At 51.8% G+C, this 57034-nt stretch carries 55 protein-coding genes (1 of these 55 cut by a window edge); 28 read left to right on the top strand and 27 right to left on the bottom strand.

Going from position 1 to position 57034, the window contains the following annotated elements:
- Nucleotides 1–463 (bottom strand): IS110 family transposase (locus ACFOMG_RS10655; RefSeq protein ID WP_376866637.1); only part of this gene is annotated, 463 nt, incomplete at its 3' end.
- Between the two features lie 525 nt (nucleotides 464–988).
- Between ACFOMG_RS10655 and ACFOMG_RS10660 the strand changes: the two genes are divergently transcribed.
- The 3 genes from ACFOMG_RS10660 to ACFOMG_RS10670 are packed head-to-tail and all read left to right on the top strand — an operon-like array spanning nucleotide 989 to nucleotide 2639.
- Nucleotides 989–1300, top strand: coding sequence for a hypothetical protein (locus tag ACFOMG_RS10660; protein ID WP_376866551.1), 312 nt, complete (start codon nucleotides 989–991; stop codon nucleotides 1298–1300).
- A gap of 6 nt (nucleotides 1301–1306) precedes the next feature.
- Entirely contained in the window at nucleotides 1307–1633 is a 327-nt protein-coding gene (locus tag ACFOMG_RS10665; RefSeq protein WP_376866553.1) for a HipA N-terminal domain-containing protein, read from the top strand.
- Entirely contained in the window at nucleotides 1626–2639 is a 1014-nt protein-coding gene (locus ACFOMG_RS10670; RefSeq protein WP_376866554.1) for a type II toxin-antitoxin system HipA family toxin, read from the top strand. Before ACFOMG_RS10665 ends, ACFOMG_RS10670 begins: the two co-directional genes overlap by 8 nt.
- A 53-nt stretch (nucleotides 2640–2692) precedes the next feature.
- Here ACFOMG_RS10670 and ACFOMG_RS10675 read toward each other — a convergent pair whose 3' ends face one another.
- From ACFOMG_RS10675 to ACFOMG_RS10685, 3 genes are read right to left on the bottom strand one after another with little or no spacing between them, the layout of a single operon-like run.
- Nucleotides 2693–4330: a GMC family oxidoreductase gene (locus ACFOMG_RS10675; RefSeq protein WP_376866555.1), complete on the bottom strand. Its 1638-nt coding sequence runs from the start codon at nucleotides 4328–4330 to the stop codon at nucleotides 2693–2695.
- Nucleotides 4331–4383: 53 nt separating this feature from the next.
- Entirely contained in the window at nucleotides 4384–4932 is a 549-nt protein-coding gene (locus ACFOMG_RS10680; protein WP_376866556.1) for a twin-arginine translocation signal domain-containing protein, read from the bottom strand.
- Nucleotides 4933–4974: 42 nt separating this feature from the next.
- Entirely contained in the window at nucleotides 4975–6417 is a 1443-nt protein-coding gene (locus ACFOMG_RS10685) for a coniferyl aldehyde dehydrogenase (protein WP_376866557.1), read from the bottom strand.
- A gap of 195 nt (nucleotides 6418–6612) precedes the next feature.
- On the opposite strand from ACFOMG_RS10685, the gene ACFOMG_RS10690 reads away from it, so the two are divergent.
- The gene (locus ACFOMG_RS10690) at nucleotides 6613–7266 is read left to right on the top strand and encodes a TetR/AcrR family transcriptional regulator (RefSeq protein WP_376866559.1); all 654 of its coding nucleotides are present in this window, start codon (nucleotides 6613–6615) and stop codon (nucleotides 7264–7266) included.
- A 133-nt stretch (nucleotides 7267–7399) separates the two neighbouring features.
- On the opposite strand, the gene ACFOMG_RS10695 is transcribed toward ACFOMG_RS10690, so the two are convergent.
- Nucleotides 7400–7768 (bottom strand): glutaredoxin family protein, encoded by a 369-nt coding sequence (locus tag ACFOMG_RS10695; RefSeq protein ID WP_376866560.1) that lies wholly within the window; start codon nucleotides 7766–7768, stop codon nucleotides 7400–7402.
- 68 nt (nucleotides 7769–7836) lie between these two features.
- A complete protein-coding gene (locus tag ACFOMG_RS10700) occupies nucleotides 7837–8445 on the bottom strand; it encodes a LysE family translocator (RefSeq protein ID WP_376866562.1) in 609 nt (202 codons plus the stop codon).
- Nucleotides 8446–8637: 192 nt separating this feature from the next.
- Between ACFOMG_RS10700 and ACFOMG_RS10705 the strand changes: the two genes are divergently transcribed.
- Nucleotides 8638–9534 carry a CLCA_X family protein gene (locus ACFOMG_RS10705; protein ID WP_376866563.1) on the top strand — a complete coding sequence of 299 codons (897 nt, stop codon included), beginning with the start codon at nucleotides 8638–8640 and terminating at the stop codon, nucleotides 9532–9534.
- Between the two features lie 11 nt (nucleotides 9535–9545).
- Here ACFOMG_RS10705 and ACFOMG_RS10710 read toward each other — a convergent pair whose 3' ends face one another.
- Nucleotides 9546–10484 carry a LysR family transcriptional regulator gene (locus ACFOMG_RS10710; protein WP_376866564.1) on the bottom strand — a complete coding sequence of 313 codons (939 nt, stop codon included), beginning with the start codon at nucleotides 10482–10484 and terminating at the stop codon, nucleotides 9546–9548.
- Between the two features lie 164 nt (nucleotides 10485–10648).
- The gene (locus ACFOMG_RS10715; protein ID WP_376866566.1) at nucleotides 10649–12673 is read right to left on the bottom strand and encodes an oxidoreductase; all 2025 of its coding nucleotides are present in this window, start codon (nucleotides 12671–12673) and stop codon (nucleotides 10649–10651) included.
- A gap of 181 nt (nucleotides 12674–12854) precedes the next feature.
- On the opposite strand from ACFOMG_RS10715, the gene ACFOMG_RS10720 reads away from it, so the two are divergent.
- The 5 genes from ACFOMG_RS10720 to ACFOMG_RS10740 all read left to right on the top strand — a co-directional run bounded on the left by ACFOMG_RS10720 (nucleotide 12855) and on the right by ACFOMG_RS10740 (nucleotide 17029).
- Nucleotides 12855–13649 (top strand): hypothetical protein, encoded by a 795-nt coding sequence (locus ACFOMG_RS10720; RefSeq protein ID WP_376866567.1) that lies wholly within the window; start codon nucleotides 12855–12857, stop codon nucleotides 13647–13649.
- Nucleotides 13650–14119: 470 nt separating this feature from the next.
- On the top strand, nucleotides 14120–14557 hold the full coding sequence (locus tag ACFOMG_RS10725; protein ID WP_200367946.1) for a GyrI-like domain-containing protein: 438 nt from the start codon (nucleotides 14120–14122) through the stop codon (nucleotides 14555–14557).
- 129 nt (nucleotides 14558–14686) lie between these two features.
- Entirely contained in the window at nucleotides 14687–15454 is a 768-nt protein-coding gene (locus tag ACFOMG_RS10730; RefSeq protein WP_376866568.1) for a hypothetical protein, read from the top strand.
- A 2-nt stretch (nucleotides 15455–15456) separates the two neighbouring features.
- On the top strand, nucleotides 15457–16386 hold the full coding sequence (locus ACFOMG_RS10735; RefSeq protein ID WP_376866569.1) for a DNA-methyltransferase: 930 nt from the start codon (nucleotides 15457–15459) through the stop codon (nucleotides 16384–16386).
- Between the two features lie 418 nt (nucleotides 16387–16804).
- Complete coding sequence (locus tag ACFOMG_RS10740) at nucleotides 16805–17029, top strand: addiction module protein (protein ID WP_058578214.1); 225 nt, start codon at nucleotides 16805–16807, stop codon at nucleotides 17027–17029.
- An 87-nt stretch (nucleotides 17030–17116) separates the two neighbouring features.
- On the opposite strand, the gene ACFOMG_RS10745 is transcribed toward ACFOMG_RS10740, so the two are convergent.
- The gene (locus ACFOMG_RS10745; protein ID WP_376866570.1) at nucleotides 17117–17557 is read right to left on the bottom strand and encodes a hypothetical protein; all 441 of its coding nucleotides are present in this window, start codon (nucleotides 17555–17557) and stop codon (nucleotides 17117–17119) included.
- On the opposite strand from ACFOMG_RS10745, the gene ACFOMG_RS10750 reads away from it, so the two are divergent.
- Entirely contained in the window at nucleotides 17549–17686 is a 138-nt protein-coding gene (locus ACFOMG_RS10750; RefSeq protein WP_376866638.1) for a hypothetical protein, read from the top strand. The two genes, ACFOMG_RS10745 and ACFOMG_RS10750, sit on opposite strands and share 9 nt — an antisense overlap.
- 117 nt (nucleotides 17687–17803) lie before the next feature.
- Here the strand turns inward: ACFOMG_RS10750 and speE are convergent, their stop codons facing one another.
- Nucleotides 17804–18694, bottom strand: coding sequence for a polyamine aminopropyltransferase (gene speE / locus ACFOMG_RS10755; protein ID WP_376866572.1), 891 nt, complete (start codon nucleotides 18692–18694; stop codon nucleotides 17804–17806).
- 122 nt (nucleotides 18695–18816) lie between these two features.
- Here speE and speA point away from each other — a divergent pair, with 122 nt between their 5' ends.
- The 3 genes from speA to ACFOMG_RS10770 all read left to right on the top strand — a co-directional run bounded on the left by speA (nucleotide 18817) and on the right by ACFOMG_RS10770 (nucleotide 22152).
- Nucleotides 18817–20733 (top strand): biosynthetic arginine decarboxylase, encoded by a 1917-nt coding sequence (gene speA / locus ACFOMG_RS10760; RefSeq protein WP_376866573.1) that lies wholly within the window; start codon nucleotides 18817–18819, stop codon nucleotides 20731–20733.
- Between the two features lie 137 nt (nucleotides 20734–20870).
- Nucleotides 20871–21140, top strand: a complete 270-nt coding sequence (locus ACFOMG_RS10765) for a hypothetical protein (protein WP_376866574.1) — start codon at nucleotides 20871–20873, stop codon at nucleotides 21138–21140.
- 292 nt (nucleotides 21141–21432) lie between these two features.
- The gene (locus tag ACFOMG_RS10770; protein ID WP_376866576.1) at nucleotides 21433–22152 is read left to right on the top strand and encodes a DUF3047 domain-containing protein; all 720 of its coding nucleotides are present in this window, start codon (nucleotides 21433–21435) and stop codon (nucleotides 22150–22152) included.
- A gap of 91 nt (nucleotides 22153–22243) precedes the next feature.
- Here ACFOMG_RS10770 and ACFOMG_RS10775 read toward each other — a convergent pair whose 3' ends face one another.
- Both ACFOMG_RS10775 and ACFOMG_RS10780 read right to left on the bottom strand, forming a co-directional pair.
- The gene (locus tag ACFOMG_RS10775; protein ID WP_376866579.1) at nucleotides 22244–22444 is read right to left on the bottom strand and encodes a hypothetical protein; all 201 of its coding nucleotides are present in this window, start codon (nucleotides 22442–22444) and stop codon (nucleotides 22244–22246) included.
- Nucleotides 22422–22646 carry a hypothetical protein gene (locus ACFOMG_RS10780; RefSeq protein WP_376866580.1) on the bottom strand — a complete coding sequence of 75 codons (225 nt, stop codon included), beginning with the start codon at nucleotides 22644–22646 and terminating at the stop codon, nucleotides 22422–22424. The genes ACFOMG_RS10775 and ACFOMG_RS10780 overlap by 23 nt, the downstream gene beginning before the upstream one ends.
- Before the next feature lie 237 nt (nucleotides 22647–22883).
- Between ACFOMG_RS10780 and ACFOMG_RS10785 the strand changes: the two genes are divergently transcribed.
- Both ACFOMG_RS10785 and ACFOMG_RS10790 read left to right on the top strand, forming a co-directional pair.
- Nucleotides 22884–24569, top strand: a complete 1686-nt coding sequence (locus ACFOMG_RS10785; protein ID WP_376866582.1) for an Hsp70 family protein — start codon at nucleotides 22884–22886, stop codon at nucleotides 24567–24569.
- Between the two features lie 2 nt (nucleotides 24570–24571).
- Nucleotides 24572–26401, top strand: a complete 1830-nt coding sequence (locus ACFOMG_RS10790) for a hypothetical protein (RefSeq protein ID WP_376866583.1) — start codon at nucleotides 24572–24574, stop codon at nucleotides 26399–26401.
- Nucleotide 26402: 1 nt separating this feature from the next.
- On the opposite strand, the gene ACFOMG_RS10795 is transcribed toward ACFOMG_RS10790, so the two are convergent.
- From ACFOMG_RS10795 to gshB, 13 genes are all read right to left on the bottom strand, one after another.
- The gene (locus ACFOMG_RS10795) at nucleotides 26403–27104 is read right to left on the bottom strand and encodes an HAD family hydrolase (RefSeq protein ID WP_376866584.1); all 702 of its coding nucleotides are present in this window, start codon (nucleotides 27102–27104) and stop codon (nucleotides 26403–26405) included.
- A gap of 26 nt (nucleotides 27105–27130) precedes the next feature.
- Nucleotides 27131–27802, bottom strand: coding sequence for a DUF484 family protein (locus ACFOMG_RS10800; RefSeq protein ID WP_376866586.1), 672 nt, complete (start codon nucleotides 27800–27802; stop codon nucleotides 27131–27133).
- Between the two features lie 26 nt (nucleotides 27803–27828).
- On the bottom strand, nucleotides 27829–28665 hold the full coding sequence (gene dapF / locus ACFOMG_RS10805) for a diaminopimelate epimerase (protein WP_376866587.1): 837 nt from the start codon (nucleotides 28663–28665) through the stop codon (nucleotides 27829–27831).
- A gap of 11 nt (nucleotides 28666–28676) precedes the next feature.
- Nucleotides 28677–29957 carry a diaminopimelate decarboxylase gene (gene lysA, locus ACFOMG_RS10810; RefSeq protein ID WP_376866588.1) on the bottom strand — a complete coding sequence of 427 codons (1281 nt, stop codon included), beginning with the start codon at nucleotides 29955–29957 and terminating at the stop codon, nucleotides 28677–28679.
- Nucleotides 29957–30091, bottom strand: a complete 135-nt coding sequence (lptM, locus tag ACFOMG_RS10815; protein WP_376866589.1) for an LPS translocon maturation chaperone LptM — start codon at nucleotides 30089–30091, stop codon at nucleotides 29957–29959. Before lptM ends, lysA begins: the two co-directional genes overlap by 1 nt.
- A gap of 94 nt (nucleotides 30092–30185) precedes the next feature.
- Complete coding sequence (locus ACFOMG_RS10820; RefSeq protein ID WP_376866590.1) at nucleotides 30186–33044, bottom strand: class I adenylate cyclase; 2859 nt, start codon at nucleotides 33042–33044, stop codon at nucleotides 30186–30188.
- A 222-nt stretch (nucleotides 33045–33266) separates the two neighbouring features.
- Complete coding sequence (locus ACFOMG_RS10825; protein WP_376866591.1) at nucleotides 33267–34529, bottom strand: dihydroorotase; 1263 nt, start codon at nucleotides 34527–34529, stop codon at nucleotides 33267–33269.
- Nucleotides 34530–34531: 2 nt separating this feature from the next.
- Nucleotides 34532–35524: an aspartate carbamoyltransferase catalytic subunit gene (locus tag ACFOMG_RS10830; protein ID WP_376866592.1), complete on the bottom strand. Its 993-nt coding sequence runs from the start codon at nucleotides 35522–35524 to the stop codon at nucleotides 34532–34534.
- 29 nt (nucleotides 35525–35553) lie between these two features.
- Nucleotides 35554–36060 (bottom strand): bifunctional pyr operon transcriptional regulator/uracil phosphoribosyltransferase PyrR, encoded by a 507-nt coding sequence (pyrR, locus tag ACFOMG_RS10835; protein WP_376866593.1) that lies wholly within the window; start codon nucleotides 36058–36060, stop codon nucleotides 35554–35556.
- 38 nt (nucleotides 36061–36098) lie between these two features.
- Complete coding sequence (gene ruvX, locus ACFOMG_RS10840; RefSeq protein ID WP_376866595.1) at nucleotides 36099–36545, bottom strand: Holliday junction resolvase RuvX; 447 nt, start codon at nucleotides 36543–36545, stop codon at nucleotides 36099–36101.
- Entirely contained in the window at nucleotides 36545–37102 is a 558-nt protein-coding gene (locus tag ACFOMG_RS10845) for a YqgE/AlgH family protein (RefSeq protein ID WP_376866596.1), read from the bottom strand. Before ACFOMG_RS10845 ends, ruvX begins: the two co-directional genes overlap by 1 nt.
- The gene (locus ACFOMG_RS10850) at nucleotides 37102–37980 is read right to left on the bottom strand and encodes an energy transducer TonB (protein ID WP_376866597.1); all 879 of its coding nucleotides are present in this window, start codon (nucleotides 37978–37980) and stop codon (nucleotides 37102–37104) included. Before ACFOMG_RS10850 ends, ACFOMG_RS10845 begins: the two co-directional genes overlap by 1 nt.
- A 101-nt stretch (nucleotides 37981–38081) precedes the next feature.
- A complete protein-coding gene (gene gshB, locus ACFOMG_RS10855; RefSeq protein ID WP_376866599.1) occupies nucleotides 38082–39026 on the bottom strand; it encodes a glutathione synthase in 945 nt (314 codons plus the stop codon).
- Between the two features lie 224 nt (nucleotides 39027–39250).
- Between gshB and pilG the strand changes: the two genes are divergently transcribed.
- The 12 genes from pilG (at nucleotide 39251) to ACFOMG_RS10915 (ending at nucleotide 55486) form a co-directional block, all read left to right on the top strand.
- Nucleotides 39251–39634 (top strand): twitching motility response regulator PilG, encoded by a 384-nt coding sequence (gene pilG / locus ACFOMG_RS10860; RefSeq protein ID WP_068660884.1) that lies wholly within the window; start codon nucleotides 39251–39253, stop codon nucleotides 39632–39634.
- Between the two features lie 34 nt (nucleotides 39635–39668).
- Nucleotides 39669–40034 (top strand): twitching motility response regulator PilH, encoded by a 366-nt coding sequence (gene pilH, locus ACFOMG_RS10865; RefSeq protein ID WP_376866600.1) that lies wholly within the window; start codon nucleotides 39669–39671, stop codon nucleotides 40032–40034.
- A 1-nt stretch (nucleotide 40035) separates the two neighbouring features.
- Entirely contained in the window at nucleotides 40036–40560 is a 525-nt protein-coding gene (locus tag ACFOMG_RS10870; protein WP_376866601.1) for a chemotaxis protein CheW, read from the top strand.
- 125 nt (nucleotides 40561–40685) lie between these two features.
- Nucleotides 40686–42740, top strand: a complete 2055-nt coding sequence (locus tag ACFOMG_RS10875; protein ID WP_376866603.1) for a methyl-accepting chemotaxis protein — start codon at nucleotides 40686–40688, stop codon at nucleotides 42738–42740.
- Nucleotides 42741–42754: 14 nt separating this feature from the next.
- Nucleotides 42755–43642 (top strand): CheR family methyltransferase, encoded by an 888-nt coding sequence (locus ACFOMG_RS10880; protein WP_376866604.1) that lies wholly within the window; start codon nucleotides 42755–42757, stop codon nucleotides 43640–43642.
- Complete coding sequence (locus ACFOMG_RS10885; RefSeq protein ID WP_376866605.1) at nucleotides 43639–50124, top strand: Hpt domain-containing protein; 6486 nt, start codon at nucleotides 43639–43641, stop codon at nucleotides 50122–50124. Before ACFOMG_RS10880 ends, ACFOMG_RS10885 begins: the two co-directional genes overlap by 4 nt.
- 1 nt (nucleotide 50125) lies before the next feature.
- Nucleotides 50126–51160, top strand: coding sequence for a chemotaxis protein CheB (locus ACFOMG_RS10890; RefSeq protein WP_376866606.1), 1035 nt, complete (start codon nucleotides 50126–50128; stop codon nucleotides 51158–51160).
- Complete coding sequence (locus tag ACFOMG_RS10895) at nucleotides 51141–51614, top strand: chemotaxis protein CheW (RefSeq protein WP_376866607.1); 474 nt, start codon at nucleotides 51141–51143, stop codon at nucleotides 51612–51614. Before ACFOMG_RS10890 ends, ACFOMG_RS10895 begins: the two co-directional genes overlap by 20 nt.
- 7 nt (nucleotides 51615–51621) lie before the next feature.
- On the top strand, nucleotides 51622–52317 hold the full coding sequence (locus tag ACFOMG_RS10900) for a hypothetical protein (RefSeq protein ID WP_376866609.1): 696 nt from the start codon (nucleotides 51622–51624) through the stop codon (nucleotides 52315–52317).
- Between the two features lie 94 nt (nucleotides 52318–52411).
- Nucleotides 52412–53422 carry a polysaccharide pyruvyl transferase family protein gene (locus tag ACFOMG_RS10905; protein ID WP_376866611.1) on the top strand — a complete coding sequence of 337 codons (1011 nt, stop codon included), beginning with the start codon at nucleotides 52412–52414 and terminating at the stop codon, nucleotides 53420–53422.
- Nucleotides 53415–54428, top strand: coding sequence for a phosphotransferase family protein (locus ACFOMG_RS10910; protein ID WP_376866612.1), 1014 nt, complete (start codon nucleotides 53415–53417; stop codon nucleotides 54426–54428). Before ACFOMG_RS10905 ends, ACFOMG_RS10910 begins: the two co-directional genes overlap by 8 nt.
- Nucleotides 54425–55486 (top strand): glycosyltransferase, encoded by a 1062-nt coding sequence (locus ACFOMG_RS10915; RefSeq protein ID WP_376866614.1) that lies wholly within the window; start codon nucleotides 54425–54427, stop codon nucleotides 55484–55486. Before ACFOMG_RS10910 ends, ACFOMG_RS10915 begins: the two co-directional genes overlap by 4 nt.
- Here the strand turns inward: ACFOMG_RS10915 and ACFOMG_RS10920 are convergent.
- Both ACFOMG_RS10920 and ACFOMG_RS10925 read right to left on the bottom strand, forming a co-directional pair.
- The gene (locus tag ACFOMG_RS10920; protein WP_376866615.1) at nucleotides 55453–56721 is read right to left on the bottom strand and encodes an O-antigen ligase family protein; all 1269 of its coding nucleotides are present in this window, start codon (nucleotides 56719–56721) and stop codon (nucleotides 55453–55455) included. The two genes, ACFOMG_RS10915 and ACFOMG_RS10920, sit on opposite strands and share 34 nt — an antisense overlap.
- Nucleotides 56708–57034, bottom strand: the 3' portion of a protein-coding gene (locus tag ACFOMG_RS10925; protein ID WP_376866616.1) for a hypothetical protein. The gene runs 669 nt beyond the window's last position; 327 of the gene's 996 nt are visible here — the last part of the coding sequence; its start codon lies off the right edge, out of view; its stop codon occupies nucleotides 56708–56710. The genes ACFOMG_RS10920 and ACFOMG_RS10925 overlap by 14 nt, the downstream gene beginning before the upstream one ends.

A 57034-nucleotide genomic window follows, 5' to 3' on the forward strand; every position in this document is an offset into this window, starting at 1 on the left:
CGCCGTACGAATCAGACAACCATTGCCTCAGTCGCTTTGGTCCTGCAGGTATCGCCACTCCGAATTCAGAAAAGGATGAGCGTATACGATTAATTACTGCCGTTCGTTCCTTTATCAACCCTTCCCGCTCTCGATGCAAAAGCAGTACTGCTTGCTGATCCGGGCTTTTGATTGGCACAAACCTCATTGTTGGCCTATCAACCGCCTCACAGATTGCTTCTGCATCCGCAACGTCAGTTTTATTCGTTTTTACGTAAGGCTTCACGAATTGTGGCGGTATTAATTTCACATCATGGCCAAGCTGTTTTATTTCCCTCGCCCAATAATGAGAACCACCACAAGCCTCCATCCCAACTAAGCAACTAGGTAACTTAGCCATAAATGGTAACAACTGATTACGTCGAAGCTTTTTACGAATTAAGCATTTCCCTCTGCTATCGCTGCCATGAANCCTGGCGAGAATCTATCGAGCTTGTAACAGCAACTAACTGATTTCATAAAGAAACCTTCCTTAGCAAGATCATTCCCTTCCAGAAAAGCGTGCGTGCACACTATTTCAGTTGCGGTGTGCCTACTATCTTGTAAACCTTATCTTGCAACCCGTTGATTCTATTAATGTTTAAAATATCACCAGTGGAGAATACAGGCAAGCCTGAAAGTAAAGCGTGCCTGTTATAAGGCCTTTTCGTGAATCATACTGGTTGTAATGACAGTATGTCTTTACATTGGAAAGGTTGGCCATTGTGGCTTGTCGGAGCGACCAAAAAAGCCGAGTGCAATTAAGCTTGCTTAGCAGCCGTTTTCTCAGCCCCTAGTCTTCTCAACCAATCCATTCGCTTGAAGGTCTGGTTAAAAAGTCGACATTAAAGCCATTAAGAACGTATATATTTTGTGTAAAACACGGTGAATGTTAGAAAAAACATACTTTTCTTGCTAGGATGTGTGAAAAGTAGATTAAATGTAGTAAATACTATTTGGAATAACCGTTATGGCGAACATTGAAGACCTCAGTACCGAAGAAATATTGGCCGTAGCCCTTGCTCGCTATCAGCAGCAGAAGAAGGAATTAACCCTGGCCAGCCAGGCAAAGAACCTCAAGCCGCTGGCTGAGGTGGGCGCCGTTGTAGCGCACGCAAGGAAGAATCAGGGGATGGATTCTCGTAGCGATCTGGCAGATCTGGCTGATGTTGCACTGAGTGTCGTTAACAGCATTGAGAACAGCGATGGTGATCTGAAGGTTCAGACCAATAAGTTGCTGAAGGTTCTGGATGCTTTGGGACTAAAGGTATGGATTGGGTGATGACGAATGAATAGAGCAGGGAGGGTCTATTTTAATGGGCGCCTGGCCGGCAGGCTGGAGCAGACAGAGGCTGGATTTACGTTTGCTTATGAGCGGGACTATCTGGCGGGCGGGACACCGATATCGTTCCGCATACCACTGCAAGCAGAAATATTTGAATATGATCAGCTACCGGTATTTTTTGCAGGCCTGGTGTCTGAGGGGTGGATGCGAAAACTGCAATCGAAAGAGCAGCATATCGATGAAAATGATGTGTTTGGGTTATTGCTCGCGAATGGTGAGGATCTGATTGGCGCTGTAACCGTATTGCCAGAAGGGCAGGGCAATGAGTAATAACAGCCGCTGTAAAATTACGCTGAAACCCTTAACCGGTAAAGAGAAGCAACCAGGCTACGTCGACCGTAGTGTTATCGGTTTGTTGGGTTCGGTTGCTGTAAAGCCAAGTCTGGATTTCACCCGCAGCGATTTTTTCCAGCAATCGGTGAAGCTGGTTGAGAAAATGTCGATTTCAGGTGTTCAGCAAAAGCTGTCATTAAAACTGGATGACTCCGCTAAATTGATCGCGACCAGTACCGGCGGTGAATATATTATTAAGCCCAGCCCGGAACAGTATCCAAATGCTGCAGAAAATGAGCACACGGCGATGGTTATCCACCAATATATGGGCATAGATACTGCTCTATGCGGACTGGTTCCGTTTGCCGATGATGAATTAGCCTACATCACCAAAAGGTTCGATAAAACGACTGGCGGAAAATTGCATCAAGAAGATTTGCTGCAATGCTTCGGTGAACCTGGGGTTGGCAAATACGACAAAACATACGAGGAAGCCGGTCGGTTGTTGCTTGAAATTACCAATGGCAAGAAAGCCGTTGTGCTCGATTACGTTAAGCGAGTCATCATGGCGTATGCGATTGGTAATAGTGATTTGCACCTTAAAAACCTCAGTGTGGTGCGTGTGGAAGATAACCCAACAATCTTCTATGACCGGCTGACTCCAAGTTATGACAACTTGTTCTGCGATATTTATAAAGAAATGGAAGGCGGGTTAAGCCAGTTGGCTCTGGGAGTTTTATTAGATCCAGAAGACGGAGATGAAGAATTCAGTAAGGCCCACGACCATTATGGATTCTATACCGGTTATGACTTCGTTCTTCTGGCAAAGCGCCTGGGAATATCTGTAAAACCAGTCATTAAATTTATCCAGAAGCTGGAGTCAGAGGTGGGTTCAATCGTAGAACTTATCAATGGAAGCTATATGTCCATTGAGATGAAAAGAAGAGCTGTAGAATTAGTGCGGGGCCGGATAGGCGCATTGAGTAAAACTGAGTTTAAATAAAAAAGCCGCTGGTAACTAACATTATCAACGGCTTTTTCGGGCATATTAACAGGTCAGGCTTTAGCCGCTTTTTCCGCGCGCAGCTTCTCAACCAAACCATTGGCCTGTTTGCAGGCCAAGCCATACACCGACAGTTGTGGGTTAGCACCGATGCTGGTCGGGAAGGCCGAGCCGTCGAATACCCACAGGTTGTCGAGGTAGTGGTATTTACCTTCGGAGTTGACCACGCAGGTGTCCAGGTCTTCACCCATACACAGGCCACCCATCACATGGGCGGAACCGGCGGTAAAGGCGTTAGGGCGGAATTCCAGTTGCTCGATGCCAGCCTTGGCTTCTTCCCAGCTGGTGAACCACGGTGAGTCGAGGTGCGAGCAGCGCACCGCTTTGGCTCCGGCGGCAAACTCAATTTCAGACATGGTCAGGAACGAGCGTTTAAAGCCATCCCACAGGTATTCGTTGAGTTCATAATTAACGATCGGGGAGCCGTCAGACGCCAGCTCAATTTCGCCGCCCTGGCTGTCAGCGTGGAAGCCATCGCGCATCAGCGCAATCATGGCGTGGGTGTTCGGCAGGTGCTGCATATCATCAAAATGACGCGCGCCGTGGCCCAGTAATAATACCGAGGCCAGGCCGGGTTGCAGTGGTGGCACTTCAAGTTTATAGCCGACCGGGCCATCCACACTTTGCCACTGAAAAGCGTCGGAATAAATAGATTGTGGCGCACCGTAATACGGGTCGATGGTTTCTTCGAAGCGGGCAAAGTTAAAGGCTACCGGGTGCAGGAAGGTACGTTTACCAACACGGTTTTTCGGGTCTGGTGCGTTGGAGCGCATCAATAACGCCGGGCCGTTAATACCACCACACGCCATGATCACGTGTGGTGCACGTGCCACCAGTTTGCTGCCGGTCGGGTTTTTATCCTCGCCTAAGACGGTGATTTCCACACCGCTGACTTTTTTGCCATCGAATAATAATTTTTCTGCCCGGGCAGAATACACCAGCTCAGAATTATTTTTTAATGCCCCGGGAATGGTGGTGACCAGCATGGATTGTTTGGCATTGGTCGGGCAACCGGTGCCGCAATACCCCAGGTTCCAGCAACCGGCAACATTACGTGGAATGACCTTCCAGTCGATGCCCAGTTTGGTGGCACCTTCGCTTAATACGGCGTTATTTTTGTTCGGCGGCACCTGCCAGTCGGCGATGTTTAAACGTTGTTCCATACGTTCGAACCAGGGGGCCATTTCTTCCGGGCTGAAGCCTTGGGTGGCGAAATTCTCGCTCCAGTAGTTCAGTGTTTCGTCCGGGGTGCGGAATGAGGAGGTCCAGTTGATCACGGTGGTGCCACCGACACAGCGACCCTGCAGGATCGACATGGCGCCGTCTTTACTCATGCGGCCGGCACTTTCCTGATACAGATCGCGGTAGGCTTCCCGCTCGTCCATTTTAAAGTCGTTGGTAGAACGCAGCGGGCCTTCTTCCAGCATCAGTACTTTAAAACCGGCTTCGGCCAGAATCTCGGCACTGGTGCCGCCACCAGCACCGGTACCAATAATAATAACGTCGGCGTCCAGACGGCTGCCATCGCTTAAGTCGGCGGCGTCATGTACCTGCCAGCCATCAGCCATGCCTTCCAGCATCGGATCATTAATGCCTGCTACAACCGGAATCGGAGGTGTTCTTTCAGTCATCTTGCTTATCTCTGTAAGTCTTTTATTAACAGCATTTCATTAACAGCTAGCTGTTAAGCGGGCATGGGTATTTTCTTTGGCGGCCCCGGATAACCGGATGCGACAAATGACTCCGGCTGAGAATACCAGCACATGGTAACCAGCTTACATAACGAGGCGTAGCCCATGTTTTTAATCGCCAGGCTGCTGTTTTTCCAGCTGTCGAGAAATGCTTCAATATCTGCCGCTGGCGCACCTTTCCAGCCAGACACCGGAGCACCGACTGCCAGCCGCAGTGGTGCAGAACTCATAATGCCAAATAGCTGTGATAACTGATCTTTGGAATATTGTTGCAGGGTATTAATTAATTCATCGAGTTTTCTGGTCAGCCGTAGCTGGGCATCTTCCAGCGTCAGTGACGCCGGATAAGCCTGAAGCAGAATGACCGGCGCAATGGCATTAACAAATTCAATGTCGTCGGCGGTTAAAAAGGTATAACCACCGTTGCTGTCGGGTTGGCGGGAGCAGCCGGTCATCATTGCCAGGCCGGAGCCCATGGATAACACGGCGGCGCTGCTTGCGCTGAGTTTCATAAAACCGCGGCGCGAAACCTGAGTTGTCATGAAGGTAGTCTCTTTATCGTTATATTTTTATGGAGCCGTTAGTTAACGGATAAATAGTTTATAAATTAATTTATGAATGGCGGTGCCATAGGGTGGATAAATAAACCGGCCGCTGTTAAAGCGTCCTTTTTTATGAATCGCTTTGGCTTTTGATAAGGCAATAAACCCTTCTTTGCCATGATAATGACCCATGCCCGACGGGCCAATGCCTCCAAATGGCATATCGTCCTGGGCGATGTGCATCAGGGTATCGTTAATGCTGACACCACCGGCGTGGGTGTGGGTCAGGATTTTATCCTGCACATTTTTATCGTAACTGAAAATATACAGCGCCAGTGGCCGGTCCCGGTCGTTGATGTAATCAATCGCTTCATCCAGCGATTTGTAGGTCACGATGGGTAAGATCGGGCCGAATAATTCCTGCTGTAATACCTGCATATCGTCGCTGCCGTTTTCGACAATATGCAGCGGCATTTTCCGGGTGCCGGAAAAATCTTCATTTTTCGGGTTAACCACGGTGATTCTGGCGCCTTTTTCTTCAGCGTCTTTTACCCAGGCCTGCAGTCGCTGATGCTGGCGCTCGTTAACCACCGCCGTGTAGTTATCGTTGTCGCGTACCGTGGGATACATTTTGGCGAAGGTGGCCTGGTAGGCATCGATAAACTCCTGTTGCTTGCCTTCCGGCAGCAGGATGTAGTCAGGTGCGATACAGGTCTGGCCGGCGTTTAATGATTTACCAAAGGCGATACGTTCAACCGCATCTTTGATATTCATCCCCGGAGCAATCAGGGTGGGGGACTTTCCGCCCAGTTCCAGCGTTACCGGTGTCAGGTTTTTTGCCGCGGCCGCCATGACAATTTTGCCGACCGCAGTGGAGCCGGTGAATACCAGGTGGTCCCAGGCCAGCTCGGAAAAGGCTGAAGAGACTTCCACTTCACCTTCTACCAGCGCTACCTGAGTTTCGTCGAACACTTCCGCCAGCAGGGTTTTCAGCGCGCTGTTGGTATTCGGGGTGAATTCCGACATTTTGATCATGGCACGGTTACCGGCTGCCAGCGCCGTCATCAATGGCACCAGTGCCAGCTGGATCGGGTAATTCCAAGGCACCATGATGCCTACCACGCCCAGTGGCTGATACATCACCTGGTTTCCAGAGGGCGCATGCAACATGGCAACATGGCGTTTTTCCGGCTTCATCCAGCGCCGCAGACGGGCCTTGGCGTAGTTGATGCCTTCCGCCGTGGTCATGATTTCGGCAATTTTGGTTTCATCTCTGGAGCGGCAGCTGAAGTCCTGATATACGGCTTCGGCCAATGCGTCCTGGTGCTGCAGCAGGGCTTTTTTCAGTGCGTTCAGCTGGCTGATACGCTCATCGGCGCTGGGCATCGGATTGGCACGGAAGGCTTGCTTCTGCTGGCGAAACAGGGAGGTCATGCGTTCCAGTTCGGCATGGGCCTGGTGGATATCAGTAACAGTCGCGACCATGTTGGGCTCCTCGGCTGACGCTTGGCTGGTCAGTTTTTTTTCTGATGAGTTTGCATTATTAGAGCTATTACTCTAAAACGTCAACAGGCAGAGTGCACAATGGCCGCAGCGGAATACAAATTGGCCTGTTTAAACGCGCGCCGGGTTACATGTTATAGTCCGCGCGCCTGTTGACCCCGGAGCCCGAGAACCTGAATGAGTACCAAACAGCGAATCCTGGAAGCCGCCCTGACCCTGTTTAATGATCAGGGGGAGCGGGCAGTGACCACTAATCACATCGCCGCGCATCTGAATATTTCTCCGGGCAATTTGTATTACCACTTCAAAAACAAGCAGGCGATTATTTTTGAGTTGTTTCTGGCCTATGAAACCCGGGTGCTGGAGTACCTCAGCGTACCCGACGACCGGCCACTGACCGCAGCCGATAAAGTGAATTATCTGAAAGATGTGTTTACCGGTCTGTGGCAATACCGCTTTATGCATCGTGATATGGAACATCTGCTGAACGCTGATGACGCTTTGCACGCGCGGTACCGTGAGTTTTTTCAGCTGTGTCTGGAACAGGTGCGGAAAATTTATCGTGGCTTGCGGGCGGTAGGCATGATTGAACTGAACGATGATGACGTCGATGCACTGGCGTTAAACACCTGGATTGTGGTGACCAGCTGGTTCTCGTTTTTGCGTTGTAACCTGATGGAAGAAAATCAGCAGGATATTACGCTGGAGATGTTATGGGGCGGCATCTATCAGATCTTTGCGCTGGAACGGCCGTTCCTGACCGACGATTACCGCGCTGAAATTCTCCGGCTGCAGCAACAGTTGTCGCCGAAGCCGGATTGGTTATCCTAGTTTGATTCGATTATTGGTGGGGGGCGCTTCGCTTGCCCACCCTACAACGATTCATTTTCCAGACATTATTTAATCCCGTAGGCCGGATAAGCGCAGTGCTATCCGGAAATGCCGGAATGCGCCGATGACGAAATCAGCCAAAGCGTTGCTGCAGATACGCAATGATATCACCGGACTCGTACATCCAGATATCGTCTTTACCCGCTTCAGTGATACGTAAGCACGGTACTTTGATTTTACCGCCCTGTTGCTCCAGCTCGCGGCGGGCGCTGGCGTTATTCATCGCGTTACGTTTTTCGATGGTCAGACCGAGGCGGTGAATGGCACGGCGGGTTTTGATACAGAACGGGCAGGCGGTGAACTGATACAACGCCATATTGGCGGTTTGTGCATCGACATCCGCTTGTTCGGCGGCGGGTCGCTGCTGACCCTTGCCGCGGCTGATCAGATCCAGGCCGGCGATACTGTAGCCCAATACATTACGGGTAATCTTTAACAACATAAGATAAACCTGAGGTCTCGCTGAAAAGCCGCGATTGTAGCAGCGCGGCTTCGTCAGGTCTTGTTGGCTTACAGGGTAACCACCCGCACCGCCAGAGCGATAAAAATCACCCCGGTGATCTGATTAATCCGTTGTGAGTGACGCGACAATACCGCCAGCAACCCCATACGGCTTAATACCAGTGCAACCAGTACGTACCAGCAGGCATCAATCAGTGTCACGGTGCTGACCATGATCAGCTGATCGGTTGGAGTGTGGTCGGTGGAAATAAACTGCGAGAACAACGCCAGAAAAAAGATGGCCAGTTTCGGATTCAGTAGCGAAATCATCAGGCCGTCGCGGGCGGCTTCCAGGTAGGCGCTGTGGCCGCTGGTCAGTGGTTTGATCTGGCTGCGCCCAGCGCGTAACGCCTGAATCCCCATCCACGCCAGATAGGCCGCACCGGCATAGGTCAGAATACTGAATGTAAGTGGTGACTCACTTACCAGCACACCCAGGCCAAAGATGGTCAGCAACGCCCACAAGGCCACGCCCAGTGCATGGCTGATACCGGCTACCATGCCGTGGCTGGCATCGTTGTTCATGCTCTGTTTTAACACCACGGCCAGACTGGGGCCGGGTGATAAGGCACCCAGAATGCAGATCGCCACCAGAGATAACCAGTTTGTCAGAGTCATGACCATAAACCTTGTGAACCTTTGTGCACAGAATAATAGGGGATTGCTGCGGTTAAAGGCTATGGTAGGTGCAGCCCGGCCGCTGCGGAAATGAAACCTCGCGATAACCCTTATGACGGAATTGCATAGCGGTTAAAATAGTCGCTTCCCGGCGTGACGACGGGCGCAAACGATCAAACAAAAAAGGTAGCTATGGCGGAGTCATCGGGTTCTTCACAGCGGTCTGGCAGCGGGGTTTCCCGGGGCGATTCTTCCAGGCGCGATTTTTCCGGGAGAGAGTTCTATCGCCGCGGTCCCGATCACCAGCAGCTGCTGGGTGGTGTGATTCCCGATTTTCTCACTATTCGCCAGCTGTTTGGTTTTCGCTCGGTAGATATTGGCCGCTGGGTCAGCAACCGTGAGCAGGAAAAAGCCGCGGCGCTGTTTTTTGATGCGCTGTGTGACCTTAGCCAGTTATTAATGGGGCCGGGGTTTGCCACCCCAAAAGTACTGAAAATACGCCGCCAGCTGATTTCATTACGTTCCACGCTTGGGCTGCAATACGGTACCGGTGGCCGCCCCGGAGTGGCCGCTCACTACTCGCCGTTGCAGCGCACTTTCGCACTGGCAAAAAATGCCGGGCCGGGCAGCATTGCCCATGAATGGTTTCACGCCTTTGATCATTATGTGGCCGATAAACTGTTCGTTGATCAGCCGCTGGCAGCTGGGCCACGGTTTGCGTCGCGGCTGTGGGTCGAGGATGCCGAGACCCGCGAACACCCGCTTAACCAGCGCTTACAGGCCTGTTATCAGGCGATTTTAATCAGTGACGATGGCTCCGGCCCATCGACTTTGTTGCAGCAATCGCTGGCCGCCGATAAAGCCAATGGCAGCCGTTATTACAGCCAGCCGGAAGAAATATGTGCCCGGGCGTTTGAAGCCTTTATTCAGGACGGCAGCATTAAAAATAATTTTCTGGTGGCGGGCAGTAAGCAATCCGCGGAAGCGAAATTCGGGTTATACCCACAAGGGCAACAACGGCTGCGCATTAACGCCGCCTTTGCTCATTATTTTACCGGTCTGTGTCAGGCACTGGCGGCCAGTGGTTAAAAGCATTGAGGTTATTGCCCGGGGCCGGGTTTATTGGCGCGCGACATGGGTGAATACATCGACGAGGTGATTTCATCGGCAATGCTGTTACGCAGCCAGCTGTGTGCCGGGTCCTGTTCATGGCTGTTATGCCAGCATAAATGATAACGATTGGCCGGGCCGGTTTGCGGCAACGCGTTATAGGCCAGCGGAAAATGTTGGCTGGCGGTATGAGCGATGTGTTCCGGCACAATCATCAGATAATCACTGCTGGCTACCGCCGCAAAGGCGGCGGAAAAAAACGGCACCTCAAACACAATGCGGCGGCTGAGACCTTGTTGCTCCAGCTGTTTATCAAAAAACGAATCTTTATCGCCGCCGCTGTTTAATTTGACAAAGTTGTAGCGGCACAAGGCATCGGCACTGATCGTCGGTTGCCGGGTTAGCGGGTGGTCGCTGACCATCAGGCATACGGAATCGTCCTGGCCGAGATAAATACCGTTTAACCCGGCGGGTAATTCGGCGATGGTGGTGGAAACAAAATCCAGTGGCAGCTGTCCCAGTTGGGGTAATTGCTCCGGTTTCCAGACGTGATACACCAGGTCGATGCCGGGGGCCTGTTGTTTTAACCGTTGCAGCACGCCGGGGAAAATAAACTGGGCGACATAATCGGTGCAGGCGAAACTGAAACGGCGCTGGCAGGTGTCCGGGCGGAATTCATCGTCTTTCAGGGTGTCGACGTCATTGAGAATGGCCTGAACCTTGGGCAATAACTGTTTTGCCCGGGCGCTGAGCAGGTAGTCATTTTGTTCGCGGATCAGTAGTGGGTCGGCAAAAAAATCGCGCAGCTGGCTGAGCTGGCGGCTCATCGCCGATTGTGTCAGGTGTAAACGGCTGGCCGCCTGGGTGACGCTGCGGCATTCCAGCAGCACCACCAGGGCGCGTAATAAATTCAGATTTAAACGTTCCACACACAGCTTCTCAGATCGGGGGGATGGGGCTATTTTAGCAGGCTGGTGTTCGCTGCGGCAGTTCAGTAAGCTGCGGGTGTCTTAACACTGAAACCTGCCGATGGGGCTGCTTTTTTATTGGCAACCCCAGCGACTTACAGCGGTTTATAGTGGCTTACAGCGGTTTATAGCGAAAGCGCTAAGCGTGTTCCCTGATCAATCGCACGTTTGGCATCCAGTTCCGCTGCGACGTCAGCACCACCAATTAAGTGATACGACTTCTCCAGGCCTTCGGTTAATGCACGGGCAGGGTCCTGACCGGCGCAGATCACCACGTTATCCACTTCCAGCACTTTCACTTCCTCGCCAACCCGAATATGCAGACCCTGATCGTCGATTTTGAGGTATTCACACCCAGGGATCATCTGTACGCCTTTATTTTTCAGGCCGGTACGGTGAATCCAGCCTGTGGTTTTACCCAGCTTGCCACCGACCTTGGAGGTTTTACGTTGCAGCAGATAAATATTACGTTCGCTGGCACCTGGCTGGGCCTCGACACCTTCGATACCGCCGCGCGCGGCCAGCGTCATATCGACGCCCCATTCTTTCATAAAGGCCGGGATATTCTGGCTGGTGGCTTCACCGGAGTGTGCCAGATATTCAGACACGTCAAAACCAATACCGCCGGCGCCAATTACTGCGACGTTTATACCCACCGGTTTTTTATCGCGTAATACATCCAGGTAGCTCAGTACTTTATCGTGATCGATACCTTCGATATCCGGCGTGCGTGGATTAATACCGGTGGCGAGAATCACCTCGTCGAAATCACTGGCGTTTAATTGCTCCACCGAAATCGGGCTGTTGAGTTCCAGTTTAACGCCGGTTAATTCAATTTGTTTTTTGAAATAACGCAGGGTTTCATAAAACTCCTCTTTACCCGGAACCTGTTTGGCCACATTAAACTGACCACCAATGTCGCTGGCGGCATCAAACAGAGTAACGTCATGACCGCGTTCAGCGGCGGTGGTGGAAAACGCCAGCCCCGCCGGACCGGCACCAATGACGGCAATTTTTTTCGGCTGTGCGGCATCGGTCATGATCATTTCGGTTTCATGGCAGGCGCGCGGATTGACCAGACACGAGGTTAACTTACCGCTGAAGACATGGTCGAGACAGGCCTGGTTACAACCAATGCAGGTATTAATTTCGTCGGCGCGCCCCTGCTCGGCTTTTTGCACAAACAACGGGTCGGCCAGGAATGGGCGCGCCATCGAGACCATATCGGCATCGCCACGCTGCAATACTTCTTCCGCCACTTCCGGGGTGTTAATACGGTTTGAAGTAATTACCGGAATGCTCAGCTGATCGCGGAATTTTGCCGTTACCCAGGTAAACGCCGCACGCGGTACCTTGGTGGCAATGGTAGGGATTCGCGCTTCGTGCCAGCCGATGCCAGTGTTAATAATAGTGGCACCGGCCTGCTCGATGGCTTTACCCAGCGCCAGCGCTTCTTCATAAGTGCTGCCACCTTCTACCAGGTCGAGCATGGATAAACGGTAAATAATAATAAAGTGTTCACCCACGGCTTCGCGGGTGCGGCGTACCACCTCCACCGCTAAGCGCATGCGGTTTTCATATTCGCCACCCCAGGCGTCGTCACGCTGGTTGGTGCGTTGCGCCAGAAACTGGTTAATAAAATAACCTTCCGAACCCATAATTTCGACGCCGTCGTAACCGCCGATCTGGGCGTATTTTGCCAGCTGTACGATGTCGTTAATTTCGTTGTCGATGTCATCCGCGGGCAGTTCACGTGGCTTAAACGGATTAATCGGCGCCTGAATCGCCGACGGAGCCACCGCGTTGGGGTTAAAGGCATAACGGCCGGTGTGCAGAATCTGCATACAGATTTTGCCGTCTTCGGCGTGTACTGCATCGGTAATCACGCGGTGTTCTTTGGCGTGTTCTTCGCTGTCGATGATATTGGTTTGCGGATGGGTCGCGGCATGGGCGCTGGGGCCAAAACCACCGGTGACAATCAGGCTGACGCCACCGCGGGCACGTTCAGCAAAAAACGCCGCCATTCTTTCCAGGCCGTTTTTTTCTTCTTCCAGACCGGTGTGCATGGAGCCCATTAATACGCGGTTTTTCAGGGTGGTGAAGCCTAAATCCAGGGGCTCCAGCAGCTTGGGATAATGTGGATTTGTCATAGTGCTCTCATCGTTGTAACGGTTGTGGGTCGTTATCGTTATGGCTTGAGTATCGCAGGGAACAAATCATCGCGCCTTATCATTTGTTAAGGAAGGGTGTTTGGAACGGTCCTTAGCCGGCTGTTATTCGTGTATGGATGTGGTACAACCTGCGACGACCCTCCGCAGACAGGAAATCAGCATGAAGTTTTACCGTTATTGGTCAGAAAGTAAGCACCACATCCGGGTGGCCGGCCGTGATAAGGAAATCCGTCTGCTGACGGGTTCCGCAGTGTCTGAACAGGATGCGTTACGTGAGGCAGAACAACAGGCACGCCTGATTGAGCAACGTATCGCCAGCGGTGAAGAAAAACAGCAATACGAAACGGCCATTAAAGAGTTTATCAGCGAACAACTCGACGATCAGAATGTGGTCAGCGTGTGTCGATACGGCGCTAAAATTCTGAACAGCAGCCAGTATACCTTTTACGATATCGATCACGTGCGTTATGGCCTGTTCGACTTTTTTAAAGGTCTGCATAAACTGACGCCAAAACAACGTATGGCGCGGCACTTTACCGATGTTGCGAAAAAGTTTCCGCAGCTGGGTACAGACTTCCGGATTTATGAAACGGCGAAAGGTATCCGGGTGATTGGCCGGCAATATCTCGATCCAACGGCGGCCAGCAGTGCCAGAATCATGGCCAGACTGAATGTTGACTGGCTCTATACGAAACTGTCGCGTAAGCAGCAGTGTTATCGTGCTCGTTTAACGCCAAAACCCTTCCGTATGAAAATCAAAACCATCCGCGTGCGCAGCCCGCTGATGTGCCAAACCGATGAATACCGGCAATGGGATGATATGTACCGCCAGGCGGCCAGCCGTTATGCGGTGGTTAACTTTGTTGAAGCCATCGGCCGGGACTTTGCTCAGGAGCCGGTGATTCGTTATCACGACGATTGTTGCCAGGCGCATTCACAGCTGAAGCTGGCCTGAGGGATTATTGTCTGACAGATCATGGATTATCAGTATGAAGATCCAAACACCTGGAAGGGCCTTAATCTTTTAGGGTTTGCGCTGATGGAAGTCAGAGAGCAGCTGAACAACCAGCAAGATGCCTAACCTCCCGGATCAGTGCTTTGATTGGTCGCTGACTGTTTGTATAAACAGCCTAATTCCGGTGTTTTCAGGAAAGCGGGCACGCTTTGTTTTCGTGCTTGCCTGTTAATTCAGGCGGTGATAATTTAAACATTAAAGAAATCAGTGGTTTACGGACGTGGTTTACAAGATAGTAGGCATCCCGTAGCCGAAATAGTGTGCGCGCACGCTTTTCTGGAAAGGAGTTGTCTTGCTAAGGAAGGTTTCTCAATGAAATCAGTTAGTTACACGACCAATCTCGAAAGAATCTCGCCAGAATATCAGGCGTGCACACGAATAAGCTGTTATGAAATCTAGGAGACCGAATCGTGAAGGTTGTTCAGATAGAAGAAGAAACCGTAAATGGGATCAAAGTTCGCACAAAGAACGCTGATGAGATGAACCCTGATTCATCAAAAATATCGGGGCTTTGGCAGCATTTTTATGGCGATATTGCTCCAAAGCTGAAAAGAGAAGCGAGAGTTTTTGGTGTTTACTGCAACTATGAGTCAGATTTCACCGGTGAATTTGATGTGGTAGCCGGTTCTGATATGTTTGAAGGTGGCGTTGACTCTGTCACGATTCAGGCAGGGAAATATTTGGTTTTTGAAGGAAAGGGGAGCCTGCCACAGGCTGTTATAGATACTTGGTCGGAGATCTGGCGGTACTTTAGTTCAGGCGAGCCAGAATATGTTCGTGCTTATACTACTGACTTTGAGCTGTACAAAAGTGATAGCGAAATCCAGATATACATCGCTATCAAGTAGATTTCATAACAAGGCCAATCACAGCGACAGCTTTTCCGTTGCGGCTTCGCCTCCACTACAAAGCTGCGCGTGTTGGCGGCGTTATACGCAATCCAAAACTCGAAGTACAACTTGAAAATCAGGAATAATATGACATACGAAAGTCACGATCTAAAAAAACCCGTTGAATCTGACGATTATCAAGAGTGTTCAGAATTTGTTGTGTCATCTATTGAGTCAATAATGAAAGAGGCCATGGATACGGGAAAAAACAGAATCGAAATAAATACAAATCTAAAACTTGGCATTCCCATGGAGAATGTCAATAAAATTGCAGGACCATTTGTAGAAGCATGGGCATTTGAAATATTCACAGAGTCCTTGGAGGATGGGGAGAACAAGTACGATCTGATAAATGTCGAGGCCGGTGAGCGCCTAAACATGGCTGACGTAATTCTTCAATTCAAAAAGACCCGAAAGCGAAGTAGTGCTGTGACTGGTCACGTAGATGTCAAAGCCACATCCAAAGATATAGAAGGAAGCGGGAAATCGCCTAACATCACTTCATACGCGAGGATACGATCTGCGTACGTCAAAGACCCTGATTTCATATTCATCATTCTTTCAATTAAGCATAGGGTATTCAGCGCCCGCGATGAAGAGACTAAAATGATGATGGGTGTTATGGAGGTTGTGGATTTTAATGCTTACGACCTTAAATACTTATCTGATAGCGATATTAGCTATAATCCAGCACTTGGCACAGGTCAAATTCAGGTTAGGGATATTCATTACGTTACCATCGTAAAAAGAACTACTTGGGAGTTTTGCCAGCTTCTAGATAAGAAGTTTATCGCTTCTAAAAAAGGCTATGGGCAATGGCTTGAATACGCACAGCAAAATAACTGGATTAAGTAATAATGAGTGGTATTGAAATTAAATGCGGCGACGCGATCAGTTTGCTTAAAGAGCTTCCAGATAGCTCAATAAATCTAATAGTTGCTGACCCGCCATATAATCTAGGCAAGGACTACGGCAATAACCATGATCTAAAGGGCTTCGATGATTACCTAGAATTTACAAGGCAGTGGACATCCGAGGCCAAAAGAGTTTTAAAAGATGATGGTTCAATGTATGTGTTTATGGGTGTGAGATTCATTTCATATCTCTATGACATTTTAGATAGGGAGCAAGAGCTATTCTTCAATAGCTGGGTTGTTTGGCATTACACTCAGGGCTTGGGAAAAACGAAAGGATTTTCTCCCCGTCATGACGATATTTTGGTTTTTAATAAAACTAAAAACTTCAAGTTCAATCTTGATGATGTAAGGGTGCCCCAAAAATACTATAGGGCTAGAAACAATATGAGGGGCGCGAACCCTGGTGATGTTTGGAAATTTTCACATGTCCACTACAGTAACCCAAACAGGCAGAATCACCCAACACAGAAGCCTGAAGGTCTTATCGAAAGAATGATTTTGGCTTCTAGTGATAGAGGCGATACAGTCCTTGATCCATTTTCAGGTAGTGGTACTACCTTACGAGTTTGTCAGCAGCTAGGGAGAAAAGGTGTTGGTTTTGAATTAAATCCAGAATACGTTGAAATGACAAAAGCAAGATTGTCAGAGCCATTTAATGGGTTTGATAGTGTAGACCCAAGAATGGAGCGCGTACCTAATGACCTTAGAAAGCCTGAGATTCGCGATGAATATCTAGCCAATCATATAAATTGGTTTTTAAAAAATCATGAGAATGCGATTGATGTTTTTACTAAAGCTGTCAAAGAAAAGTATGGAGTGCTTCTAGAAGCTAAAGGTGAATCAAAAAGCAAGCAGGACGAGCTTTTTTAATGATATATATGAAGATACAAACTAATCGAGCAAAGATAAAAGATTTGCTTTCTCAATTCTCTGTGAACCACTCTTCGAATGAAAGATTTATAGCGCCAAGACCATTGCCAAGAGAAAATTTCAAATTCTACATTGGGTATGCTCAAGTTAATGAAAATTCAAAGAATCACCAGCTGCTAAAAAAAGTGAAAAATCATTCACTTCTAGATGAAGTGAATTATCAATCTTTAGTAAATGATATCGAATACTCATGGCAATCACCGAAAGCAAGCGTATAACAAGGCGCTGCTGTCGGACAAATTTTCCGCTGCGCTCCAAATTTGCCGCAGAGCGCGGCGTTAAGTCGAAAAATCGAGTCGTGGAACCCGGCACCCATTCGTGTCAAAATTGAGTGATACGCGAACGAGAGGTTTTTGCCATGAATCTTCAGAAAATTGAAGACGAGGCGCTCCACCTTCCTAAAGAGGAGCGAGCACAATTGATCCAGCGACTGGTATTAAGTCTGGAGTCTCCGTCAGAAGAAGAGCTCAGGTCCGATTGGTTGCTTGAGGCTCGGCGTAGAGGGGAAGAGCTGGATAATGGCACTGTTCAGGCTGTGCCTGGTGAGGCTGTCATGAGGAAGGCTAGAGCACTGATCAAATGACCTATTCTTTTCACCCGGCAGCGGAAGCCGAGTTTCTGGAATCAGTTGGTTATTACGAATCAAAAGTTCCGGGATTGGGTGGTGCCTTCATAGAGGAATTTGAGGCCTTGGCCAATTTAGTTGGCGAGACACCAAAAGCCTGGCAAGTTGAGTTGCCGCCAGATATTCGTAGAGCGCCCCTTCACAGATTTCCGCTATCCATCGTTTACCGAGAGAGGCCTGATGGTTTTCAAGTTCTGGCTGTTGCCCATGACCGGCGACGTCCGCAGTACTGGCTTGGTAGGCTTTAGCAATCGGCTGCACAGCGACCGATTTTCCGCCGTTTCGCGGCTCCAAACCGGCGCGTGAGCCGGGTGTTGGAACACCAAACTTAAGAGGGAGTTGAGTGGCATCAGAGTTGTTGAGAATCAAAAAAAGAAGGAAACTCGAGATGAGTTGGTTTCCTTGTATTAAAAAGCAGACTCCGCTGGCAAAGATCTGTCGTCGTACGAAGCGCTGAACCTGATCGATTTCTTCCCCATTCCACATTATAAAAACGAACCGTTTCAGCAGATTACTGCTGCCATGGTGGCTAAATACAGAGATCGTCTGAATATTAAGCCGTTCAGCAATAATGAAGCATTCCGGGTTCAGGATGATGAGCTCATCAGGTATTAGCCTTATTTGAAAACGTTGCCAGCCAGCAGGGTTATGATGCTGAGTCGTTAACTGGCGCCGATCAGGTCAGCCAATAACAACCCGGGCTGTTGCCCGGGTCAGCCATAAAACCAACGCTTAGTCTTCAATACCTAATGAACGTTTCATAAACTCCGGCAGGGCAATGCCAGCGGCATGAATTTCAGCATTGTAATATTCGGTGCGGAAGGTTTTTTCCGCCGCATCTTCCACCCGGAATGCGGTTGCGTCGCCACCTTTGCAGGCCAGGGTGCAACTCCACCAACCGGATGGATAAATCACCTGCGGGAACTGGAAGGTGTGGCTGGATGAGGCACCGGCCGTTGCCATATCCAAATGAATATTTTTGATAATGGTATCGCTGTGATACAGCGGAGATTCGCTTTGTTGCACCACGATGCCGCCTTCTCGCAGGGCGTTAAAACAATCGCGGTAAAAATCGACGGCAAATAGTCCTTCTGCCGGACCTACCGGGTCGGTGCTGTCGATGATGATGATGTCGAGAGATTCCGGCGCACAGTCTTTCACCCATTTAATGCCATCATCAAAACGAATATCGGCACGTGGGTCGGCGTTGGACTCGCACAGCTCAGGAAAATATTTTTCCGCCATACGGGTCACCATTTCATCGATATCGATCTGGGTGACGTTCTCCACCCCCGGGTGTTTCAGTACTTCACGCAGGGTGCCGCAGTCGCCGCCACCAATAATAGCGACCTGTTTCGGGTTGGGGTGGCTGAACAAGGCCACGTGCGACATCATTTCGTGGTAAACAAAATTTTCCCGGCTGCTGACCATGGTACAGCCGTCGATCACCATCAGTTTGCCGTAGCTTTCGGTATCGTACATGTCGATGGTCTGAAACTCGCTCTGTACGCTTTCCAGCTTCTGTTTGACCTTTAGTGAAAACGCCGAACCTTCGGCGTCAAACACCTCGGTAAACCAGCCATTGTCAGCAGACACAGCAGATGGGGATGAAGATGTGGTCATGGCAGATACTCAAATGAATGGATGTGCATTAAAATCGGCGCAACGATAACCCAAGCCTGATGCAGCGCCAAGCGCTTTTGCCGGGCGTTGAATGAGCCATTTTAGTGGATAACTCAGCTGTTATGACATCCGATTCGTCAATCACCGGCCAGGCCGGCGATCACTACAATCTGCCGTACTGGAGCGAAGGTTATGTGCGTGCCAATGCTGAGGGGGAGTTGTGTATTTATCCACAGCCGCAGCAGGCGCAACATATCAACCTCCAGCGGCTGCGTCAGCAGCTGAGCAGCGCCGGGTTACGCCAGCCGGTGCTGGTGCGTTTTCCGCAAATCATTCATCACCGGATGCAGTCGCTGGTAGATGCCTTTCAGCAGGCCCGCGACGAGCTGGATTATCGCGGTGATTATCGCCCTGTGTATCCGGTTAAGGTCAATCAGCAGCAGCCGGTGGTGGAGCAGGTACTGGAAGGTCAGCGCCGCGCCGGGCTGCAACGTCTCGGGCTGGAGGCAGGCAGTAAACCGGAGCTGATCGCGGTGTTATCTCAGCTGGGTTCCGACCCCGGCACGATTGTGTGTAATGGCTATAAAGACAGCCATTTTGTAAGGCTGGCGCTGATGGCGGAAAAAATGGGCCATCAGGTGTATATCGTGATTGAGAAGTTGTCGGAATTACCCCTGGTGATGGCCGAGGCGCAGCAGCTGGGGGTCAGCCCGCGGCTGGGAATTCGTGCCCGGCTGGCGACCATAGGTAAAGGCAACTGGCAGAACACCGGCGGCGAAAAATCCAAATTTGGTTTATCGGCTTATCAGATTCTGCAGGTGGTTGAGCAGTTACGTGGTGATGATCAGCTGGATTGTTTGCAGTTGCTGCATTTTCACCTGGGTTCGCAGCTGGCCAATATCCGCGATATCCAGACCGGCCTGGGTGAATGCAGTCGCATTTTTGCCGAGCTGGTGCAGCTTGGTGTGGCGGTGCAATGCCTGGACGTGGGTGGTGGCCTGGGGGTGGATTACGAAGGCACCCGATCGCGCAGTTATTGTTCGATGAATTACAGCATGGCGGAATACGCCCGCAATGTGGTGGCGGCCTTTAAGGATATCTGTCGTGAGCTGAATCTGGCCGAAGAGCCCACCATTATCACGGAATCCGGCCGCGCCATGACCGCGCATCATGCCCTGTTATTAACCGAAATTATCGATGCGGAATCGCCCCACGAAGGGCCGATCCAGCCGCCGTCAGCGCAGGCGCCGCAGGCATTGCGCGGGCTGTATCAGATTTTTGATCAGTTGTGTGTCAGCGACAGCGATTGGTCGGCACGCTCGCTGGCGGAGTTGTATCACGATGTCCAGCACTGGCAGGCGGATGCTCAGGCTGCGTTTGTGCAGGGTATTTTCAGCTTGTCACAACGGGCGCAAAGCGAGGCGTTGTACAGCCGTATTTGCCGGGAGCTGAAGCAACGGTTAAACCCGCTGCACCGTCATCACCGTCAGCTGCTCGACGAGCTGCACGAAAAACAGGCCGATAAGGTGTTTGTTAACTTTTCTTTATTTCAGTCGCTGCCGGATGTCTGGGGTATTGATCAGATTTTCCCGATTGTGCCGCTGACCGGGCTGGACCAGCCGATTCGCCATCATGCGGTGTTGCAGGACATCACCTGTGATTCCGATGGCCGTATTGATCGTTATGTTGATGGCGAAGGAACCGAGCCCTGCCTGCCGTTGCCCAGTATCGCCCGCGGCGAAGCGCTGGCATTTTTTATGGTGGGTGCTTATCAGGAAATTCTCGGCGATATGCACAACTTGTTTGGCGACACTGACTCGGTTGACGTGTTGCTCGACGATCAGGGGCAGCCGCAGTTACACAATCCGATTCAGGGCGACGACATCAGCGTGGTGTTGGATTACGTCAACTTCTGTCCGCAGGATATCCAGCAGCGCTTGTTGCACCAGGTGCAGCAGTCGGGCTTGTCGGTCGCGGATAAAACCCTGTTTGCTTCCGAGCTGAGTGAGTCGCTGCAGGCTTATACCTACTTATCCTGAGAGAAAAAAAGTTGTAATAAATGTGATCGGATTCTGGCGAATGGCTGCGGCTGGTCTATAAGTATTGGCAACTGAATAAAGTTGCCTGAGCGGGCAGCAATACTAACCAGCAACTCTCTCGCAAAGACAGGAGACTGATGATGGCCGATGACGATCTGGACATGCAGGAAAATGATAACGGCTCAGAAGAGCTGAAAGACAAAAACAGCGATGACCATGATGCTTCTTCCGCTGATGATTACGTAACCAGCACCAGCAGTGCTGCCCGGGATGAATTACGGCAATCGATGGAAGATGATGTGGCGGCATTTCTGGCCCGTGGTGGCAAGATTCAGGAAATTGACGATAACGTGATGGCTGATCCGCCGCGCAAACCTCAAACCAGTTACGGCAGCCGGCCGATCTGATCCTGAGTTTTTGTCACTCTATAGTGGTAAGCCTTTGCCGATAAGCCTTTGCCGATAAGCCTTTGATAGTACAGTGAAATATTTGCACGACTGTACCATTAAAGGCTTTTTTGTTGCCCGGACTCGGTCATTGTTCTGAGATTTTGCCCGCTTTTTAACCATATTCGTGCCAATTTGCTGCCAAAGCGGGCCAGTTCGCTAACAAGCATAAACAGAGCTGGTACACTGCTGGCCCAAATAGCAGCATGGAAGCTGAGTTATGTACACCTATTCAAAGAAGTCGCGAAGACGTATGCACGCATTTCCTGCAGCCATCGCTCTGCTGGTGGTGGTTTTATTCTGGTTATTATCCGGCTCCGGCAAAGTATTTGCCTCGGAGGAGCAGCTGTTGCTGTCGGTTGAGCAACTGCCGCACTGGTCGCTGGACTGTGATGACTGCCTGCTGGAGCCTCAGTACGATGTACTGGTCGGCAATGTACTGCGGTTGCAGAGTCGGGGTGAAATGGTGCTCAGCCGCGAGCTACAGCAATCGCCCCGGGCGCCACGACTGAACTGGCGCTGGACGGTAGATGCCTTTGTTGAACGTCAGCCATTATTACGCCTGACGGTGCAGGCTGAAGAAACCGAACACTGGCCGCAGCGCACTTTGCATTATGTCTGGGACAGTGGTCGCGATGCCGGGGATGAACAAAGCCTGTCGGATTTTGAACATCTGATCGTGGTGAACGGTCGTGACAGTAAAGCGGAAAACTGGCAGCAGGTGCAGGCCGACCTGAACCGTGACTGGCAACGGATTTACGGCGAAGACTTCCCCCGTATCGAGACACTGGAAGTGGCGCTGGGAATGCCGGGAGAATCCGGTGGCACCGGTGGTTTTGTGCAGCAGCTGAGTATTTCTGCGGCTCCGGAGCTGGCTGATAACGACATGCCGCCGGCGCCAGTACCAAACAGCGAGCAAACGCTGACGGTCGATCAGGTTAAACAACTGCCGGCGACGGCCGCCGGAGAGTAACAATCACGGCGTTATTGTCAGCCGGAAAAAAGGCCCTTCTGCCAGCAACAGAAGGGCCTTTTTTTATCCGCATTTCAGCGTGCCGCAATCGTTACCGGCGTTGCACGGTACGCTGGTAGGCTGGCTGGAAAGCGCCGCTGTCCGGGTTGACGGTATAAGCGGTGCCGCGTAACTCGTCGCCCTGAATTTCAATATAAAAGAAGCCGAGAATATCATCCTGTTGCCAGTGGTAGTCGTTCAGCTCGGTTTTGGTCAGGAAGTTTTTGGTTTTAGCCCCCGCACCTGGCGGCACAGACCGCTTCCAGGGCCGCAGCGACCTTATATTGGCCGTCTTTGCCGGTGCCGGAGTCGCCGATAGCAATAAAACGCACCACGGTGTCAGCGGCGGGGTATTCCACCGTTTCATCGACGGGGCTGGAGTCGGGGCTATCGGACATGGCAGCACTGACTGCCGGGAGGCTGGCCAGCGCCAGCGCAAGCAACGTTTTTTTCATGGGGTTATCCTGTGTGGTGAGTGGTCATGGCCGACTGCAGACTACCGGGCACAGATGACCGATTTGTTATTGTTTTATTAAGGGCCGTGCCGGCTGAGTATGGCAGTAAAGAGTAGAAACGGTACATCAGTACCTGAAATTGGCCTGAATTGTTAACAGCCCGTGGTCAGGGACGCAGACAACGGCGGGCGCGCTGCTTAAAATAGCCGCCTTTTGTACAGACTCAGGGATGATTTCATGATCATTGGTATCGATTTAGGCACAACCAACAGCCTGGTGGCGGTGTTTCAGAACGGCGAAAGCCGGTTGATTCATAACGCGCTGGCGGAGTTTATGACGCCGTCGGTGGTTGGCCTGGACGATGAAGGCCGGATCATCACCGGTCGTGCGGCCAAAGACCGGCTGCAGACACACCCACACCAGACCGTGGCGTTATTTAAACGCCTGATGGGCAGCGACAGTGTGGTACGGCTGGGGGATCATGAATTTAAAGCGCAGGAACTGGCGGCTTTTATTCTGCAGCAACTGAAACAGGATGCCGAAGCGGCACTCGGGATCGATATCGAAGAAGCCGTGATTACGGTACCTGCGTATTTTAACGACAGTCAGCGGCAGATGACCAAACTGGCCGGACGGCTGGCGGGTTTTAAGGTTGAACGATTACTGAACGAGCCGACCGCGGCGGCTCTGGCTTACGGTGCACACGAGGAACTCGACAGCCAGCTGCTGGTGTTCGATCTGGGTGGTGGCACCTTCGATGTATCGGTGCTGGAAATGTTTGATGGCGTGATGGAAGTGCGTGCCAGCGCTGGTGATAACCGTCTGGGGGGTGAGGATTTTACCCGTCTGATCGTGCAGGACTTCTTCGATTATCTGCAGCAGCAGGGGATTGAGGCACAACGTCTGCAACAGGACTACTGGCCTCACCTGCTGGCCGAAGCGGAGCGTGCCAAGATCGCCTTGTCCAGCTCCGGGTCCTATGCCTTACAGCTGCAGGTTGCTGATCAGCGTTATGTGTTTGACTACAGCCGCCAGGCGTTTGAGCAGGCCGCGGAGCCGCTATTGCAGCGGCTGATGACTCCGGTGCGCCAGGCGCTGAAAGATTCTTCCATTCGTGTCGGCGAACTCGACCAGGTACTGATGGTGGGCGGTGCCACACGTATGCCGCTGATTGCCCGCATGGTGGCACGTATGTTTGGCCGGTTACCGTCGCGCAGCGTGAATCCGGATGAAGTGGTGGCGCTGGGGGCTGCCTGTCAGGCAGCGTTAAAAGCTCAGGATCAGGCCATCGCTGACGTGGTGTTAACCGATGTCTGCCCTTATACCTTAGGGATTGAAGTGGTTAACGACGTGGGGGAGCGTCGTATCGATGGTGTGTTCAGCCCGATTATCGAGCGTAATACCGTGATTCCGGTCAGCCGCAGCGAGCGTTATTACACCACTCATGATCAGCAACAGCAGGTCAGTATTAAAGTGTTCCAGGGGGAGGCGCGTCAGGCCCGGGATAATATTTATCTTGGCAAACTGGAAGCCGAAGTACCCGCCGCTGCCGCCGGGGAAGAGGCACTGGATGTGCGCTTCAGTTACGACATCAATGGCTTACTGGAAGTGGAAACCACCATTGTCTCCAGTAATAAAACCTTCAGCATGGTGATTGCCAATAATCAGCAACTGAGTGAAGACGACATTCAGCAAAGTCTGAAAAAACTCAGCAGCCTGAAAATTCATCCGCGTGAAAACAGCCGTAATATGGCTTTTCTCAGTCGTGCCAATCGCTTATATGAACAACATCTGGGTGAACAGCGCGAACAGATCGGGCGGCTGATTGATTATTTTAATTCGCTGCTGGAACAGCCGGGGCAGCAGGATATTGATCAGCTGCGGCAGCAGCTGGAGCGGGAACTGGAACATTTCGAGTTGTAATTATGGACAGTCTGCAGTTTTTTGAGCTGGATAACGATGCCAGTTTACGTGATTTAAAACGGGCTTATGCCCGCAAATTAAAGCTGACCTCGCCGGAAAAAGATCCACAGGGCTTTCAGCAGTTGCGCCAGATGTATGAGGCCGCGCAGCAGTGTTTGCAGGCCGCCGGCACAGCACAGCCCGTCGCAGATATTGTGCCCGTCGCAGACCTGATAGCAGAGACGGGTGAAGACGCCGCTGCCGAGATTGCCGCTGATGAAACACCTGCGGCAGTCAGCCATCGTCACAGTGGTGAAATCATTCGTTATCTGCAGCAACAACAGCCACAGCAGGCGCTGGCGTATTTGTTGTGGATGAAAGATGAAGGTTTGTTGTATGCCCTCGATGAGCTGGAGCAACTGGAACAGCATATTGTGCCGTTCTTATTGCACTGGCCGGAACAACAGCCCGGCTGGCCGGTGTCCTTTTGTGAGCAGTTTGTGGAGTTATTGCAGCTGACAGAAAAAGCGGAACACGATGAGCAGTGGGCATCCTGGCTGGCAGGCCTGCAGCGCCGCCGTGAGATGGCGCACAATCAGTGGGATGCACAGCAATATCAGCAGCACAGCCAGGCCCGTCAGCGGGCTCATCAGCTGCTGGTGGATATACGTGAAACCTTATTTGAACAGGGCCAGCAGGCTGCGATTGAAAATTTTCTGCAGCATGAGGCCGCGCTGCGTCAGGATGCCCTGGCGGTGCAATATTTCTGTCAGGCGCTGATCGTCGACATTCATCATATTTTCCCCGGCCGGTTACCGCTGCAGCTGATTCAGCAGATACAGCAGCGGCTGGATATCAGCGCGGACAGTGTCCTGTTAAACCGCGAGGCGCAGGACGCTTATGGCGATTTCCGGCGCCGTTGTGAGCTGGCACAACAAACCGCTGACTGGCGTCAGCAGATCGATCAGCGGAGCAATGATCGTAATAAAGCCCGGGCGTTATTGCTGGGTATGCTGGATGTCAGTGACGTTAAGGATTGCAGTTACAGCGTGGCGGCGGAATTACAGCGTTTAATCGCAAGCTGTGATGACGACTGGCTGATTCATTTTGAGCTGGGTGGTCCCGGGCGTATCAGCGATCTGCAAGGCTGGATTGAGCGGGTAGAAGGCCGTGATCTGGCGTTATATCGCAGTGCTGCGGCAGCGCAACAAGGGCTGCTTAACCCGCTGACGATGGTGCGTAATTTTATCCACAACATCTCGGCGTTCTTTTATGCGTTGCTGATTCTGCTGGTGGTATTGCCATCGATTGTGCTGATCAGTGCCAAAGGCTGGTCGGGGCTGGTGTCGCTGGCCGGGCTGGCGGCGGCTTTATTGTCTGGCTTTTTCACCCTGGCGTACCTGCATCATCTTGATCAGCAGTTGCTGCGCCCGGGGTTAATCATGATGCGGGCCTACATAGGTTATCAGGTGCGCTGGCGGCTGGGCTTATGTACGGCTTATGCGCTGATCGCCCTGAGCAGTTATTTTGTCGCTAACCCGACGCTGCAGTTGCTGATGTTTACTGCCTGTCTGGTGGTAGCGGTATTGACGCTGGGGCTGATGCGCAGTTTCTGGTTGTGGCTGGCCGGGGGCATGCCGGCTGTGCTGCTGGCGTCGCTGCTACATGACAGTCTGGGGAAAAATATCTGGCTGATGCTGTTGTTGTGGATGCCCTGGCTGATGTTTATGGCGTTTGCCGCTATCGATCGTTATTACGCCGTTAAACAAGATCAGACACGTCAGGTTATTAAAATAGCGCTGGTGATTGTCAGCTGTACACTGCTGGCTATGCTACACGGCGCTAATAAATAACCTATTGCAGCGCCTGAATGGCCGCCGGTAACTGGCATAAGTGATTAATTTCCTGATCCGGCGTACATTCATCTTCCACCCAGGCGGCATCGGTTAAATTAACCCACACGGTTTTAATGCCCAGCCGCCGGGCCGCAACAATGTCCTGTTCCTGATGATCTCCAACGTGAATACACTGCTCCGGTGTTACTCCGGCGTGACTTAATGCTGCGCGGAATAAATCCGGCTGAGGTTTGGCTGCGCCCAGTTGTTCGGCATTAAAATGGGCGTCAAACAGATGATCGATACCGATTAATGTCAGATCGGCGTTGCCGTTAGTCAGTGCGATCAGTGAATAGTTTTTTTGCAGAGTGGTTAAGGCGTCCAGGGCGCCCGCAAATAACGTGACCTCACTGCGGGCCTGATAAAACACCTCAAATGCCTGTTGTGCTTTCTGGCGGCCTTCATCACCGCTGATACCAGCCTGCAGGAATACCCGGCGCAAGACCTCAAACCTCAGTTCAGAGACTTTATGGCGTAATTGTGGATAACATTCGGCAATCGTATTTTTGTACTCGTGCAGCGCTTCAAAGGTATAAAACTCCGCCGCCTGGGGCACATTTTCCACAATCCAGCGATGGCAGGCTTGTTCCGCTTTAATAATAACCGGGTCGGTTTGCCACAGGGTATTGTCCAGATCCAGTGTCACCAGTTTAATTGCCATCGGGGAAGCTACCTGCGTTTAAAAATTCAGACCACCGGAATCTGCGGCAGGCGCAGCGCCAGAATGTCTGCGATGTAATCAAGGAATAAGGTGTCCATCGAGCTGCGGTAATAAGACGGATCCTGGCTGGCGACGGTTAACACACCATTATTCCCCTGGCCGCGCACCTGTGCGGCTGCCACAGAGCGGGCATCGGTGCTCTGACAACCCAGCAAGGTTGCGATATCCGCTTCCGGCAGCTGGCCACAAACGGCACGGTGGCCTTTAAATAAACGATGAATGGTACGCTGGCGTTCGCTGGAACGAATGGTGATCAGCGGTGGCTCCAGGTTACGTTCGGTAAAATGCAGCAGCGCCCAGGTATCGACGTTAAAGTCGTTACGGAAGGAATCGTCCAGCGCCGCCTGCACATTCAGCCAGCTTTCGGCTTCGATTAAGGCCAGCACCAGACGGCGGCTTTTTTCGAACAGCTGGTCGTTGCGACGGGCGTTTTCCAGCAGGTCGGATAACCGCTGGCGCAGTTCAACATTACGCTCGCGATGGACCGACAGCTGACGTTCAACCAGGCTGGTGGCCGGGCCGGTATTATGCGGAATGCGCATTTCCGCCAACAGGTCATCCTTGCCGATAAAAAAGTCGGGATGATCCTGTAAAAACTCGGCCACATCGGCTTCGGTTAAACGTGGTTGCTGGCTCATAGTGTTTCCTTAAAAACGCCTCGGGTTTACAGGTTAATCCGTCCTTCAAAAACGGTCACGGCCGGGCCTGTCATCTGAATATGAGAATCCGGGTTGCCGTCCCAGTCGATGAATAACTCACCGCCGGGTAACGAGACGGTGACTCCCGGCTGTAACCAGCCGCGTAACTGTCCGGATACTACCGCGGCACAGGCGCCGGTGCCACAGGCGAGGGTCTCACCACTGCCACGTTCAAATACCCGTAAGCGGATCCGGTGCGGATCGACGATTTGCATAAAACCAATATTGGCTTTGGCCGGAAAACGGCTGTGCGATTCCAGCAGCGGTCCCCATTGTTCTACCGGCGCGGTGTCGACGTCATCGACCCGTAATACACCGTGAGGATTGCCCATCGATACCGCCCCGAGTGTCACTTCGCCGATCGTGTCGCTCGCGAAGCTGTATTCTGCCGCCTGCTGGCTGGCTTTAAACGGAATCAGCTGAGGTTCGAGAATCGGCGCTCCCATATCCACCACCACCTGATCATCGTCGGTGAGGTTGAGTGACATTAAACCGTTAGCGGTTTCCACTTTAATGCAGCGTTTACCGGTAAGGCGCTGATCGTAAACAAAGCGGGCAAAACAACGGGCGCCGTTGCCGCAGTTTTCCACTTCGCTGCCGTCGGCGTTAAAAATACGGTATTTAAAATCGACATCCGGGCGCGATGGTTTTTCCACAATCAGCAGCTGATCGAAACCTACGCCAAAATTGCGGTCGGATAATTCGCGCACCCGCTGCGGACGGACATGACCATTCTGAGTGACCAGATCGATCACCATAAAGTCGTTGCCCAGGCCATGCATTTTGCTGAACTTAACCCACATAATGCTTGCCTTTATTCCGCAATCAGCTGTTCATCAGCGAACAATTGCTCAATGGTTTCGCGCTGGCGTACCAGGTGCAGCTGATCGCCGTCGACCATCACTTCTGCCGGACGGCCACGGCTGTTGTAATTCGATGCCATAACAAACCCGTAGGCCCCGGCTGACATTACGGCAACGCGGTCGCCCGGGCTCAGTGCCAGTTCACGGTCTTTACCTAAAAAATCGCCGGTTTCACACACGGGTCCTACCAGGTCGTAGTGGCGCAGCGGGGCATCGGAATGTTGTTGTAACGGTTTAATATCCTGCCAGGCGCTGTACAGCGACGGGCGGATTAAATCGTTCATGGCACCGTCGATAATGGCGAAGTTTTTATGGTCGTTTAATTTCAGAAATTCCACCTGGGTGATAAAAACACCGGCATTGGCGGCGACCGAACGGCCCGGTTCAAAAATCAGTTTGAAACCTCTGCCACCATCTTCGCGTTGTGCCAGGCGTTGTTTAATGGCGGCGATGTAGTCAGCAACGCTGGCCGGGGTTTCGTCGCGATAGGTCACGCCCAGGCCGCCACCCAGATCAAGGTGTTCGATGTTGATGCCTTGTTGTGCCAGGGTATCGACCAGTGCCAGTACCCGCTCAAGGGCGTCCATAAAGGGGGAAATTTCCGTCAGCTGGCTACCGATATGGCAATCAACGCCTTTAACTGCCAGGCCGGGGAGTTGCTGGGCTTTGGCGTATACCCGCGGCGCGTCGTTAATATCGATACCGAATTTATTGTCTTTTAAACCGGTGGAGATATACGGGTGGGTCTGGGCGTCGACATCCGGATTGACCCGCAGCGATACGCTGGCCGTTTTACCCAGTGCGCTGGCAACGTCACTGAGGCGTTCCAGCTCGGCTTCGGATTCCACGTTAAAACAATAGACGCCCACTTCCAGTGCGCGCTGCATTTCAGCGGCCTGTTTGCCGACACCGGAAAATACCACTTTGGCGGCATCGCCACCGGCGGCCAGTACCCGTTCCAGTTCGCCCTGGCTGACGATATCAAAACCAGCACCGAGCTGTGCCAGCACATTTAATACGGCCAGGTTGGAGTTGGCTTTTACGGCGTAACACACCAGTCCGGACCAGTCGCCCAGTGCATCGGTGTAGGCGCGGAAATGTTGCTCAAAAGCGGCGCGTGAATACACGTACAGTGGCGTACCAAACTGTTCCGCTGCGGCGTTCAGGGCAACCTGTTCGGCGTACAGTTCGCCGTTGTGGTAATGAAATAAACCGGGATTTAACACAGACATCAGGATTGGGATTCCGTTGGGGTGTTGCCGGAATCGTCAGATGGCAGGTACAACGGCCCTTTTTGTCCACAGCCAGCCAGTGCTGAAAGTAACAACAAGCCCAGCGCCAGCCTGGCGATGCAGTTGGAGGTCATAAGCGATTCCGCAACAACAAAAAAATAAAGGTTGGCCGGCATTATACGGACTGCCGTGGCGTCTGTCTGCTGTGCTGCAACGGCGGGGGGCCGGTTAGTCGCCGTTGCCGGAAGAGGGAGTTGGTGGCAGGGATAACAGCGCCTGGTTAAGCAGTTTTTCGATCCGTTGTTTGGCCCGCAAATGGTCAATGACCTGCTGATTGTGTCCGCTGAGTGTCAGGTCTGACAGATAACAGGGGTAATTGCCATGCTGCTGGCGCAGGTTCTGTACTTCTTCGGCGACGGCGTGATACAGCTGATCGCCAAATTGCCACACACTGAATTCCTGATTATTGCAATACAGAGTGGTTTGATGCTGTTCGTCGACCACCGCGCTGAGGTCAAAACTGCTGCTTAATTCGTTGATGGGGGGCAGCTTGCGGCGGATCAGCTGCAGCTCAAAACTGTGTGGCTGCTGGCGGATTTCAAATAACAGCAGGGTGCGTGCCTGGCTGCGGTTGCTGTTACCACCCTGTTGCGCCAGCCAGCGCTGGTCGAGCTGGCGTAAAAACCGAATGATGGGCACCAGCCGGCGTATTCCTTCATCGTCGTGCCATTGCTGATGTAATAACGCCCCTTTATCGTCCAGCAGGTAGAAAAAGAATTTATTGCCTTTACGCCAATAAAACAGCTGCCAGATACCGGCCCGGGCATGCTGATAAATCAGCCGCAACGGGCTGTGCAGCAGGGCATGGTCATCAAGCCGGCAGGGGGCGTAAAAGTCCTGTGGCTGTTGCAGCAGTTTCAGTAACTCCAGCGAATTGGCTGCTTTATGCAGCTGAATACCGGCCCGGCTGCTGTGCAGCAGATAATAGTGCTCTGAAGCTTCGATCAGATAAGGCGAGCGGGGCTGTTCGATAAAATGTTGCATCACGTCCTGCAGCAGCTGCCTGACGCGTAAATTAATACTGCTGGCGCGGCTGGCACAGTGACAATGGCTGCTGATTTCCGGCCAGCCCCACTGGTGGCTGAGGGGGCTGTGGTCGTTATCCTCATCCCCGGCGAGATGGCCACTGGTCAGATTGGCGCGCGCCAGCGATAAGAAACCGAGCAGGTGTTGCAGGCACAGCAGCATGGCGTCGGCACCATCGAAGCGTTCAATGGTCCACTCTCCCCAGCTGTTCACCGTTAACAGGTCGAGCGTCAGGATCAGATTCTCGCGCGCGGCACTGTAACCTAAGGCATCGTCGCGATTACTCAGTTTCTGCATGCCGCGGCGGCTGAGGTGGTGTTGCGGGTCGCAACCAACATTCACGAACAGGCGCCAGTAACGGGGTTGTGGTGGATGTACCAGGCTGTGATTGTCGGCCTTTTGTGGCACTTCATTGCGGACAATCTGCAGCAGCTCCTTCAGTTCATACTGACTCAGCGGGTTGTGTTGTGGATACAGAGCGATATGGGTGTGGGGCATCAGCAGGCCGTTGTATTGGGCAAAATACAACAGCTCCATCAGGCTGGGAGATTGTTTCAGAATCTGCTCGGTATCCTGGGGGTCTTTATTCCAGCTGCCGGGGATCAGTTGCCAGACCTGGCGTGGGCTGAGGCGCAGGGTGAGTTTTTCCTGCTCCAGTGATTGCCGGATACCCGGGTTGATATTGATGATTTTTCCGGGCTTGGCATCAAAAGCGGCATATAAACGGTTGCCCAGCAGACGCATATCAGCCGGCCGGATATGGATCTTCGGCGCGTGTTTCTGGCTGAAACCGGCGAGAAAACGATAACTCGACAACATCTCGCTGATTAACGCGTTACGCTCTTTATAAACTTTGACCGGACTCCAGCTGTTACGTTGGTCTAGTTCAATTAAGTCACCGGCCTGCCACTGCCACTGACGGCATAAGTCGCTTAATGCTCTGGCACGCCAGCTGTTGCGCTGGGTGTTAGGCAGATCCGACAGCGGCAGACGGGCTTTATAATAAAAAGCCCGGCGCGCCAGCTGAACCCGTTGCTGGTTGCCTTCCTGTTCCAGCTGGGTAATGACCCGCTGCAACATCAGGAGGTAAGCATCACAACTTTCAACGTCGGTCTGGCCCTGATGGACCCGTTGTTTTAAGTCCCAGCAAAGTGGCCGGATGTTGGGGTACTGGCTGGCGTAATGGCGGGTTAATAACAGTTTGAGTAAGGCTTTATAAGGATTACTCAGGCCTTTATTCAGTTGCCATAAGCCGGCGCCGATAAACTCGGCGGCCGGGATGGTGTGGATATCGCCAAAATGCAGCCACTGATCTGCGTGTACCAGATGCTGGTCGAGCAATTGCTCCCAGTACGGGCCGGCGTTTCGTTCGGCCTGCTGCGGGACCAGCCACCAGGAGGGTTTGGCACCGGCCAGCCATAACGCGCTGCGATAAAACTCATCCAGTAATAACAGGTGCTGGCTGCTGCCGCAGTCTTCGCCGTCGGCGGAGCGGCTTTGTCCCTGGCGAAAGTCGCTCAGGTTCATCAGAAAACAATGTAATTCAACGTGTTGGCTGGCAGCCCAGCGTTCTATTTTTTCGCATTTTTGTTGCAGCCGCTGACGTTGTTCTTCGGGCAGATTTTCGTGGTGGCACAACCAGACATCAAGATCGCTGGAGCGCGATTGTGCCATCGATCCCAGACTGCCCATCAGGTAAACACCGAGAATCTGCTGGTCGTTTAAGCCGCGTGGAATCTGCACTCCCCGGGCCAGAGTCTGCAATGCCTGGTGCTGTTCGGTGCTGGCCTGAAAATGACTGATACCACAGGGTGTATCGCGGTCGACGTAACCCGGAAGTTGCTGATGATTCAGATGGAACAGCAGTGGCAGGGCATCCAGTACCAGGCGCTGGCGGCTGCTGAGCAGGCTGCGGGCACTGTCGAGCCTGGCGCTGTTTAACGCCATAAAGTCGTTATGCCATTGGTGCAGTTGCTGGGTGTTGGGAATGTCCACGGTCATGCTTTGAGTTTAGATGCTTCCGGCCAGCTTGCCTGAAATCATGGCGGCTATCGCAAACGGGGACGTCGAAGTGTCACATTCCGGTTGTGGGGTTCGCAGCCAGGCTGCGAACGGTCTGGTGTGTTGCTCAGCTGATTCTGAACAACCGGGTAAAGCCGGATCTGATTGCAGATCCGGCTGAATGGTTAAGGCCGTTTATGTTGCGCCAGGCGCCGGCAGGAATTACAGGACCTGGGCGCCGTTGACGAATAACGCGGCTACGGCACCGGTTAACGATTCTGATGCACAGGGAATGTTGTGGCCCTTGGAAATCAGTTGCGATAAATCAGCCGCGCATTCAGTGTCCAGTAACGCGGCGCTGAAATAATGACCTTCCGCCAGGCCACAATGCTCCAGGCCAATTACCCGGGCCGGAATCTGGCTGGTGGCGTTAACAAAAGCAGACCATTGCAGTTCTCCGTTGGCAATGAGTTTCAGGGCCAGCGGCAGGAAACAATCGAACATGCTCATGCCGGGCTCGGCATCGGCAAAAGGTGCTTTTTTGGCGGCAATTTCGTGGGGCCGGTGGTTGGAGGAAATGGCTAGTTCACCATTATTGACCGCAGCTAATAATGCCTGGCGGTCCGTTTCACTGCGCAGTGGTGGTAATACATGGAACTGGCTGTTGTAACCGTTGACCGCTTCATCGGTGTATACCAGGTTGGCCAGTGCCACATCGGCACTGACCTGAATGCCATTATCTCTGGCCTGTTGCAGCAGGGTTACGCTACGGGCGCAGCTGATCTGGCTGATATGCAGCCGCACGCCGGTTTGTTCAGCCAGCAATAAAATGCGCGACAGGGCGATGGTTTCGCTGGTTTCGCTGATGCCGGCCAGGCCCATACGGGTAGCCGTCGCACCGGCATGCATACAGCCGCCGTCAGACAACGCGGTTTCGTCGGCACTGAGGAATAAACGGATATCATAGGTGGCGGCGTATTCCATCACCCGCTGTAATACGTAGCTGTCTTTGATGGGCTGGCGGGCATTGGATAACGCCGGACAGCCTGCTTCGGTCAGGCTGAACATATTGGCCAGTTGTTCACCGGCTAATCCCTGGGTGGCGGCACCGAGTGGCAATACTTCGGCGTAACCGGCCTGGGCGGCTTTTTCCTGAATTAACTGCACTACCGCCGGGCTGTCAGTTACCGGTTTGGTATCCGGCAGCGCACAGATATGGGTAAAACCAGAGCGGGTTGCGGCGCGGGTTTCACTGGCGACAGAGCCTTTTTGGGTAAAGCCGGGTTCTGCCAGATGTGCGGCCAGATCAATTAATCCCGGGATTAAAATTTTGCCGCGGCCATCAATGCTGGTTTCTATTTCGCCGGCGCTTGGTTTGTGACCAATCGCCTGAATTTTGCCATTGGCAATATAAATATCGGCAACGGTATCTAACTGGTTAGCCGGGTCGAGCAGGCGGGCGCCTTCAATAACACAATAACGCATGATTAAACCTCCTCGCTTTCGATGGCAGATTGTTGCTGGCCACTCATGGCCATTGCCATCACCGCCATACGCACCGCAATACCATAACCCACCTGATTTAAAATCAGCGACTGATTACCATCGGCGACGGCGGATTCGATTTCCACGCCACGGTTAATCGGCCCCGGATGCATAACAATGGCATCCGGTTTCGCTAACGCTAATTTTTGTTCGGTGAGGCCGTACAGTTTAAAAAACTCCCCTTCGCTGGGCAGCAGTGCGTTTTGCATACGTTCTTTTTGCAGCCGCAACATAATGACGACATCACAATCTTTTAAGCCGTCTTCCATACGATAAAACGGTTTAGCACCAATGGCTTCGATATCGGTGGGTAATAGGGTGCCGGGGCCAATCACACGTACTTCCGCTGCGCCCAAGGTGCGTAATGCATGAATCTGTGAGCGGGCTACCCGGGAATGCAGAATATCACCAACAATGGCCACCACTTTGCCAGCGATGCTGTTTTTATGGCGACGAATGGTCAGCATGTCGAGCATCGCCTGGGTCGGGTGTGCATGGCGGCCGTCACCGGCATTAATAATGGCAACATTCGGAGTGACGTGTTCGGCAATAAAATGGGCGGCACCGGAGTCGGAATGGCGCACCACAAACATATCGGAATACATGGCTTCCAGATTCCACAGGGTGTCCATCAGGGTTTCGCCCTTGGAAGTCGCCGACTTGGAAATATCCAGATTTAAAATATCGGCAGATAATCGCTTGGCTGCCAGCTCAAAGGTGGAGCGGGTACGGGTACTGTTTTCGAAAAACAGATTCACCACGGTTTTACCGCGTAATAACGGCACTTTTTTTACTGCCCGTTCCTGGGTGCTGATAAATGAATCGGCGGTGTCCAGAATTTCGGTTAATAACGCTTTACTTAAACCTTCGGTGGTTAAGAAGTGCTTCAGCCGGCCGTCGTCGGTCAGCTGCACCTGATGGGGAGGCAGGTTCATGATCAGTCTCTTTTCACTCGTCAATAATATCAGGCTAACGACAGGGTTAACGGTTGCGGGCCGGACAGTTTTACCAGCTGGCCGTCGGATAAATCCAGCGTTGCACCACACAAATCAGGCTGCACCGGCAGTTCGCGCCGGCCGATATCCAGCAGACAAACCAGTTTGATGCTGGCCGGGCGGCCGTAATCAAATAATTCGTTCATCGCCGCGCGAATGGTACGGCCACTCATGATCACGTCGTCGATCAGGATAATGTCGCGGTCTTCGATGCTGTCGGGCAGTTGTGAGCCTTTGACCTGTGGGTGCAGGCCGTGGCGGGTAAAATCGTCGCGGTAAAAACTGATGTCCAGTACGCCGATGGTTTCCTGCAGTTGCAGCTGTTGTTGCAGTCGTTCGGCAATCCAGACTCCGCCGGTGCGAATACCAACCAGCAGCGGGTTACTGATATTGTGTTGTTGCAATAATTGCTGCAGGCGCTGGCCTAATTGTTCACAGGTTTTTTCGCAGTCCTGTAATGCTTGCGGTAAGCCCATGTGCTCTCCAAAGATCAGTGTTAACAGGCAGGGCGGATTTAATCGCGCGGGTGTTCGCCCATCCAGCTTTCAAGAATCAGTTGTGCTGCCAGACCGTCGACGGAGTTGGCACCGAAGTCACGATTGCCACCGTGTTCAATGACCATGCCTTTGGCTTCATAGCTGGTCAGGCGTTCGTCCTGAGTATAGGCCGGGCGATGATAACGGCCCTCCAGACGTCTGGCGAATTTGGCCGCCCGGCGACTCATCTCTGACGGGGTGCCATCCATATTCAGCGGCAGGCCGACCACAAACGCATCCGGCTGCCATTCGTCAATCACTCGCTGCAGATTATCCCAGTTGGGAATGCCGTCTTTGGCCTTGATCGGATTCAGTGCCTGGGTGCCTGAGGTTAACCGTTGTCCGGTGGCAATGCCGATACGCTGGGTGCCGAAGTCGAATCCCATGACGGTCTGGATTTTGTTGCTGATAGCGACACCGGACATTAAGCGTGGCCTGCGTCGGAGCTGAGGAATTCCGGACTGATGCCCAGTTGTTTCAGGGCGCTGCGGTACAGGTCTTTGGCATCGGTTGCGAACAGCAGCTCCGGGCTGGCTTCAATGGTCAGCCAGGCGTTCTGCTTTAATTCTTCATCCAGTTGCTGCGCATCCCAGCCGGCGTATCCCAGTGCCATGCGGTAGTCACTGGGGCCGTTACCGGCAGCGATGGCTGTCAGGATATCTTTGGAAGACGTCAGATGGGCTTCTTCCACTACGTTCAGTGTTGAGTCCCAGTTGCCTTGCTGACGGTGCAGGATAAAACCGTGTTCCATGCTGACCGGGCCACCGGCCAGAATTACCGGATCAACCCCGGCCTGACGTTCGATTTCCAGTTGCTGGCAGATATCATCGAGGCTGACTCTCAGCGGCTTATTCAGCACCATACCCATTGCGCCGTCTTCGTTGTGTTCACATAAATAGGTGACGGTGCCTTCAAACCAGGAGTCTTCCAGCTGGGGCATAGCGATCAGCAGGTGATTTTTTAAACTGTTCAGTTGTTGCATTAATTGGCGTCCGACAGATAACGGTTACCTTTAAATTGCCAGGTACGGATGATTTCCAGGCGATCGGTGGTTTTGCGCATTTCGGCGGTAAACGGAGCAAAGGGCGAGGACTGACGCACGATGCGCATCGCAGCATCATCCAGTACTTTGCGGCCAGACGATTCAAGTACCCGCAGCTCATAAATAGTGCCGTCCGGATTGATCGCAACCAGCAGCCGCAGCCGGCAGTCGTTAAAGCAGTTTTCCGCCTCTCGCGGGTAATTGCGGGCACCGTTATCTTCGATCCGCCGCCGCCAGGAGTTTACATAATAGGCGTCGCTGGCTTTCATGGTGGAGGCAGCAGTTAACCGCTGAATCCGTGGTTGTTTGGCATACAGCTGACGCTGGCTGTCGAGTTTGGCTTCCAGGCTGGCGATTTCCAGGCTGCGCTGCAGCAGGGTTTTTTGTGGGCCATCCGGCAAATCGAGCGGGTTGGGGGGAATATCGGTTTGTTGCAGCTGGGTTTTCAGCCGGCTTTTGCCGCTGGTAGAAACCAGCCGTTGTTTGCCTTCCGGTTGTTTCGGTGCCGTGGCCTGTTGCTCCTGCGGGGAAGTTTCGTTGACCTGATTGTCGTGGAAGTTGGCTTCCATATCCGTGGTCAGCATTTTGGCTTCATCCAGTGTGCCGCTGCCCTGCTGATTTTCCTGGGCGATAAAGTCAGCCTGTTCCGGTGCGCTATCGCTTTTGTAGCTGGCCAGGGTAACTTCCAGGGTTTTTGACAGGCTGGAGCGATCGCTGGCACTGAAACTGATGCCGAGAATCAACATAGCGTGAATGACCAGTGCCAGAAATAAAGCGAATGACAGACGGTCGGTACTGGTGACAGCAGCGGCAGACATGCGCGTGAATTAACCTCAGAAAATGACGATGCAAAACACCGCAAGTCTGCGCTTATCCGGCAAATTTGTCCACCGGCGGCGTAACGCTGGTGGACGCTGCGTCACAGTTTTTCCAGCAGCTTGTCGATCAGCAGACCGGCAACGTCAATGCCGGAGTCGCGGCTGATTTCGCGCACGCAGGTCGGGCTGGTGACATTAATCTCGGTGAGCGAGTTGCCGATCACATCCAGGCCAACAAAATACAAGCCTTTTTGTTTCAGGATCGGACCGATCTGTTCGGCAATGGCGCGGTTTTCATCACTCAGTGGCTGGGTCACACCGGAACCGCCGGCTGCCAGGTTGCCACGGGTTTCACCTTTGGCCGGGATGCGCGCCAGGGTATACGGCACGGGTTCGCCATCAATCATCAGGATACGTTTATCGCCGTCGACAATCTCGGGGATAAAACGCTGCGCCATAATCTGTTGCTGGCCATGATTGGTCAGTGTTTCGATAATCACGGAAACATTCGGGTCATCCGGCTTCAGGCGGAAAATCGACGAGCCGCCCATGCCATCGAGTGGTTTAAAGATGACGTCGCCGTGATCGGCGTGGAACTGCTTCAGCAGGTTGGCGCTGCGGCTGACCAGGGTTGGGGTCATCAGTTCCGGAAAGGCGGTGGCAAACACCTTTTCGTTGCAGTCCCTCAGGCTTTGCGGTTTGTTGGCGACCAGCACTCCGGCCTGTTCGGCGCGCTCCAGAATATAGGTGGAATAAATGAACTCGCTGTCGAACGGCGGGTCCTTGCGCATAATAATGATGTTCAGCTCAGATAACGGTGCCTGGCGGTAGTCTCCCAGCTCAAACCAGTTATCCGGATTCATCTGTACTGAAATTGGCGCCATTCGCCCCATGGCGATGCCATTCTCTATATAAAGGTCACCCTGTTCCATATACCAGAGTTCACAACCACGCTGCTGAGCCGCATACAGCAGTGCCAGCGAAGTGTCTTTTTTATAGGTGATATCGGCAATCGGGTCCATGACCACGGCTAATTTGATGCTCATACAGTCTCCGGCGAAGCAATCAAGCAGAATTGGCTTGGCAGCAGTGTAACTTATTGACTCTTCATATGGCGCAACAGATTTTCATCGTGCATGGTTCTATATTCGCATCAAGGCCGCTAGCTTGGGGCTGCCAAGTGTGGTACAAAAGTGCGCAATGGCGTCTCTTGCGGTCGAAAGACAGTCGCTGAATAAAATACAAAGAAATGGATGGTTAAGGCCTCCCTATGGACGATAACTTTCAGAATGTAAAAGTCATGGTCATCGACGACAGTAAAACCATTCGTCGTACGGCTGAGACTCTGCTAAAAAAAGTCGGCTGCGAAGTCATCACGGCAACAGATGGTTTTGATGCGCTCGCGAAGATTGCTGACACACATCCGGACATCATTTTTGTCGACATCATGATGCCCCGTCTGGATGGCTACCAGACCTGTGCCCTGATTAAAAATAATTCTAAGTTCAAATCGACGCCGGTCATTATGTTGTCCAGTAAAGATGGCTTATTTGATAAGGCGAAAGGACGTATTGTTGGTTCAGATGAATATCTGACCAAGCCATTCAGTAAAGAAGAATTGCTTGGCTCGATTCGCCAGTACGTAAAATCCTGAGCCCGCGAAACACAGAATTTGAGAGGAAGTAGGCATGGCCCGCATCTTGGTAGTTGATGATTCACCCACTGAAACCGAAGCGTTTAAGAAAATGCTGGAAGCAAATGGTCACGAAGTGATCAGTGCGGAAAACGGTGCAGATGGTGTTGCTGTCGCTCGTCAGGAAAAGCCTGATGTAGTGCTGATGGATATTGTGATGCCTGGCCTGAATGGCTTTCAGGCAACCCGCCAGTTAACCAAAGACCCTGAAACCAAACATATCCCGGTGATCATTGTGACCACCAAAGATCAGGAAACTGATCGTGTCTGGGGTAAGCGTCAGGGTGCCAGTGGTTATCTGGTTAAGCCGGTGGTTGAAGCCACTCTGCTGTCTGAAATCAGCTCGGTAATGGCAGGCTGATATGCATCCGTTTGCTCAGCTGCTTGATATCGCCGAACGCAGCCGCGCCAACGCCTCCGCTCTGCCGCAACAGGTTGAGCTGGTAGCGTATTGGCGCGGTGTTGGTTTTATGCTGGCAGGCCAGCATTTTGCCGCCGATATGGCCGAAGTGGCTGAAATTCTGCAGCCGCCGCGCCTCACAAAGGTGCCGGGGGTGCGCAGTTGGGTGCTGGGTGTGGCCAATGTGCGTGGCCGCCTGGTACCGATTATGGATCTCGCCGGTCTGCTCGGTTTGCCTTCCAAGGCTAACTGGCGCAGTCGCCGGGTACTGGTGGTTGAACACGGTGACCATATGATGGGGTTACTGGTGGATGCGGTGCTGGGTATGCAGCAATTCGCGGAAGATCGTCAGGTAGAAGCGCCGGATGCCGAAGCGGCAACGGCGAAGTTTGTCACCCGCGCCTATGAGCGTGATGGTAAGGTCTGGCCGGTGTTTCAGCTGCTGGATCTGGTGCAGGCGCCGGAATTTTTACAGATAGCGGTGTAACGAATCACCCCTGCTGTGCAGTTTTATCAGTTGCGTTGAGTTCAGCGGTTCTCCGCCCGGCGTGACTACGACAATATAATTAGCCGCAAGGCGAAACTTGAAAGAGTGAGTGTGGAGAGGAACGCATGAGCGAAAACACGGGAAGCGTCTTATCGACGGTCTTCAGAAACCGCATTAACGGTATTCTGGCCGGCCTGTTGTTCTTATTCCTGGGTATCTTTATTGCCATTACGGTGTATGTGAATGCCCTGGCAAACCGGGATGACCAATATATTAAACACGCTGGTGAGCTGCGGGTTCTGTCCCAGGAGCTGGCGAAAAACGCGGTGGAAGCGGCCGGTGGTAAAGAGGAAGCTTTCCGCGAGCTTCGTGTTGCCCGTGACAACTTCGATCAGCGTTGGGGCTACCTGACCAAAGGTAACCCTGATACCGGTCTGCAGCCGGCCGAAATTGCTCAGATGACCGATGTACAGGGTATCTGGGATTCGGTGAAAGGTAATGCTGACCAGATTGTCCGCGCTCAGGACATCATTCTTTCCCTTCACGAAGTAGCCGCCACACTTGCAGAAACGATTCCTCAGCTGCAGGTGGAATACGATGAGATTGTAGAGATCCTGCTGGATAACGGCGCCCCGGCCGACCAGGTAGCGGTTGCTCAGCGTCAGTCCTGGCTGGCGGAACGTATTGTACGCTCGGTGAACAAGGTACTGGCCGGTGGTGAAGATGCGGTAATGGCCGCCGATGCTTTCGGTCGGGATGCCTCGTTGTTTGGCCGCGTATTGAACGGCATGATTCAGGGCAATGTCGCCATGAACATTTCCCAGGTAACCGACGAAGAAGCTATTTACGCTCTGGCTGAGGTAGCCGAGCTGTTCGAATTCGTATCCGGATCGGTGGATGAGATTCTGGAAACATCGCCTGAACTGTTCCAGGTTCGGGAAGCATCCGACAACATCTTTGCCGACTCCCGCACCTTGCTGGATCAGGCTTCTCAGCTGACCATTACCATTCAGAACGATACCGGCCAGCGTGCCCTGTTACAGATTGTTGGTTATATCTCCGCGCTGCTGGCGATTGTGATGATGGTGGCCTTTGGTGTGGTTTCCTATCGTGAAACCCGTCGCGACCTGGATGAAACGGCGAACAAAAACGAACAGAACCAGATGGCGATTCTGCGTCTGCTGGATGAAATTGCCGACCTTGCAGACGGTGACTTAACCGCCTCCGCAACGGTAACCGAAGACTTCACCGGTGCGATTGCTGACTCCATCAACTACGCCATCGACCAGATGCGCTCACTGGTATCGGCGATTAACGAAACAGCCGTACAGGTATCGTCCGCTGCTCAGGAAACCCAGGCGACAGCGATGCACCTGGCGGAAGCATCTGAGCACCAGGCGCAGGAAATTGCCGGAGCCTCAGCCGCAATTAACGAAATGGCGGTGTCGATTGACCAGGTATCTGCCAACGCATCTGAATCATCCGCGGTTGCGGAGCGGTCGGTTGCGATCGCCAATAAAGGTGCCGAGGTGGTACAGGCAACGATTAACGGTATGGATAACATCCGTGAGCAGATTCAGGAAACCTCCAAACGGATTAAACGTCTGGGTGAGTCCTCTCAGGAGATTGGTGACATCATCTCCCTGATTACCGATATTGCTGACCAAACCAACATTCTGTCGCTGAACGCCGCGATTCAGGCATCGATGGCGGGTGACGCCGGTCGGGGCTTCGCGGTGGTTGCGGATGAGGTACAGCGTCTGGCAGAACGGTCAGCCGCTGCAACCAAACAGATTGAAGCACTGGTTAAAACGATTCAGAACGATACCAACGAAGCGGTAATCTCGATGGAAACCACCACTTCCGAGGTGGTGCGTGGTGCTCGTCTGGCGCAGGACGCCGGTGTGGCACTGGAAGAAATTGAAAACGTATCGAAAAACCTGGCTGACCTGATTCAGAACATTTCCAACGCGGCTCGTCAGCAGGCATCGTCTGCCGGTCATATTTCCAACACGATGAACGTGATTCAGGAAATTACCTCGCAAACGTCGGCGGGTACTACCGCAACGGCGAAGTCGATTGGTAACCTGGCGGAAATGGCCAATAAACTACGGGAGTCGGTTGCCGGCTTTAAACTGCCTGAAAGTGAAGCGGAGCTGGATCAACAGCAAGTGCTGTAAGCTCCTGAATTTTCATGTCTCATCATTTACGAACCGGGTTAACTTCGGTACCTGAGCTGGACGATGTCCAGTTCGGGCGCTGGCAGAATTTGCTGGAAGAGCGCACGGGCATGTGTTTGCCACTGCAACGGCGTTCTTTTCTGCAAACCAGTCTGGGCCTGCGTATGCAGGAGATTGGCTGTCAGAATTACCAGGAGTATTACGACAGGGTCACCGACGGACCGTCGGGAGCCATTGAATGGAATACCCTGGTGGACCGTCTGACGGTTCAGGAAACCCGCTTTTTTCGTGATCCGGATGCCTACGCCTTTGTTGATCAGTTTGTTCAGCAACAGGCTGCCGAGATGGGACCTGACGACACGCTGGAATGCTGGAGTGTTGGTTGTTCTTCCGGAGAAGAAGCTTACAGCCTGGCAATGGTCGCTGACCGTTACCTGACACCACAGAGCAAACGTTTTGCGATCACCGGAACTGATATTTCCACCATCGTATTGCGTAAGGCCCGGGCTGGCCGTTTTCAGCCCCGGGCTCTGGACTGGGTGCCACAGGATTATCTGGCCCGGGCTTTCAAAAACAGCGGTATTAACGAAATTGAGATCAGCGATCATTTACGAAAACGTTGTTGCTTCAGTCAGGTGAATATCCTGAATCTGAACGCGTTTCCGCTGGATTCTCAGCACATTATTTATTGTCAGAATGTTCTCATCTATTTTCGCCGCTGGCGTCGTCGGGAAATTCTGAATGTATTGGCCGAACGTCTGGCTCCGGGTGGCATTTTAGTCATCGGGCTGGGAGAGATGGTGGATTTCAGCCATCCGTTGCTGGAGCCGGTGCGCAGCAGTCAGGTATCTGCATTCGTGCGTAAGAAAACGAATTCGACAGGGGAGACCGCAAGGCGATGAGCCAGGACTACATCGCCCTGGAATGGGTAAAAGGGGAAGTTGAAGAAACGCTGCAGCAGGCCCAGCAAGCGCTGGAAGCCTATGTAGAAAACCCCGGGGATAAAAGCCGACTCAAATTCTGTCTGAGCTACCTGCATCAGATCCAGGGCACTCTGCAAATGGTGGAGTTTTACGGCGCGGCACTGCTGGCGGAAGAAATGGAGGCGGTGGCGTTAGCCATGGCCGAAGGCCGCAGTGAAGATATGCGTGCACTTGAGGTGCTGATGCAGGCTATTTTGCAGCTGCCGCATTATCTGCAACACGTTAAAGTGGGTCGTCGTGACCTGCCGGTGGTGTTGTTACCGATCCTGAACGAATTGCGCGAAGTGCGTGGTGAAAGTGTGTTGCCGGAAGCGGCGTTGTTTTCACCTGTGATTCGTCATAATCCGCTGTTAACGGCGAAGCAAGCCGCCTTGTACGATGGCGCTGACTTCCGCCAGTGGGCGAAAAAAGTTCGCCAGATGTTACAGACGGCAATGTTGCAGTTATTGCAAAACAAGCAGCCGGACGTCGCTAAGCAGTATCTGGCAAAAGTGTTTGCCCGCCTGCATAAAGCGTTACACAGCACGCCACAGGGCAAAATCTGGTTGCCGGCACTGGCCTTTACCGAATGGCTGCAAAAACAACAGCAGTTGCCGGAAAACAGTAAACAGTTGCTTGGCCAGCTGGAAAAACTGGTTCGTGATGCGGCAGAGCAAGGCGCGGCGGCAATTAACCAGGCTCCGGATGATGAGCTGATCCGTACATTGTTAATGTTTGTCGCTCAGTCGGATATCAGTGGCGAAGCCATTCGCGAAGTCCGGGCCGAATTTTCGCTCAATAATGCACTGGTCAGCGAAGCGGATATTGAGCAGCAGCGTAAAGAACTGGCCGGTCCTGATAAAGAAACGGTAGACCAGGTATTGCATGCCCTGGTTGAGGAAATTGCTGCCGTTAAAGACCGGCTGGACCTGTTGGTACGGGGCAAAGAGAACCGCACCAGCGCACTGCAGGATGTGTCACCGGCGTTAAAACAGATCAGCGATACCATGGCCGTGTTAGGCCTGGGCATGCCGCGCAAAGTACTGCAGGAGCAGCAGGGCGAAGTGGCGCGTCTGATTGCCGAAGGACGTGAAGCGGAAGATCATCACCTGATGGATATTGCCGGTGCGTTGCTGTACGTCGAAGCGACGCTGACGGGAATGAAGCATGAAGGTGACCTGCATGCCAAAGTTAGTGAGAGCTCACTGACCGATGCCCAGAAGGCGGTGTTGCGTGAAGCGCGCAATGTGCTGGAGCAGGTTAAAGATGCGATTGTGGAATACATCGCCAAGCAGTGGTCGGCGGCCGAACTGGCTGAGGTACCTGCGCTGTTGCACAGCATTGAAGGTTCTCTGAGCATGATTCCGCTGCCACGGGTGGCGGATATTCTGTCGCAGGCCGCCGCTTTTGTTCAGCATCAGTTGATCAGTGAAGAGTTAAAGCCACAGTGGTCCGTGCTCGATACGCTGGCGGATGTGTTAACCGGTGTTGAATATTTCATCGAGCGTTACAGTGAAAAGCCGGGCAATGCCGGTGATGATCTGTTACTGCGCGCGGAAGAGTCACTGGCAGAACTGCCGGCGACTGAATCTCTGGACGATGTGATTGAAGATATTGATCTGACTGCCGGAGATGACGTGGCGGAAGTTGAACTGACGGCGGAGTCCGACAGTGAAACAGTGGATCACAGCGCAATTGCTGACGTTCAGGATGCTGACGCTCAGGCTGATGCGGATAACGCTGACATCATTGAACTGGATGATTCCGATGCCGCTGCGATCAGTGCCAGTGTTGCCGATATTGAATTGCAGGCGGCGGGAGTCACTGACGCAGAGCCTTCTGCGGCTGATAGTCAGGCCACAAGCGATGACGTTGAGGTTACGGATGTCGCGGAAGTGGCGGAAGTGGCGGAAGCGCCTGAAGTTGCTGATGAGCCTGAGATTGCAGCAGCCCCCGAGGTGGACGCAGAGGACGATGATGATCTGATCGATGATGAAATCATCGAAATTTTCCTCGAAGAAGCGGAAGAAGTAACCGAAACGCTGGACGAGTTCTGGCCGAAGTTTAAGTCTGATCGTAATGATCAGGATGCGTTAACCACTGTGCGGCGTGCGTTCCACACCCTTAAGGGCAGTGGTCGTATGGTGCAGGCAGCGGTTATCGGTGAGTTGGCCTGGTCGGTTGAAAATATGTTCAACCGGGTGCTGGATGAAACCATCAGCATCAGCGATAACCTGGTGGCGCTGGTTGATCATGTGATCGCTTCTCTGCCGGAGCTGATCGATGACTTCCGTTGCCGCCGTGCCGCGGCGATTGATACTCAGCCATTGATGGATTATGCCACAGCGCTGGCTGCAAATGAGGTGGTTGAGCCATTCGCCCAGCTGACTGAAGCAACACCAGCGGCTGAGCCGCAGGCTGAAAGCGAAGTGCTTGAGGAAGAAGATGAAGATGCAGCTTTGCTTGAAGTCTTTGTTGCTGAAGCCAATGCCCACCTGGTATCGGTGGAAGAGTTTATTCAGCAAAGCCGCGATGAGGAATTCCTGAATCCGCTCAGCGATCAGCTGCAGCGGGCGCTGCATACGTTAAAAGGCAGCGCACATATGGCGGGCATTGCAGCCATCGCTGAAGTGGCTGCACCGCTGGAAAGAATGATCAAAGAGCTGCGTGCTTATCAGGTCAAAAATGCGCCGGGTATCGTCAATCTGGTGGAAGAAGCTGATGCCCTGATCCGCGAAGGTCTGGCTAATGATTCCCTGATGGCGCTGGAAAAAATTAACGGTGCCGATGAATTTGTTGAGCGTTTGCTGCAGCTTGAGCAGCTACTACTGGAGCCACTACTACAGGCGCAGCAGGACGGTAATTCCGGGCCAACACCTCAAACCATCGCTGCGTTTTTGGCGCAGGGGATGGATTCCCTGCTGGAAGCTGATGAACTGTTGCGCCAGTGGCGTGAGCAGCAGGATGAAGACATTCTGCAGCGGCTGTGTAAAGACCTGGATCAGGTTGCGCGCGGCGCAGCAAAAGCCGAGCTGCCGAATATCGAAATGCTGGCTAATGCCCTGGACGTGTTCTACGGCCGTTTGGTGTCGCAACACATCGCTGCCGATGAGAGTCCGCTGGCGTTATTAGCCGAAGCTCAGGAAGCGTTATTAGGAATGATGGATTGCCTGGCGGCAGGCCAGGAAACCCAGCCGGCGCTGGCACTGATCGAACAACTGAATAACTGGCAGGCGCCGCAGTCCGCTGAGGTTGCTGACGCGCAACGGCTGTTGGATGACGATGCTCCGGGTGAAGAACTGCTGGATATTGAATCAGCAGAGCCGGCCCGCGAGCCAGAGTTTCCAGCAGAGGATGCCGTCAGCCAGATCGGGCAGGATGAGGCGACTGCAGACCAGAGTGCTGCTGATGAGATGCCGCCACTGGCTGAGGTGGTTGAAGAAGACGATGATGAAATTCTCGATATCTTCCTGGAAGAGGCCGAGGAGGTATCTGAAGCGATTGAAGCCGCGATGGAGCGCTGGCAACAACAGCCGGACAATCTGTTGGATGTCGCTCAGCTACAGCGCGAACTGCACACCCTGAAAGGGGGTGCTCGTATGGCTGAGCTGCAGGAAATAGCGGAGTTATGTCATGAGCTGGAAACCCTGTACGAAAAAGTAAATGATGGCCGGCTGGGTGTCACTCCTGAACTGTTTACCCTGCTGCAACGTTGTCATGATGCTTTGGCGGCACAGCTCGATGCAGTGCGCCAGGGTGGAATCGCCAGGAACGAACAGGCATTAATCAGCGAAATACTGGCTTACGGCGATCCGTCCCGGGCGGCTGAGATGGTCGTTGATGAGTTGCCTCAAGACTCAGAACCGGATGAGCCGGTTGTGGCTGATATCACAGACGATGCTCAGTTTGATGCTGAACATCCGTCGCCTGACGCGCAGATGCAGCCGGCGGCAGACATGCCGGTGGTCGAGGCGCTGGATGAATCTGACCGCGAAATTCTGGAAATTTTCCTGGAAGAAGCCAACGAGCTCCAGGAGCAGCTGGATAAAACGCTGCACGACTGGGAACAGGATGCCAGCGATTTATCCCACGCCAGTGAGGCACAGCGGGTATTACACACCCTGAAAGGTGGCGCACGGTTAGCGGGCCTGACGGAAATCGGCGATGAGTCTCACGACTTTGAAGCCAATATTCTGCGGGCTCAGCAGGGCCAGATTGCGATTGATGGCGAGTTATTCCGCCATTATTACCGTATTCATGACTCGCTGACGCAAAAAATTGAAGCCGTGGCAGACAGCCTGGAAAGTGACGGTTTTGTTTCTCTGGGCGATAAAGCCATTGTGCTGGATATTGAAGAGCCGGCGCCGCTGGAATCAGCCTCCGACATCAGCAGCGAACAGCAGCCGACGTCGGCTGCCGATGATACGCAGACTGAGAATGATAGCGCTGACGATAGCCCTGAGGTTAGTGAAACCAATGTTGTGCCGTTACGACCGGAAGCTGCAGCGCCGGTTGCGGCTGCTCAGCCGGCTGCCGCGCAAGCGCAACAAAACCCCCAGGCGAATGTGCGCAAAGCGCCACAGGAGCTGGTGAAGGTATCGGCCGACCTGCTGGATAACCTGGTGAATCTGGCGGGTGAAACCTCGATTGGTCGTGGTCGTCTGGAACAACAGGTGACCGATTTCTCGTATACGCTCGACGAAATGGATATGACGCTGGATCGTTTGCGCGATCAGTTACGGCGTCTGGATATGGAAACCGAAGCTCAGGTGTTGTTCCGTCAGGAACGCCAGGGGCCGGATTATGATGATTTCGATCCGCTGGAAATGGACCGCTATTCCGCGATGCAGCAGCTGTCCCGGGCACTGGTTGAATCCGCTTCGGATTTGCTCGATTTAAAAGACACGCTGTCGGATAAAACCCGCGATGCTGAAACTCTGTTGTTGCAGCAAAGTCGGGTCAACACCGAACTGCAGGAAGGTCTGATGAAGACCCGCATGGTACCGTTCCAGCGTCTGGTGCCACGCTTACGCCGTATTGTGCGTCAGATCAGTCTGGAGCTGGGTAAGCAGGTCGAACTGAAAGTATTTAATGCCGACGGTGAAATGGACCGGACCATTCTGGAGCGTCTGATTTCGCCGCTTGAGCACATGGTACGGAACGCCGTTGACCATGGTATGGAAAACGACAGTGATCGTCTGGCGGCGGGTAAGCCGGAAGTGGGCAGTATTGAACTGGATCTGTCGCGTGATGGCGGCGATATCGTACTGAAGCTGCGGGATGACGGTAAAGGTGTGAATCTGGATGCTGTCCGCAAAAAAGCCGTTGAACGTGGCTTGATGGACCCGTCGGCCGATCTCACTGATGAGGAAGTGATGCAGTTTATTCTGCAGGCCGGTTTCTCCACTGCTGAGCAGGTGACACAGATTTCCGGCCGTGGTGTTGGCATGGACGTGGTCAGCAGTGAAATCAAACAAATGGGCGGCAGCGTAGCCATTGCTTCGGAAGCTGGCCAGGGTACTGAGTTCACCATTCGTCTGCCATTTACAGTGTCGGTTAACCGCGCTCTGATGGTACGGGTCGGGGATGACCTGTATGCCGTACCTCTGAACAATATTCAGGGTATCGTGCGGGCATCAGCGTCGGAGCTGCAGGGCTTGTATGAAAAACCGGCAGAGCAACGCCACTACAACTATGCAGGCGCTGATTACCGGCTCGAATACCTTGGCAATATGCTGGATAACGAAGCGCAGCCAAAATTTGCCGCACAACATCTGCCATTGCCGGTATTGCTGATCCGTGGCGCAACACCGTTTGCACTGCAGGTTGATTCGTTGCTGGGCTCCCGGGAGATTGTGGTAAAAACACTGGGACCACAATTCGCTTCGGTGATGGGGGTGTCCGGCGGTACCATTCTGGGTGATGGTAGCGTGGTGATCATTCTTGATTTACCGGCAATGATCCGTACTCAGGCCAGCCTCGAGTACCAGCAGGCGAAAGCGCTGGATGTACAGGATGCCGAACGTCGTCACGAGCTGGAGCGTCGCTTGCCGCGGGTTCTGGTGGTGGATGATTCGGTGACGGTACGTAAGGTAACCACCCGTTTGCTGGAACGTAATGGTATTGAAGTCTTTACCGCCAAAGATGGTGTGGATGCCATGGCGACATTGCAGGATCATAAGCCGGATCTGATGCTGCTGGATATCGAAATGCCACGGATGGACGGTTTTGAGGTGGCCTCTCAGGTGCGCCATGACTCCCGTTTACATGACATACCGATCATTATGATTACCTCCCGGACCGGTGATAAACACCGCGAGCGGGCGTTATCGATTGGTGTGAATGAATATATGGGTAAACCGTTCCAGGAAGACACCTTGCTGGAGACCATGAATAAGCTGTTAGGACGCAAGGACCACTGATATGGGGTTGCCCAGGGTCGGCATACTGGCAGATGACCGGCTGCAGCAACACCTGTTGAAAAGTGCGCTGGTGCACTTTGGTTTTGATGTAGTGGTCAACGCGGATCCGCAACGTATGGATCTGCTCAACTTCGATCAGCTGGAACTGGATGCCTGGCTGATTGATCTGCAGGACGAAGACGAAGAACATTTTCACTGGCTGGATCGCTTGCTGGACAGCGATACTCCGGTGTTAATGGGCTTTGCCCGGGCGCCGCATAAAAACTGCCCGACTTTTCCCAAGTGGGAAAAACGCCTGTACAGCAAGCTGCGCGAGATGGTACACGCCACGCCTGTGGTTGCCGAAGATGTCGCCGTGCTGGATAAGCTGACGACCTCATTCGATGCCGGCAAATTGTCGTTGCCGGCCATATTTCAGGATAAAAACTTTTCCGGTCAGGTCGCTGCGCAAGTCTGGGTCTTGGGTGCCTCTCTGGGAGGGCCGGGAGCCGTTAAAAGTTTTCTGGACGCCTTACCCGGTGGTTTGCCGGTTGCCTTTATCTACGCCCAGCATATTGACCCGCGCTTTGAACAGACGCTGGCGACGACCATTGGTCGTCATGCCGACTATGAGATGCGGCGTTTCAGTGAAGGGGATGCGCTACGCTGTGGTGAAATTCTGGTTGCTCCGATCGAAAATGAGTTCAGTTTTGTTGAAGGTCGGCTGCATGATCATCATACTGGCTGGCCCGGTCCTTATGGCCCATCTATTGATCAGGTTATCCTTAACGTTCACAGTTGTTATGGCGAACGTGCTGGTTATATTCTGTTCAGTGGTATGGGCAATGATGGTGCCGAGGCCATTGTTGGCCTGCCGGATGAGCAACTGAAAATATGGGCCCAGTTGCCGCAAAGCTGTGCCAATTCGTCCATGCCGGAAAGCGCGATTGAAACCGGTCGGGTGCGTTACAGTGGCGATCCACAGCAGTTGGCACTGCAGCTGGTTAATCATATAAAAAACACATGGGTAGATAACAATGAGTCAATCTCTGACTAAAACCAATGCACCAAATCAGGTTGATTGTCTGCTGATCCCGCTGAAAGATAAGAACCTGATTCTGCCCAACGTGGCAGTGGCGGAGATTGTGCCGTTTTCTCACCTGCTGACCACGGCTTCCAGTGTCGACTGGATGTTAGGGCGGATCGACTGGCGTGGTGTACCGATTCCTGTATTGTGTTACGAGATGTTGTGTCAGCAGTCTGCGCCGGCACCTAACCCGAATGCACGTTTCGCCATTATTAACGGTGTTGGTAATCACCAGCAAATGCCGTTTTATGCCATGTTAGTACAGGGCATTCCGCGTCTGATTCACGTGGATAAAGAAGAAATTCAGGCAGTGGATGCTATGAATATGGGCCAATTTGACCAAACAGCGGTCACGATTGGCCGTGACCCGGCGATCATTCCGGATCTCGACTTGGTAGAACAAGAATTAATAAACCATATCTGAGGTAAGTATGCTGAAGTGGATAATAACTTTTGCTGTATTTCTGTGTACTAACGTGGCGCCGGTCCAGGCGGCAAGCACAGAAGTAAAAGACCTGCTGTTTCTCGAAGCTCATGCCTATCGGCTGACAGCCGATGCCAGCATTCTGTCATTACAGGAAGGTGGTGCGCGTTATCATCGCCGGCTGGATAACACCGTCAGCAGTGGTAATGATGTGGCTAGCCGGGTTGAACCTCGCTGGCCCGGGGTTGCCAGACAGTGGCAGAAATCCACTACATTCGTTAATAACCAGCGCCAGGTTGCAGCCAGTAACTCAGATGTAAACTTTGTTAACGATCTGAAAGAAATTCAGGCCCAGCTGTACAGCAAAATTAATGCGGCAAAAGATAGCCTGTCTTTTGAAGAAACCAGTGAAGACAACCTGGCGGCGTTAACCGCTATGGTTGCGCTGGAGCAGATGGTTGAAGAATATATGTTGTTCAACGTAAACGTATTTGGAGGGCTGGCCGAGACGGAAACCAGCATGAAGAAAAATGCCCGGATTTTCCGCAATGCGGTGGCAAAGATGACCGATACTTCAGCACGGACTCAAATCATGAGTAAGTGGAGTTTTATTGAAAAAACTCTGCTGAACTACAACCAGCAATCGGCCACCTTTATTGTGATGAAAACCACCGACAAAATCAGAGAGTTGTTGTCGGTATAGAGAGCTTCCTGCGCCAGTCAGAACGGGCCTTATAAATGACTTGCTGGCAGTCGTGTGTTATATTGCGGCTTTGGATTCCCGCCCGGATATTATCTTGAAAGTCGCAATTTTTAACGATACCCGCCCTACAAATCATTACGGCTGTATGTTGGTAATGCGCAACCTCCTTAACGAATTGAAGTTGGTTGGTGCAGAAGTGATCTGGACTTTTCCTGTTAGTACGGATTGGCGAAAACATAAGCGTAAACTATTAAATATGCCAGCCGTAGACGCGATTGTTGTCAACGGTGAGGGAACTATACATCGGGCAGAAGAACGTAAGTTCGCTATGGCTCTGGCATCTTTAGCTGACTTTGCTAAACGAGAGTTGAATACTCCATGCTATCTTATTAATGCAACACTGCATCGGAACTCTGCAAGAACATATCAATTGATATCAAGTTATCGAGCGATATATGTCAGAGATAAGAGGAGTTTGCATGAACTCCAAAGCGCTGGTTTAGCTGGCCAATATGTTCCGGATATGACTTTCGCTGGGAATGCTTCGCTTTCGAAGGTAAAGGCATCCGGTGTATGTGTTATTGATAGTGCAATTAAAGAAGACAGTGCATTTTTAGCCGAATTTGCAGAATCGAAGAAACTAACTTTCAGGTCGATGATTGTCGCTCGCCCCGGGAATGCAAAGTTTCTACGAAGCCCAAGGCCCTATATTAAAAATATTATACGGTGGATGTGTGGTGAATACCGTATTCCGACAGATCCTGATTTTTATATTGAATTTTTGAAACAGCACCGATTGGTAATAACTGGGCGTTATCACACAGTAACGATGTGTGTTAAAAATCGAATACCGTTTGTCGCTTTGGAGTCCAATACTCCTAAGGTCGATAGCTTGCTTAATGATATCTTTGGTAGCAGCGATCGCTCCACGCCAATTGAGGATATCGTCAAAATAGACTTGGAAGAGATTCAAGGCTTTAGTGAAGTTGAACTCTCTCAAATAGATATTTTTTGTGAAGATGCGCGGTTTGCTATTCGTAATATGGTTGAACATATTGCTGAAGATGTAGTATCTGATCGAAATCATGAGTATATCTATGAATAATATTTTTCGTCTTTTAGTAAACCGTTATAAGTCCAGAGGATTAAGACGATATGTTGCTAAACACTACGGATTGTCGATAAGTGAGATTATAGACGCTGTCACTGTAAAGCTATCTCGTGAATGCTCTGAAACTATTTCTCGCAGCGAGTATAGGAATCTTGGTGGCGTTAATAATATGGGAATACTGTTGCATTACAATAGCTCAGAACACCCATTTGCATTAACTAAGCTTCAGTCAGCAGTGTTTGCTGAGCGAGAATGGCGCTTTCAACGATGGCAAGAGGACCATTGTAAGTCAGTATTGGCTCCTAATGCATACGCTTATGGGCTATTTCCAGGAAAGGTGTTTGGCTGGGTCACCAGTGAATGTCTGCTCAACATAAAGGCACATGAAGCTGAAAAAATAGTGTCTTTATATAACTTATTGGATGTTGACCCTGATAATCTCAAATCGCTTTCGCTGTCGGGGTCTTTCGATAAACTGCCGGATGAGATAATTCCTGATACAAAAATAAAATCAATTTTGACATATCTTGTGTCCGGAACGGGAGACGATGAGTGTGTTCGATTTATGCGGCAATATTTATCTGATCGAAATTATTTATTGCGCTCTTTGCTATCAAATGATGATGTTACGAACCTGATTGCAGGTATTTTCCCGACGTCGGGTATTACTCTGGGTTTAGTTCATGGGGATTTCAAGCATCAAAATATTATGAAGTCCAGAACTGGTGAACTAAAAATTATTGATTTGCAATACTATACATATGGTAGAAGAATTTGGGATATCGCATTTTACGCATCTAAAGACAATGGGTCGATATATTCCTGGTTTAACCTATTAAATGAGACAGGGAGTGTAAGCCGGTCGGATCTCGAGCTTTTTCTTATGTATTACTTAGTGGCTGCAATAATTAACGTTAAAAAGAAACGTAGTCGAAGTGTTATTGAACGAAAATTAAGGCCGTGTGTTGAGTTGATGAGAATGAAAGGTGTTTTGAAGTGAAGCGTATTGGTGTATTGCTTACAAGTTTGGCTGGGGCTGGGGCGGAAAGGACAATCCTAACCTTATGTGAGGGGCTTCTTCGTTACAACTGTGATGTGACCCTATTCGCTATTCGCGACCGTGTCGAATACATGCCACCAGCTGGTATTAAATATGTTTGTTTAAATGCTGATACTAACGCCTTAGCTCGTCAAAGAGTGAAAAGCACCTTGTCACCTATAAAAGATGAGTTTGATTTTTTTATCGTGAGTAGTACTAAGTTTTTCGATTATGTTCCCATTGAAAATAAAGTAGGTACAGTCCATATAACCCCTACCGCTTGGATTAAGTCGGAATGTTTTGATTGGTACCACCGTCCTAGGAAGCTGGCGCGTCTTCGTAGGAAATTTCGTGGTAAAAGGATGGTTGCCTTATCTAATGGAATTAAAGACGATCTGGTGTCGTCATTGGGCTGTAAAGAGGAAGATATCACTGTTATCCCCAACCCATTTGATCTGGAGAAAATGAGGCAGCTAGCGGAAGCAGAGGATTATTCCAGTGAGATGCCTTATATCATATGTGTTGCTTCTCTCACGGCAAGAAAGCGTCACGATGATTTGATCACTTCATTCGCTTTGATGCAAGATCAAAAGCACGACCTGTTGTTAGTGGGCAAGGGACCAGAGAAAGAGCGCCTACAAGCACTCGCAGAATCACTCGGTGTTGGTCATAGGGTCAAGTTCTATGGGTGGACTAGCAACCCTTACCCTCTCATGAAGAATGCGGCGCTGTCCGTCTTAACATCGGAAGCTGAAGGGTCTCCGCGCGTTGTAATAGAATCTCTGTTGCTAGGAACTCCAGTTGTCTCGACAGACTGCCCGTCAGGTCCTTCTGAGATCCTCACGGGCAAGTTCTCTGATTATCTTGTCTCGATTGGTGATTGCGATGCTATAGCAACGGCTATGGATGCAGCGGTTCAAGCTTATCCTCAAGACTTCAGCACGTTGGAGCTGGATCGCTTTATCAGTACTGAGGTTGCGAAGCGCTATCTTGAGTTGTTCTCAGATGGAGCTTCATGATTTGATAAGCTGAATATAAGAAATACTACCAAAAAGTAAGGGAGTAGTGCCGCAGCTCTCATTGCTGGTGTGTTGGTTAGACCCGAAATAATGAAAGTTAAGCCCGCACACAAAGACATTACTTGTTCTGGACGGCGAGTTATATATATTATTGAGCTTATAGCTGGGCCGTAAATGCCAATTAGAAATAGTGGCCCAGCAAGCAATCCCATCCATACCAAGCTATTGATTATGTCATTGTGCAAGTGGATGAATCCAATATTCCGTGGATCTATAAAATCAGGGTCACTCTCATAGCGCTCTTGGAAATGGTCTATATGTTTGGCAACTCCTGTGCCGGTTAATGGATGCCGCGATAACTCAGAGAGTCCTGCTTGCCATAACTGGATGCGTGTCCCAGAGGAGCTGTAGGAGGTGGGGTTGGTAATCGTATTTTCGATAGCGTTATTAATTCTTGTTCCGATAGGAGTGTAGCTGTACACGCAATAGCTTGCGATCGATATAAATATTGCAGAAATTACGACGAGACGCTTTCGCTTCAATTTGTAGCTATAATAGATCATGGCTATCATCGATGTTATCGCTATCGCCAGTAAGGGGCCTCTACTACCTGAGTATATTATCGCAAGAACTGCTGTAATGAATGCCAGTCCCGATGCCGCTGCGATGTAATAATTATTTTTTAAAAGTGCTTGTAATGCGATAGCGATTGTTGTGCTGCCAACAACAGCTACGCTGGTAGCATAAATAATTGGTAGATTAATGCTGCCGCTAGTACGGTAATACCTAGCTGGTTGCTTGAGATGATAGTCTGCGATACCGACTGCCGCTAACATTAGCGTTGCGGTAATAAGTGCAGCGTATATAAGCCAATGCTGTTTTTTTGTGGGTTTCAGAATCGGCATGATAACTATTAATGGAATAATAATACTGGTTAGGTCACTGCGAAAACGAACCGCTACCATTTCGGTAGATTTACTCGTTAGTATCACGACAACTGCTAGCGCTATACTAAGTGCAATAACATTCCAATTAGGGGGAGTGAAAAAACGTTTTAGCTGTATTCGGCAGTGTGAATTAAAAGCATAACCGCAAATTGCTACTAAGGCTGTACAGTGAAATAGCGTTTTTGCTAAATGATAACTTGGGCCATAGCTGATAAGCGTCAGCAAGCACAGAAAAAGAACAATATCACTCCAGATATTGTCAGAATGAATTAAGCTATCGTTTTTCATTTATAACCTGAATGCCTAAGTTGTTCATGAGTTGTGATAATGGTGTTGAAGTATCCGCATATGCCACTACATTGAGCTCAGGGCGCAGCCATTTCGCAGTGAGTAATGCTGTAGATACATCTCCGATTATACGACACTGGGGATGCAGTATTGGTAAAATAATCTCCATCGGTAAATCAGCGGCAATTTTGCTGGCTTTTTCGTTAATATCCGACAAGGTGTGAGTATTTCTAGGGTGATCTTTGATGCCAGGATTTGAGGAACGGTTGATTTCCTCGGTAAGTCGATGGTAGCACGCGCTATTACGTAAGCT

It is taken from the genome of Bacterioplanoides pacificum, assembly GCF_042648445.1.
GTDB lineage: Bacteria > Pseudomonadota > Gammaproteobacteria > Pseudomonadales > Oceanobacteraceae > Bacterioplanoides > Bacterioplanoides pacificum.

What these genes read in the sequence shown, in the direction of transcription:
- ACFOMG_RS10660 (WP_376866551.1), top strand. Translation starts at nt 989, where the DNA reads ATGGCGAACATTGAAGACCTCAGTACCGAAGAAATATTGGCCGTAGCC.
- ACFOMG_RS10665 (WP_376866553.1), top strand. Translation starts at nt 1,307, where the DNA reads ATGAATAGAGCAGGGAGGGTCTATTTTAATGGGCGCCTGGCCGGCAGG.
- ACFOMG_RS10670 (WP_376866554.1), top strand. Translation starts at nt 1,626, where the DNA reads ATGAGTAATAACAGCCGCTGTAAAATTACGCTGAAACCCTTAACCGGT.
- ACFOMG_RS10675 (WP_376866555.1), bottom strand. Translation starts at nt 4,330, where the DNA reads ATGACTGAAAGAACACCTCCGATTCCGGTTGTAGCAGGCATTAATGAT.
- ACFOMG_RS10680 (WP_376866556.1), bottom strand. Translation starts at nt 4,932, where the DNA reads ATGACAACTCAGGTTTCGCGCCGCGGTTTTATGAAACTCAGCGCAAGC.
- ACFOMG_RS10685 (WP_376866557.1), bottom strand. Translation starts at nt 6,417, where the DNA reads ATGGTCGCGACTGTTACTGATATCCACCAGGCCCATGCCGAACTGGAA.
- ACFOMG_RS10690 (WP_376866559.1), top strand. Translation starts at nt 6,613, where the DNA reads ATGAGTACCAAACAGCGAATCCTGGAAGCCGCCCTGACCCTGTTTAAT.
- ACFOMG_RS10695 (WP_376866560.1), bottom strand. Translation starts at nt 7,768, where the DNA reads ATGTTGTTAAAGATTACCCGTAATGTATTGGGCTACAGTATCGCCGGC.
- ACFOMG_RS10700 (WP_376866562.1), bottom strand. Translation starts at nt 8,445, where the DNA reads ATGACTCTGACAAACTGGTTATCTCTGGTGGCGATCTGCATTCTGGGT.
- ACFOMG_RS10705 (WP_376866563.1), top strand. Translation starts at nt 8,638, where the DNA reads ATGGCGGAGTCATCGGGTTCTTCACAGCGGTCTGGCAGCGGGGTTTCC.
- ACFOMG_RS10715 (WP_376866566.1), bottom strand. Translation starts at nt 12,673, where the DNA reads ATGACAAATCCACATTATCCCAAGCTGCTGGAGCCCCTGGATTTAGGC.
- ACFOMG_RS10720 (WP_376866567.1), top strand. Translation starts at nt 12,855, where the DNA reads ATGAAGTTTTACCGTTATTGGTCAGAAAGTAAGCACCACATCCGGGTG.
- ACFOMG_RS10730 (WP_376866568.1), top strand. Translation starts at nt 14,687, where the DNA reads ATGACATACGAAAGTCACGATCTAAAAAAACCCGTTGAATCTGACGAT.
- ACFOMG_RS10735 (WP_376866569.1), top strand. Translation starts at nt 15,457, where the DNA reads ATGAGTGGTATTGAAATTAAATGCGGCGACGCGATCAGTTTGCTTAAA.
- ACFOMG_RS10740 (WP_058578214.1), top strand. Translation starts at nt 16,805, where the DNA reads ATGAATCTTCAGAAAATTGAAGACGAGGCGCTCCACCTTCCTAAAGAG.
- ACFOMG_RS10745 (WP_376866570.1), bottom strand. Translation starts at nt 17,557, where the DNA reads ATGTGGAATGGGGAAGAAATCGATCAGGTTCAGCGCTTCGTACGACGA.
- speE (WP_376866572.1), bottom strand. Translation starts at nt 18,694, where the DNA reads ATGACCACATCTTCATCCCCATCTGCTGTGTCTGCTGACAATGGCTGG.
- speA (WP_376866573.1), top strand. Translation starts at nt 18,817, where the DNA reads ATGACATCCGATTCGTCAATCACCGGCCAGGCCGGCGATCACTACAAT.
- ACFOMG_RS10765 (WP_376866574.1), top strand. Translation starts at nt 20,871, where the DNA reads ATGATGGCCGATGACGATCTGGACATGCAGGAAAATGATAACGGCTCA.
- ACFOMG_RS10770 (WP_376866576.1), top strand. Translation starts at nt 21,433, where the DNA reads ATGCACGCATTTCCTGCAGCCATCGCTCTGCTGGTGGTGGTTTTATTC.
- ACFOMG_RS10780 (WP_376866580.1), bottom strand. Translation starts at nt 22,646, where the DNA reads ATGAAAAAAACGTTGCTTGCGCTGGCGCTGGCCAGCCTCCCGGCAGTC.
- ACFOMG_RS10785 (WP_376866582.1), top strand. Translation starts at nt 22,884, where the DNA reads ATGATCATTGGTATCGATTTAGGCACAACCAACAGCCTGGTGGCGGTG.
- ACFOMG_RS10790 (WP_376866583.1), top strand. Translation starts at nt 24,572, where the DNA reads ATGGACAGTCTGCAGTTTTTTGAGCTGGATAACGATGCCAGTTTACGT.
- ACFOMG_RS10795 (WP_376866584.1), bottom strand. Translation starts at nt 27,104, where the DNA reads ATGGCAATTAAACTGGTGACACTGGATCTGGACAATACCCTGTGGCAA.
- ACFOMG_RS10800 (WP_376866586.1), bottom strand. Translation starts at nt 27,802, where the DNA reads ATGAGCCAGCAACCACGTTTAACCGAAGCCGATGTGGCCGAGTTTTTA.
- dapF (WP_376866587.1), bottom strand. Translation starts at nt 28,665, where the DNA reads ATGTGGGTTAAGTTCAGCAAAATGCATGGCCTGGGCAACGACTTTATG.
- lysA (WP_376866588.1), bottom strand. Translation starts at nt 29,957, where the DNA reads ATGTCTGTGTTAAATCCCGGTTTATTTCATTACCACAACGGCGAACTG.
- lptM (WP_376866589.1), bottom strand. Translation starts at nt 30,091, where the DNA reads ATGACCTCCAACTGCATCGCCAGGCTGGCGCTGGGCTTGTTGTTACTT.
- ACFOMG_RS10820 (WP_376866590.1), bottom strand. Translation starts at nt 33,044, where the DNA reads ATGACCGTGGACATTCCCAACACCCAGCAACTGCACCAATGGCATAAC.
- ACFOMG_RS10825 (WP_376866591.1), bottom strand. Translation starts at nt 34,529, where the DNA reads ATGCGTTATTGTGTTATTGAAGGCGCCCGCCTGCTCGACCCGGCTAAC.
- ACFOMG_RS10830 (WP_376866592.1), bottom strand. Translation starts at nt 35,524, where the DNA reads ATGAACCTGCCTCCCCATCAGGTGCAGCTGACCGACGACGGCCGGCTG.
- pyrR (WP_376866593.1), bottom strand. Translation starts at nt 36,060, where the DNA reads ATGGGCTTACCGCAAGCATTACAGGACTGCGAAAAAACCTGTGAACAA.
- ruvX (WP_376866595.1), bottom strand. Translation starts at nt 36,545, where the DNA reads ATGTCCGGTGTCGCTATCAGCAACAAAATCCAGACCGTCATGGGATTC.
- ACFOMG_RS10845 (WP_376866596.1), bottom strand. Translation starts at nt 37,102, where the DNA reads ATGCAACAACTGAACAGTTTAAAAAATCACCTGCTGATCGCTATGCCC.
- ACFOMG_RS10850 (WP_376866597.1), bottom strand. Translation starts at nt 37,980, where the DNA reads ATGTCTGCCGCTGCTGTCACCAGTACCGACCGTCTGTCATTCGCTTTA.
- gshB (WP_376866599.1), bottom strand. Translation starts at nt 39,026, where the DNA reads ATGAGCATCAAATTAGCCGTGGTCATGGACCCGATTGCCGATATCACC.
- pilG (WP_068660884.1), top strand. Translation starts at nt 39,251, where the DNA reads ATGGACGATAACTTTCAGAATGTAAAAGTCATGGTCATCGACGACAGT.
- pilH (WP_376866600.1), top strand. Translation starts at nt 39,669, where the DNA reads ATGGCCCGCATCTTGGTAGTTGATGATTCACCCACTGAAACCGAAGCG.
- ACFOMG_RS10870 (WP_376866601.1), top strand. Translation starts at nt 40,036, where the DNA reads ATGCATCCGTTTGCTCAGCTGCTTGATATCGCCGAACGCAGCCGCGCC.
- ACFOMG_RS10875 (WP_376866603.1), top strand. Translation starts at nt 40,686, where the DNA reads ATGAGCGAAAACACGGGAAGCGTCTTATCGACGGTCTTCAGAAACCGC.
- ACFOMG_RS10880 (WP_376866604.1), top strand. Translation starts at nt 42,755, where the DNA reads ATGTCTCATCATTTACGAACCGGGTTAACTTCGGTACCTGAGCTGGAC.
- ACFOMG_RS10885 (WP_376866605.1), top strand. Translation starts at nt 43,639, where the DNA reads ATGAGCCAGGACTACATCGCCCTGGAATGGGTAAAAGGGGAAGTTGAA.
- ACFOMG_RS10890 (WP_376866606.1), top strand. Translation starts at nt 50,126, where the DNA reads ATGGGGTTGCCCAGGGTCGGCATACTGGCAGATGACCGGCTGCAGCAA.
- ACFOMG_RS10895 (WP_376866607.1), top strand. Translation starts at nt 51,141, where the DNA reads ATGAGTCAATCTCTGACTAAAACCAATGCACCAAATCAGGTTGATTGT.
- ACFOMG_RS10900 (WP_376866609.1), top strand. Translation starts at nt 51,622, where the DNA reads ATGCTGAAGTGGATAATAACTTTTGCTGTATTTCTGTGTACTAACGTG.
- ACFOMG_RS10910 (WP_376866612.1), top strand. Translation starts at nt 53,415, where the DNA reads ATGAATAATATTTTTCGTCTTTTAGTAAACCGTTATAAGTCCAGAGGA.
- ACFOMG_RS10920 (WP_376866615.1), bottom strand. Translation starts at nt 56,721, where the DNA reads ATGAAAAACGATAGCTTAATTCATTCTGACAATATCTGGAGTGATATT.